This is a genomic window from Nonomuraea sp. NPDC052129 (assembly GCF_040680095.1).
Classification (GTDB): domain Bacteria; phylum Actinomycetota; class Actinomycetes; order Streptosporangiales; family Streptosporangiaceae; genus Nonomuraea.
On sequence record NZ_JBFAVX010000028.1, the window covers coordinates 115,344 to 167,630 of the forward strand.

Consider the following 52,287-nt stretch of genomic DNA (forward strand, 5'->3'; position numbering starts at 1 on the left):
TCCTGTCGGAACGGAAGTTAGCATGCGGTGACTCTGGCCATTCATTCGCTAAGGACAGATATGGCGTTGGAATCGGAGAACGGGTCCGTTCGGCGCCTCGACGACATCGCTCGCGCCATTGTCGCCGAGGCCGCCCCCAAAGAGGCGGAATACTTTCCGGCGATCGCCCAGGCAACCCGGAGAAACCCTCGGCGAGCCTTCCGCGGCGGCGGTGACGACCTTCTCGGGTTCTCGCTCGCGGACGCGGTGACGCTCCTGACTCCCATCGTCCTGACCGTCCTGACCGGCGCGGCGACCAACACGCTCACTCAGGCCGTCGAACGTACCTCGAAACAGGTCTCCAAGAGCGTGTGGAACAAACTCTTCCCTTCGCGCCCGGCGCCGATCGCCGGCTCTGAGACCGTTGTTCCCGTTCTCGACCCTGCTCAGGTGAAGGAGACCGCGCAGGCGGTCGAGGAGATCGCACTCGCGCTGGGCGTGGACAAGGCGACCGCCCTCCGCCTGCGACAGGCGACCTTCGGGCACTTGTCGGGCGAGAGGTGACCGCGGCGGGCGAGATGGTGTCAGGCCGCAGGCTGAATCCGTTCACCCTGCCGTCGTCGACGACGTCCCGGTTCCTCATCCTGATCACCGCGACGATCGCCTGCTCCCTCTACCTCGCCCTGTTCCTGTTCGAGCTTCGGCTGCGCGTCGCCTATCTGCCCGAGCACGTCCGGCACGCGGAGTGCCTGGCATCGCTGCGTTCCGGCGTGGGCTCGGTCGAACCGACCCTGCTCGTGGACAGGTACGGCGAGTGCACCGCGGCAGTGACGGCGGGCGAGGCACTCCTGCCGATCGGATCGCTCGTCGTGCCCGCGCTGTTCGCCCTGCTGCTCTACGCGCTTCACCCGTTGTGGGCCTTCCGCCGCGGACTCATGACCCTCGCGGAGGTGAGTGACGGCGAAGCCCACGCGAACCTGGTACGTACGTTCACCTCCATCGCCGAGGAGGAGGCTCCCGGCAAGAACGTCCGGTTGCTGGTGGATCCGGGAAGGGGAGAAGTCACCGGACGCGCGCTCGGCCTGCCGCGACGCCACATGGTGGTGCTGAGCATGGGGCTGGTCCTCGCGCACGCGACGACGCCCGCCGTTACCGAGGCGGTCCTGCGGCACGAACTGGCGCACATTCGCAACCGCGACGTCGGTATCGCGCACTTCACGGTGGCGATCTGGTGGTCGTTCCTGCTGGTGGCCTGCGTGCCCGCGCTGGTCGCCACGGCGATCTGGATTCCCGGCGGCCTGCTTGCGCAGTGCGCCAGGCTGGCGGTGATGACCCTGGTGTTGTGGCTGGCCAGGACCGCGGTGCTTCGCGCCCGCGAGCACCACGCGGACGTCAGAGCGGGCGACACCGCCGAACGGCAGGAGACGATGGACGCGGCGATCGAGATCGCCTCGTCGACCCGGCGCTACCCGGGGCCGCTGCGCTTCTTCAGCAGCCATCCCGTCCGGCGGTATCGCCTGGACGTACTGAACGAGCCGGGCAGGCTCCTGCGCCTGGACCAGTGGGAGATGTTCAGCGCGGGGTCGCTGGCGGGCCTGGGTTTCGCACCCGTCTACCACTCCTATTCCCAGCTCGACACCGAGGGGGTGATCGACGCCCGCTACTTCATGCCCGGGCTCATGTTCGGGCTGCTCATCTCAGGCGTCCTTGTCGTGGCCATCTGGAGGGCGAACACCGGGCGGCTCGCGGGACATGGTTCGCGGATGAGTCTGTGGTGGGCCTCGGCCAGCTTCACGGTGGGCGTCATCGCCGGCCAGTACGCGGCCATGATCCGCGCGGAGGTGTGGATCTGGACCCTCGCCTTCGTGAACCCGCTGATCGGACTCACCTACTGTCTCGTGCTTCTGCTGATCATCCGGGCCTTCCTTTCCTGGGCCAAGGCCTGCTCCTCGGCTTGGCCGGCCGGCGCCACCCACCCCCGGACGATCACCCTGGCGGCCGTGGCGGTGTCGGCGGTGGTGATCGGCCCGTGGCTGGGTTTCTGGTTCTATGGCATCGCCACCGTCGTCCAGGCCGGTGTCACGTGGGACCTGCTGGTGGTGACACTGGTGACGATGGTCAGATACACCCCACTGGTGCTCACCATCGCGCTGGCCTGCGCCTACCTTGTGGCGGCCGGGACGCGAGCGCGGCCGGCACCGGGGAGCGGTCTGCGGCTTCATCTCGACGACGCCGCGCCCGTCCCGCTCCAGCGCCTGTCCGCCCACCTCGTACGGGCATCCCTGCCGTTCGCCGTGGCCTGCTGCCTCATGGCGGTCGGCGGTTTCGCGCTGCAACCCATGCTCACCGCGGCCAGCAGGCAGGCGGGTACGGGCCAGTTCCTCGAGGCCGTCTACGTGACCATGGGCGTGGCCGTGGGCCTGCTGGCGCTGGCCGCGCTGGCGGCCGGGATCCTGGTCGGCGGCCGCGGCGCGGGAACGTGGGCCGTGGCTCATGCGGGGGTCATGCTCCTGACGGCGGCCGTTCCGATGGCCCTGGTGATCCTCGGCCATGTCGCCGTGGCCGAATGCGGATGGGAGCGGGCGGGCGCCTGCTTCGCGCAGGGCACGCCGCTCCAGGTGGCGATCGGCAACTACGCCACGCTCACGTACGCGTACGCGATCTACCCCGGTCTTCTGCTCGCCGGGTGCGGCAGCCTCATCAGAGCCCGGAGACGACCGCCCTTGTCAGAACCACGTCGGAACGTCAACCGCCCAGCCCTGGCGAGCGCGACGATCGTGATAACCCTCGCCCTGGCGGCCGGCGTCTACGGCGCCCTGCTGAACTGGCGGCTGACCGTCGGGGCCATCCCCGCGGCGCGCATGACCTGGCAGCGGGCGGTCATGGAGGCGGCCGACCAGCCGATCAAGCCGGGCTCGGTTCCGCAACTCGACGCCTGCCGCCACGCATTGCGCGTGTTCGCCGGCCCGGGAGTGCGCGACGCGCTCAACACCGACCAGCGCTACTACGTGCTGGCGGCCGGGCTCATCAACCATGTCGCCTCGTCCGACGACTCCGCCCTGCGGGCGATGGCCCAGGCCGGATACATCTGGCTGGACAGGGGTCGCGCGGACATGGTCACCAAAGTAGTCACCAGAGTGCTGCACTACTGCGTGCTCGTCGGGGGCGAACACCAAGTCGATCTGCAGGCGAGCGTCGTTCCGCAGACAAGCGTCGTTCCGCGGACAAGCTAGGCCAGGCACGCCCTGACGCCGTACCGGACGCCGGTGTTGAACGCGTTGATCCGTTCGGTGGCGCTGCCGTGATCGCGCGGGTTCGTCCACGGCGTGTCACCCGACAGGCCCCGCAGCGTCGCCGCGATCTCTCGGTTGTCGCCCCGCTCCCACGTGAGTGTGCCGTCCCTCGACGCTCCCGCGAGTGCCGCCCCTCCCATGCAGTCCGCCTGCAGTTCGACCTGCGGCACCAGATATCCGGGCGGCATACGATTCTGGATGGAGTGGCTCCATTCGTGTGAGATGACCTGGTACACGAGCCCGTCGCCGTAGGTGTAGCTCATCCTCATCAGGTTGATGTCCCAGGCGATGAAATGCTGGGTCGTGCAGTAGGAGGCGTTGTAGGGCAGCACCTTGTATCCCGAGCACGCAGGCCGGTTCGGGCTGCGCCCGTCGTAGGAACCCAGGACGTGGGGCGGCGAATATCTGCCGGGGAAGTAGTCCGACCAGTGATCCGACCAGAATCGATTGACCGCGTAGACGGCCGTCGCGATGTCCTCCTGGAGGCCGTCGACTTTCACCCCCGCCTCAGCTCCGTTCGCGCCTCCTCCGCCGATCCATGTGACGGCGAGAATGGTCACCACGGCCAGTCGTAAACGCGCTGACATGGAGCCCCCCATTTGTTGGCTGTTCGCTTCCGTCAGGCTCCGAACGATAAACGCGCGCATACGCTGCGAATAGTCTCCGCTACCGAAACATCACCGTCTCCTTCGGGCGGGCGAGCGCAAAAGGAAATGCCATGGGGCGACGGCTTTGATCACGAGGGCGTCGTACCCCGGCTGAGGGTCCGTAGCGTTTCGGCCCGGCGGACGCGGTCGGCCAGCGTGTGGTCCAAGGATGGCACCGTACGGGCTGGGCAGGGCTCGTCCCGCAGTTCGGCGGCGAGGATGCGGTCGAGGCGGAAGCCCCGCCCAGCTCGGCGGCTGCGGCACCAGCCGATCAGATACCACGAGCCCGAGGCGGTGAGCAGGCCGCCCGGCTCCACCTCACGCTCGCTTTCCCGCCCCGCCGAGTCGGCGTATCGGATCCAGACAACCCGCCGGCGGGCCACCGCCTGCTCAACCACCGGAAGTACGCCTGAGGCAGTGCGGGCGGGCAGCACATGGATGCGTTCGGTCAGGGCGCGCACTTCCTCCACGGCGGACTCGCTCAGGGCGGCCGCCAGCTTGCGCATGGCGGCCGGCCCCGCGGCCGAGAACGGCGTCGTCTGCTCTGCCCCGGCCAGCGCCGCGGCCACCGCCAGCGCCTCCGCGGCGGTGAGGTTGATCGGCGGCAGAGCGGTGTCGCGGTCGATGAACCAGCCCCCGCGCGGCCCGGCCTCCGCACGTACCGGCACCCTGGCCTCCATCAGCGCCTGTAGATCGCGCTGGATGGTACGCCGCGACACCCCGAACCGGTCCGCCAGCCAGCCCACGGTGCGCGGCCGGGGCGCGGTCGCGCGCAGCTCGTCTACCAGGGCATAGAGGCGTTCGGTACGGTTCATCGCATCATCGGGTCACAGGCACGGACGCGTACCAGGTTAGGCCAGACATCTGCGTAGGAACTCCTCCTGGGCCGCCAACTCCCGCTGAGCCAGCGTCGTGGGATGCAAGGTGAACCCGTGCCAGCCCTCCTCCGCCACCACCAGCTCGGCCGCGTTGCCGGCCGCCGCCCAGCGGGCCGCCATGAACAGCGTGTCGTCAAGCAGGGGATCGGCTGTTCCTACCGTGAACCGCGCGAGCGGCAGACCACGCAGGTCGCCATAGAGGGGTGAGATGTCAGGGTCGAGTCGTTTGTCGGGCGACAGCCCCGGAAACTGCTTGCTCCAGAACCATTCCTGGATCGGCCTGTTGATCAGCCGGTTTCGATCGCCCGACGCGCGGCCGCTGGGTGTGCCGTGCCCCACGTCGTAGCCGCCGAAGGACAGCTGTGCGGCCAGGAACGCCTCGGCGGGTGCCACGCCGTGCCGGTCACGCAGCCGCAGAAGCGTGGTGACGGCCAGCCGCGCGCCGCCCGACTCGCCGCCGATGAGCAGCCGTCGCGTGCCGAACTCGGCGGCGGCGTTCGCCACCAGCCAGAGCCCCGCCTGCTCGGCGTCGTCGTTGCCCGCAGGGTAAGGGTGCTCCGGGGCCAGCCGGTACTCGACGCTGAGCACCGCCGCACCGCAGTTGGCGGCCACATCGCGAAGGCGCGGATCCTGCCCGTCCGCCGAGCCGATCACCCCGCCGCCGCCGTGAAAGTGCAGGAACACGCCCTCCGGTGCACGCCCGTCCGGAGGGAGAAAGGCCCGGAGCCGGAGCCGGCCGCCGTCGGAGGTGGTCACGGTCCGCCAACTCGCCTCGGGAACCGTCGCGAGGGTGGGAAACCCGCCTCCGCCCGCGCGCTGAAACTCACGAGCCGCCACGGGGTCGTCCTGGACATGCAGCGGCACCTGGCCGTCGAGCAGCTTCTCCATGCGGTCATTGACGGCACGGGTCTCAGCCAACTCGTCGAGATCCAGGCCGAGCAGATGAATGGTGGGTACGTTCATGCGGCCAACCGTGCCGCCACGCCGCGACACCCTTATGTCACGGTCAACGCGTGATGTCGCTCACAGCCTTCTTCGAGGGGCGCTCGTCGAGGGTGGCGCGCAGGGCGGTGATGAATGCGGTGGTGGCGGGCGGGTCGGGTGGCTCGCCGAACGCCGCCAGGTGGATCCGGCGCCGCGCGGCGGTCAGTTCGGTGGCCTTGACTCCGTCCGCGTGGTGGGTGCGCAGAGCCAGTCCCGGCATGGTGGTGACGCCCAGCCCGGCGGCGACGAAGGCCTGCTGGACGAGGATGTCGTCGCTGCTGTAGGCGATGCGGGGGGTGAACCCGGCGTCCTCGCAGATCCGGACGAGGTCGCCGCGGCAGTTCGGGCACCCGGCGATCCAGGCCGAGTCCCGGTGGTCGGTGAGGGTCTGCCCGGGCTCGCGGCTGAGCAGGTACACCGGGTCGTCGAGCAGGTAGGAGTAGCGGATGCCGTCGTCCGGCATCGTGTCCTCGTACGAGAACATGATGGCCAGGTCAGCCGATCCCTCGCGCAGCATCCGGCGGGCGGCCGTGGGATGGGCGTCGCCGAGGTGCAGTTCGATGTTCGGGTACGACTCGCGCAGGGCCACGGCCGCCGGGGGGACCAGGACGCTCAGGGCGGAGCTGAAGGCGACGATTCGGACCCGGCCGGTGCGCAACCCGAGCTGGGCGGCCAGTTCGGCGTCGGCGGCGTCGACCCGGCCGACGATCTCCGTGGCCCGGCGGGCGAGCAGTTCTCCTTCGGGGGTGAGCCGGATGCCGCGCCCCACGCGCTGGATGAGCCTGGCGCCGGTCGCCGTCTCCAGTCGCGCCAGGTGGTGGCTGATCGAAGGCTGCGAGTAGTGCAGGGCCTTGGCGGCTTCGGTGACCGAGCCGTGGGCGGCGACCGCGGCCAGGACGCGCAGCCGGACGATATCGAGCATTCATCAAGGGTATCTATGGATTTTCGCCAATAGTGGCATTAGACGCATGTGGCACCTCATGGGCAGACTCGGCGGTGAGATCACCTGGAGGGTCGCCGATATGTACACGTACCGGGAACTGTTCCGCACGCCCGAGTTCACGCCGCTGTTCGCGGCCTCGTGCGCGCAGGTGGCCTCGACCACGCTGAACGGGCTGGCGCTCGCCACGCTGGTGTACGCCCGTACGGACTCGGCGCTGCTGGCGGCGCTGGGCATGTTCGGGCCGTCGTTCGCCGAGTTGGTGGGTGCCACCCTGCTGCTGTCGGTGGCCGACCGGGTGCGGCCGCGTACGGCGCTGACGCTGACCGCGCTCGCCGGCGGCGCGGCCAGTGCGGCGCTGGCCGCGCCGGGCATGCCGTTGTGGGCGATGTTCGCGGTCATCCTCGCGCTGGGCCTGGTCAACTCGATCGGCAGTGGCGTCCGGTACGGGCTGCTCAGCGACATCGTGCCGCCGGACGGGTACGTGCTCGGCCGCTCGGTGCTCAACATCTCGGTCGGCGCGATGCAGATCGCCGGGTTCGCGGTCGGTGGCGTCCTGCTGGCGGTGGTGTCGCCGCGCATGACGCTGGCCATCGGTGCGGCGCTGGCTTTTGTCGCCGCGCTGGTGCTGTGGTGCGGGCTCGGCGCCCGGCCGGCGCGGTCGGTCGGGCGTCCGTCCGTCGCGGCCACCTGGCGGGTCAATCGTCACCTGCTGTCCACGCGTGCCCGCCGGGCCGTCTATCTGTCGATGTGGGTGCCCAACGGGCTGGTGGTGGGCTGCGAGGCGCTGTTCGTGCCGTACGCGCCTGGGGCGGCCGCCGTATTGTTCGTGGCGGCGGCGCTGGGGATGCTGTTCGGCGATCTGGCGGCCGGGCGGTTCGTGCCGCCGGGGGTGCGAGGGCTTTTCGTCACCCCGTTGCGGTTCCTGCTCGCGGCCCCGTACCTGCTGTTCGCGCTGCCGCTCGGCACGCCGGTCTTGGCCGGCGCCGCGGCGGTGGCCTCGGTCGGCTTCGCCTCCACGCTGCTGCTGCAGGAGCGCCTGATCGCGCTGACCGGCGAGGACGTCCGCGGCCAAGCACTGGGCCTGCACGTCAGTGGCATGAAGGCGATGCAGGCGATCGGTGCCACGCTGGCCGGCCTGATCGCGCAGTACGTACCCGCGGGCGCGGCGATGGGCCTGATGGCCGTGGCGGCGCTCGCCGTCACCGCGGCCCTCAGCCCAGGTCTGCGGCTGTCGGATCCGATTCAGTCACCCCGTCGGACCAGCCGGCAGCTGTCCTCGTACCGCGCCGCCTCGCCGACGAGTTCGGCGCCGTGAAGTGCGCTGTCCACCAAGAAACCACAATGAGAGGGATGACCGTGCAACCGTACGAGATCACCGAGATTCTGAACCGGCCGATCAGCCAAGAACTGCTGGCCCGCGACGTGGCCCGCTTGGCCTACGTCGCCAAGGACGGCACACCCCGCAACATCCCGATCATCTTTGCCTGGAACGGCTCGGAGATCGTCATGTGCACTCCGAAGAACGCGCCGAAGCTCCATGCCTTGAGCGAGAACCCGATGGTCGCCCTGACGATCGACACCGAGGTGCACCCGCCCAAGATCTTGCTCATCCGAGGTCGGGCCGAGCTGGACTTCGTCGATGGCATCCCGGATGAATACCTCCAGACGACCAGCACCTATGAGATGACGCCCGAGCAACGGGTCGAGTGGGAGACGGAGGTGCGTTCCCTCTACCACGACGGCATGGTCCGGATCGTCGTGACCCCGACCTGGGCGAAGTTGATCGACTTCGAGACGACCCTGCCGAGCGCGGTCGAGGAGCTGCTCCGACAGCGGGAGGAGCGTCAGCGCGGCTGAGCGGCGCGAGGTCGCTCGACTCGCGCAGCACCGGGGTCAGAATGTGGCGATCGGGTTGACTGGGCTGCCGGACGTGCCGGCGAAGCGGACCGGCGCGACCGCGAGGTGGAAGTCCCACTGGCCGAGCTCGGCAGCCGTCGTCGCGCACGCCTCCAGGTCGCAGTTGTCGAGCAGCCACAGACCCATCGCGACGAGGCTCACGGCATGAACCGGCATCAACACGTCTTCGTACCCCGACGGCTGAACGTCCTGGGGGGTGTCAGCGCCGATCAGCGCCACTCCCCGTTCATGCAGCCACGGCAGGCAGGACGCGTGCCAGCCGGCCTGCGTGAAACCGCCGGCCGCACCGGCCTCGTGCCGGACGCGGCCATAGCCGGTCCGCAGGAGTACCGCATCGCCGGATCGCACCCGCACACCCTGGCGACGCTCGGCCTCCTCGAGATCGTCGGGAAACACACCCTGACCCGGTTCCAGCCACGGCACATCCCGCACGCGCGCAATGTCCAGCAGGACACCACGCGTGATGATCCCGTTCGCCGCCGCCGTGACGGCCGCCCACGCCGATCCCGTTGCGGCGTCGACCAGCGAGTGCGACCGCCCGTTGTACATCGTGCCGTCCCAGAAGATGTGGCACGGCGAGTCGATGTGGGTGACGGTGTTGCCGTGGAACATGATGCCGAGCCGCTCGTTCGAATAGCCCCAGTGCCGGTCGTTGCGGAATCCGGGCAGCGGCATGTTCTCGGCACCTGGTATGTCGGCGGCGCACGGGCACGTCGTCGTCGACCGCTCCATCTCCTCCGGCACGGCGACCTCCCACGCGCACGACACACTCCTGCCGTGGCGCACGGCCCGAGCCGCCGCCAGCCGGACGTCGTCGGTGATGTGGTTCAGGGTGCCGAGCTCGTCGTCGTCGCCCCACCGTCCCCAGTTCGACAGCGTGTTGAAGTACCCGAGCACGTCGTCCTGTGTGGGCATCGGTCGCTCTGCCGTCATCTCAGCATCAACCCCTCCGGTCACATGGTTCGAGGCAGCGCAGGAGCCGCCCGACACGCGAGTTTTGCGGCGCTTCAGGATGCGGAAGATATTCTCACAGCGCGTTTGGTGCGGCGGGAGGTCTGCTGGTGAGCGTGGTGGCCGAGGACGTGAGATTCGGTGTTCTCGGGCCGCTCCGGGCCGAGGTCGGCGGTCGCCCGGCAGGGCTTGGCGGACCTCGCCAGCGGGCCGTGCTGGCGCTGCTGCTGATCGCGCGGGGCAGGAGCGTCTCGGCGGAGCGGATCCTGACCGAAGTGTGGGAGGGTTCGCGACCTCCCTCCCTGACGACACTTCATGGATATGTCGCCGATCTGCGCAGGACGCTGGAGCCGGAAAGAGCGCCCGGCGCCCCGGCCCGGTTGCTGGTGCGCGAGGGGCCCGGATACGCCCTTCGGGCGGTACCCGCCGCGGTTGACGCCGAGCGCTTCACCGATCTGGCCGCTCGTGGCCGGCGCGCGTTGGACGGCGGCGAGCCGAGACTCGCCGCGGACGTGCTCGGACAGGCGCTCGCGCTGTGGCGGGGCCCGGCCTATGCCGACTTCGGCGGAGCCGCCTTCGCGGTGCCCGACGCGACCCGGCTGGAGGATCTGCGGGCCACCATCCGCGAGGACTGGCTTGCGGCCGTCATCGCGTCGGGGGAGCATGCCGCCGCCGTAGGCGAGCTGGAGGCGGTGATCGCCGAGCAACCACTGCGGGAGCGCGGCTGGGAGCTGCTCGTCCTCGCCTTATACCGGTCTGGACGGCAGGCCGACGCGCTCGCCACCCTTCGAGCGGTACGCAGAAGGCTGGCCGACGAACTGGGCATCGACCCGGGACGCGGCCTGCGCGACCTGGAGGCGGCCGTACTCGCCCAGGACCCGCGGCTGGCCCCGGTGCCGGCTGAGCCCACCCGCATGTCATACCCTTCGGCCGCGGCTCCGGCGCAGCCCTCGGGCAATCTGCCGTTCGCGCTGTCCAGCTTCGTCGGCCGCGGCGGCGACCTCACGGCCGTCGCGTCCCTGCTGGACGGGCACCGGCTGGTCACGCTCACCGGCCCGGGCGGGGTCGGCAAGACCCGCCTGGCCTTGGAGGTCGCACGCGCCCGTACCGACGCCGACGGGCCCTGGCTCGTGGAACTGGCAGGTCTGCACGCACCCGAACTGCTCACCGGGACCATGGCCGCCGCCCTGGGGCTGCCCACCGCGGCGTCCCCCGATCAGCTGGCCGGGATGATCGCCGACCGTGACATGCTGATCGTCCTGGACAACTGCGAGCATCTGCTGGTCCCCGCCGCCATGCTGGTCCACACCCTGCTGACCCGCTGCGGCACCGTACGGATGCTGTGCACCAGCCGCGAACCCCTGGGCATCTCGGGTGAGACGGTCTACGAAGTACCGCCGCTGGATGCCGCCACGGAGGCAGCGGACCTGTTCCTGCGCCGTGCGGCAGCCGTCTCGCCCGGCTGGGCGGCCGAGCCGGGCGACAGGGAAAGGATCGCCGCCCTGTGCGTACGGCTCGACGGCATCCCGCTGGCCATCGAACTCGCCGCCGCGCAGAGCCGGGCGCTGTCCGTGGCCCAGATAGCCGATGCCGTAGCGGACCGCTTCACCTTGCTGGTGGACGGATCAGCCGGACGGCCGGACCGTCATCGCACGCTACTGGACACGGTCGCCTGGAGCGATCAGCTGCTGCAGCCGGCCGAACGCCGGCTCTTCCATCGGCTCGGCGTGTTCGAAGCCGGCTTCGACCTGGAGGCGGCCGCCGCTGTGGGAGGAGTCGATCCCGTCCTGGCGCCGCTGCTGGCGTTGGTCCGCAAATCGCTGGTCACCGCGGAAACCGGCACGGCACCACGCCGCTACCGGATGCTGGAGACCTTGCGCCAGTACGCCCTGGCCTCGCTCTCCACCGACGAGCTGGCCCGGGCGCGGGAACGCCACCGCGCCTGGGCCCTGGCCCGGGCCGAGAACGCCGAACGTCATCTCCGCGGCCCGCAGGGAGCGGCGTTGCTGAACGGGCTGAGCCGCGATCAGGCGGAGTTCCGGGCCGCGTTCGCCTCGTCACTGGCAGCAGGTGACGGCGAGTACGCGCTACGGCTGGGCGGCGCGCTGTTCTGGTTCTGGTTCCGCATGGGTCATGTCGCGGAGGGTCTGGCCTGGCTGTCCGAGGCGTTCGCGGCGGCCCCGCAGGCCGGCGCGGATGTCCGGGCGCGTGCCCGGTTCGCGGTCGTGGGACTGCACTACCTGGCCGGACAGCCGCCACAGGCGTACCAGGCGGCCCGTTCGGCGATGGAGGAGGCCCGTCAGGCAGGCGACCCGGTGACGGAGGCGCTCGCGACCGCGTACGCCGCCTACCTGGGGCTGCTGACCGGGGCGGCGCTCGACGCCGAGGCTCTCGCCCGCGAGGCCGTCGAGGTGGCCCGGCGCTGCGGCCTGGACTGGCTGGAGGCAGAAACGCTCATGATCCAGGGCATGGTCCTGCGGCTGCTGGGGGATCTGCCGGGCGCCGACAGCGTCTTCCATAAGGCCATCGGCGCCGCTCGCGCCAGTGGCCACGACTGGGCGGCGGACGGGGCAGCCTGGTGCGAGATGAAAACGGCCTCGGACCGCGGGGACGGCGCTCGGGCGCTGGCCATCGCGGCGGACATCCTGGCCACGATGGATCGTTACGGAGACATCTCCTTCTGGCTGGTGACGGTGCACAGCGCGGCCCGCGCCCTCGCGCTGACCGGGCAGGCCGAGCACGCGGCCGTGCTCATGGGGGCCGTGGAGGCCATCGGCAAGCGAGCCGGCGTCTCCCCGGAGCTGATGGATCCGCTGGACGGGCCGCGCGAGGCCGCCGCCGTACGCGGGGCACTTCCGCCGGAGGAGTACGAACGTCATGCGGCCCACGGGCGCGCGATGTCCCGGCGGGATGCGAGCGCCCTGCTCACCTCGTTGATCCGCTGATCGGGCCTTCCACGCCTTGAGGCTTGGAAGCCTTGGAAGTCGCTGGGAAAGCCGGTTCCCACCGGCCTCGAAGCGGGCCGGCCCACTCTCGTTGTTGTGAACGCGGCGCCGCCTGGTCCGGGCGGCCGGACAACGAGGTGAATCATGATCAAGCGGATGATCCATACCGGACACGCCGTCGTCGCGGGAGCGGGGATCGGCGGGCTCCTGGCGGCCCGGGTGCTGCGCGAGACGTTCGACCGGGTCACGGTGATCGACCGCGATGCATTGCCCGCCCAGGGTGTCCCCCGGCGGGGTGTGCCACAGGGGCATCACGCGCACGGGTTGCTGTCCCGGGGCTGCGAGATCCTCGAGGAGCTGTTCCCCGGGCTGACCGCGGACCTGGTCGCCGCGGGCGCCACCGCCTGCGACATCCAGGACGACGTCCGCTGGTACAACGACGGCCGGCTGCTGCACCCCGCGCCTTCGCGGCTGCGCGGCCTGACGGTGAGCCGGCCGGAACTCGAACGGTACCTGCGGTCCCGCGTCGCGGATCTTCCCGGCGTGGTGATCCACGAACGCTGCGAGGTGGTCGAGCCGATCGCCGGCGGGGACGGCGCGGTCACCGGAGTACGTCTGCAGCGTTCGGGGCACCGGCCCGAGGACATGGCGGCCGATCTCGTGGTGAACGCCGTGGGCCGGGGAAACCGGGGCGCGGAGTGGCTACGCCGGCTGGGATACGAGCCCGCGCCGGAGGAACGTGTCGACTCCGGGCTGCAGTACGTCTCGCGTGAGTACCGCCGGCGGCCGGGCGACGCCGACTTCATCGCCATGGTGGTGGGGCACAGCGCGTCGGTACCCAGAGGCGGCGTCGCACTCAGCGGCGAGGGAGACCGCTGGCTCGTCACCCTGTTCGGCATGGGCGACGACGTCCCACCCGTCGACCCGGACGGGTACCACGGGTTCGCCGCCCGGCTTCCGGTCCCGGACCTGCACCGCCTTCTGGAGCGCCTGGAACCCCTGGGGGAGCCGCGGCGGATGCGCATTCCCGTGAGCATCCGGCGCCGCTACGAACGGATGGGCCGTTTCCCCGAGGGCTATGTGGTGTTCGGCGACGCCTTGTGCCAGTTCAATCCCAGCTACGGGCAGGGCATGACGGTGGCCGCCTGCGAGGCCGTCGCCCTGCGTGAGTGCTTGGCGGACGGCCGGCGCGACGGCCTGGCCCGCCGCTTCTTCGAGCGGGCGGCGCGGATCATCGACGTGCCCTGGGACCTGTCGGTCGGTGGTGATCTGCGGTTCCCGTCCGTCGAAGCGCCACGCCCGCTGCGCGTGAAGCTGCTCAACCGCTACATCGCCCGCCTCCACGTGGCCGCGGAAGCGGACCCGGCGGTCGGGCACGCCTTCCTGAGCGTCGCCAACCTGCAGGCCCCTCCACAGCTCCTGTTGTCGCCCGGCGTCCTGGCCCGTGTGCTCCGGCCGCGTCCTGGCGGCGGCCCGGCCCACCTCCGACTTCCGGCCCGGGAGCAGATCCCGGCCGGTCAATGACGTCGCGGCTCATCCTGAGCCTCGGCATCCGAAACCCGAAAGGACATCATCATGTTCAAGAACATCACTGCGGGCATCGTCCTGGCGACCGCCGTGGCCGGTGGGCTGACGGCCATCGCGGCTCCGGCCTCGGCGGCGACGGCCGGCGCGGGCAACGCGGTCTGGGTCGAGCCCGGCGCCACCAGATCTTTCCTGGTCATGTGCCCTTCGTACGCCCCCACGATGCTGACCGGCACGATCAAGATCACCGCCGCCACCGGAGTGTCGGTCTCGACCAGCCTGGACACGGACTCCGACGCCTTCAGCCGCGACATGCTCACGGTGACGGCCACGAACGGAGACGCCGTCCGCCGGTACGTCTCGGTCACGGCCACCTGCTCGAGCTGACCGTCTCCACAGCCGCACCAGGCACCTGTTCCCGCCCCTTCCTGGGCCGCAGCCCTTCGATTACTCTCGCAGGAGATCTTCATAAAGTGCGAGAGGGAGGCCGATGGGTGGGGTCGCTCCCGATATTGTGCGGTTCGGGGTGCTCGGTCCTCTCCGGGCCGAGCTGGCGGGACGGCCGGTCGGCCTGGGGGGTCTGCGGCAGCGGGCAATCCTTGCGATCCTGCTGATCGCCGGGGGCAGGATGGTCTCCGCCGAGCGGATCACGTCCCAGGCGTGGGAAGGCTCGCCACCCTCCTCACCGACGACCCTCCACGCATACATCTCCCAGCTGCGCCGGGCCCTGGAGCCGGAACGCCCGGCCGGCGCTCTGCCCCGGCTGCTGGTCCGTGAGGGGACGGGGTACGCGCTACGGACGGATCCGTCCGCGGTGGACGCCGAGCGCTTCGCCGAGCTCGCCATGGCGGGGCGGCGGGTTTTGGACGGCGGCAGACCGGGCCCCGCCGTGGAAGTGCTCACCGAGGCGCTGGAGCTGTGGCGTGGTCCCGCCTACGCGGACTTCGACGGGGCCGGTTTCGCCTTCACGGAAGCGGCCCGGCTGGAGGACCTGCGTGCGGCGGCGTACGAGGACCGGCTGGCCGCCACCATCGACCTGGGCAGGCACGCCGCGGCGGTCGGCGAGCTGGAGGCCCTGGTGGCCGAGCAACCGCTGCGCGAACGCGGCTGGGAGCTGCTCGTCCTCGCCCTGTACCGGTCCGGGCGGCAGGTTGACGCGATCGCGGCGCTGCGCACGGCACGGCGACGGCTCGCTGACGAGCTGGGCATCGACCCCGGACCCGCGTTATGCGACCTGGAATCCGCGGTGCTCGCCCAGGACCCCCGGCTCGACCCGCCGCCCGCCCGCTCCGCCGGCGGCGCCACTCCCGTCGTTTCTGACAACCGTCCGGCGACGGCGCCCGTCGGTAACCTGCCGTTCGCTTTGACCAGCCTGCTCGGACGTACGGACGACATCGCCGCCGTGGAGCATCTGCTGACCGAGTACCGGCTGGTCACCCTCACCGGCCCGGGCGGGGTGGGCAAGACCCGCCTCGCGCTGGAGACGGCCAGAGCCCGTACCGACAGCACCGACGGGTCGTGGCTGGTCGAACTGGCCGGCCTCACCTCACCCGAGCTGCTGCCCGCCACGATCGGCACCGCCGTCGGCATCCCCGGGGCATCCTCGGCCGAAGACCTGTCGGCCGTGCTCGCCGGACGGCGACTGCTGCTGGTCCTCGACAACTGCGAACACCTGCTGGACGAGGTCACCACCCTGACTGGTGTGCTGCTGAGCCGCTGCGGCGGCCTGCGGGTGCTGTCCACCAGCCGCGAAGCGCTGGGCGTCGAGGGCGAGGCGGTCTACGAGGTACGGCCGCTCGACCCTGACGGCGATGGCGCCGAACTCTTCCGGGAACGGGCTGCCGCGCTATCCACGTGGTCCCCCGACGTGGACGACCTCGACCGGATCCCCGGGCTCTGCGCCGGCCTCGACGGCATTCCGCTCGCCATCGAACTGGCCGCCGCGCAATGCCGGATGCTCTCCATCGGCCAGATCGCCGACGCCTTGGAAAACCGCTTCAGCGTCCTGGTCGGCGGCCCTCTCGACCTGCCCGCCCGGCATCGCGCGCTGGAGTCCACGATCGCCTGGAGCCACCGGCTGCTCGAACCCGAGGAACGGCGGCTCTTCCACCGGCTGAGCGTGTTCGCCGCCGGGTTCGACCTCGACGCCGCGGGCGTGGTCGGAGGCCAGACTCCCGTGCTGCCTCCTTTGTCGGCCCTGGTCCGCAAGTCGCTGGTCGGTGTCGAGCCCGGGACCGCTCCACGCCGCTACCGGCTGCTGGAGACGCTGCGTCAGTACGCGCTGCGCGAACTCGACCTGGACGACCTCGCGCGGACCCAGCAACGGCACCGCGCCTGGGTCCTGGCCCAGGCGGAGAGCGCCGAGCGCAGGCTCCACGGCCCTCAGGCTGTCGTGCTGCTGGGCCGGCTGACCCGGGAGCAGCCGGAGTTCCGCGCCGCCTTCGCTTCCGCGCTGGCCGCCGGTGATGGCGACTACGCGCTGCGATTAGGCGGAGCCCTGTACTGGTTCTGGTACCGCATGGGCCACATCGCCGAAGGCCTGTCCTGGATGTCGAAGGCTTTCGCCGCGGCGCCGCACGCCGAGCCGGCGGTCCGGGGGAGGGCCCGGCTCGCCGTCAGCGGGCTCAGCTACCTGGCCGGGAATCCGGCGCAGGCGTACGAGTCCGTCGTGCTGGCGGAGCAGGAGGCACGGGAGGCCGGTGACCTGGTGGTCGAGGCTTCCGCACGGGTCTACCAGACGCACTTCGGCGTACTCGCCGGACTACCCGTCGACGCTCCGGCGCTCGCCCGCAGCGCGGTCGAACTCGCCCGGCGGGCCGGCGAGGACTGGCTGGTGGCCGAGGCGCTGATGGTTCAGGGCACGCTCGCCCGCGTTCTAGGAGATCTTCCGACCGCTGCCGCGATCCTGGCCGAAGCCATCACGACCGCCGACTCCTGCGGCCACGACTGGGCGGCCGGCTCTGCCGCGTGGGCCGCCATGAAGACCGCGTGCGATCGTGGCGACGGCCGGCGTGCTCTGGAGATCGCCGCCGGCATTCTGACCGCGCTCGACCGTCACCAGGACGTCACCTCCAGGCTTGTACTCATCCACACCGCCGCCCACGCACTCGTACTGACCGGACAGGCCGAGCAGGCAGCCGTGCTGATGGGCGGCGTGGAGGCGGTCGGCCGCCGGGTGGGCTTCTCCCCCGAGCTGATGGACCCGATGGATGGCCCCCGCGAGGCCGCCGCCGTACGCGAAGCCCTCCCGCAGGACGAGTACGAACGCCTGACGGCCCGGGGACGCGAACTGTCCCTGGCGAATCTGACCACCCTCCTGGTGAGCCTGCTCACGATCCGCTCATAGGTGGGCCGGCGGCATATCCAGCCGCCGCGGGACTGAGAGCTGAGAGCCACCCCGCGGGTCAGGGCAACTGCGCCGGCAGGCCGCGCGGGTTGACCTTCGCGATGATCAGCGCCGGGGCCCTGGATGTCTTCACGGTGGCGAGCGCCTGGTCGAGCTCCGCCGCAGTGTCGACGGAGTGGGTGGACCGGACGCCGAGGCCGTTGGCCAGCTTGACGAAGTCCCATTGGTTGAGCAGGACGTAGGGCTTCGGCGGCACGCTGGGATCGCTGAAGTAGTGCGCGTCGATGAGGTACTGCTCCAGGCCATAGATGCCGTTGTCGATGACCACGACGACGGGGTTGCGGCCGTAGCGCGCGAACGTGGACAGTGCCTGGGCGGTCATGTGGAAGCCGCCGTCCCCGCAGATGACCAGAGGGCGCCGGCTCGACCCGAAGGACGCGCCGACCGCGGCGGCCACGGAATGGCCGATGGAGGCCCACACAGCGCCGCACAGGAACCCGTCGCGGCCCTTGACCGGCAGGTTCGCGGCTGAGGCGCCGCCGAGGAAGGTGTCGGGGATCACGAGCCATGAGGTGTCCAGGGCGGCGCCGATGCGGTCGAACACCTGGCCGTAGGTCAGCGGGCCCGAGGCGGCGGGCGGGGCCGGGTCAACGGCCACGGGCAGGGGCTCCGGCGCCTCCTTGGCCGCCTCGGCCACGAGTGCGCTCACCAGGGCGGTGATCTCCGCGTTCTGCTTGCTCCCGTTCTTGATCTTCACCTTGCCGTCGTAGGCGATGACGATGCGGTTGGTGCCGTCGCGGACGAACGAGGCGTAGCTGCTGGGGAAGACGCAGCCGAGCATCACGATGAGGTCGGCCTCCTGGACGGCGGCGGGCTGGGAGTTCGGCGGGGCGAAGACCCCGGCCCAGCCGTCTTCCTGCTCGGAAAGCACCGACTTGGCCGGCACCTGGGTCACCCACAAGACACCGAGCTTGGCGATCAGCTCGGCCACCTTGTCAGCCAGCCCGTAGCGCTGGATCTCGGTGCCCACCATGAGCACCGGCTTCGCGGCGGCGCGGATGAGGCCGACGATCGTGGTGGCGAGCTGCTGCTCGGTGCCCGCCGCCGGGTTGGTGACGGACAGTGTCCCGGCGGGGGGCGTACAGGGCGCCGTCCAGATGGTCCGGTCGATCTCGATGTAGACGGGCCGCTTCCTCCTGATCGCCGTCGAGATCGCGTGGTCGACCAGCGCGGGCACGTCGGTGGCCCGCTCGGCGCGGGCCGCACTCGCGGTGACCAGCCGATAGGCGTTGAGGTCCCCGTCCGGCTGGCCGGTCGAGTGTGAGAACAGGACGTCGAAGTCCTTCAGGTTGGCCAGGTTGGCGGCGTTCGGGCCGCCGTTCAGGACGACGACCGGACTGCGCTCGACGTACGCGCCGGCGATGGCGTTGATCATGCTGAGCATGCCGACACCGTTGGCCACCGCGACGGCGCCGAGCCCCTTCGTCCGCGCGTAGCCGTCGGCCGCGTAACCCGCTTCGAGGTCGGTGGCGGTCACGACCGGCTCGATGTTGTGCGCGCCCACGGCGTCGAACAGCGGTGCACAGTACGTGGCGGGCACGCCGAACAGAGTGTCGACCTGCTGCTGGCTGAGCCGCTTGAGGATGTAGTCGGCAACGGTGAAGGGCACGATGACGCTCCTGGAAACGCCCGCCGTACGGCAGCTCGGTCGGATAGGGGCAGGCGCGGATCGTCCGGCCGCTTGGGGTGCTTACCCAGAGTAGTGGAGCGAACACGTGGGTAGGCATACCGCACAGGGCAGTACTCATCGGAGGTCGGAAATGCTGCTGGACGAGCGTGGCGTGAGCACCCTCCCTAACTTGCCCACCCCGGATTTCACCTTCGATCCTCATCAACCGGGCGCGTGCGTCGCAGGTCTGAGGCCCTACCGCAAAGGGTCCTACCGGCTCGACAAGGAGGTGCTGGGAGACAAGTTCGTCGTCCACAACTATGGCCATGGCGGCGGAGGCATCACGCTGAGCTGGGGCTGTGCCGCCAAGGTGCGCGACATGGTGCTCCGGCGCCAGACCGAGACCGGGACGGTAGAAAGGGAGGTCGCGGTGCTCGGCGCCGGCGTCATGGGGATGACCGCCGCCACGCTGCTGCTCGACCTCGGCCTCAACGTCACCATCTACTCCGACCGCAAGCCGGTCGACACCACGTCGTACAAGGCCGGCGGCCAATGGGCCGTGTCCATCTTGGAGTATTCCAAGGAATTCACGAAGGTCCAGGAGCTCCAATACATCATCAGAACCGCCTACACGATGTTCAAGGCCTGCATCGGCAAGGGCTTCGGCGTCTCCGAGTGTGACAACTACAGCGTCAACGCCACCTCAGGTATCGAGGTGGTGCACGACCTCGTGCCAGGGCTGTTGCCGCAGCGCGAATACCTGCAGCGTCTGCCGTTCGAGGGGCACAACACATCCGGATACAGGTACCGGACGTTGCTCGTCGAACCGCCCATCTTCATACCCAGGTTGGAACGCGACCTGAGGGCGCGCGGCATCACGTTCGTGAATCGGAGATTCATCAACAGCGCGGACGTGCTCACGTCCTTGACGCAGAAGGTGATCATCAACTGCACCGGGCTCGGCGCGAAGGAGCTGTGGAACGACTCCGAAATGCTCTCACTCAGAGGACAGCTCGCGATGTTGCGGCCGCAGGTCAACCTTGAATACCTGTATGGCCAGAACGGGTACCTGTTCCCGCGCAACGACCACGTCGTCATCGGGGGCACCGTCGAGGATACCGATGAAGAGGTGTTCGATCCGGAGAGGTGCAGGGGACTGGTGCGGTATATGGCTGGAGCGTTCGGCCAGCTACCGGCGGTGCCGATGCCGGACTTCCACATCCACCACCCGCGCAACGAGCGCCTGGTCGATCCGAGGTTGTCGATCTCCACCTGACCCAGAGCGGTGGACGTGGTCGGGGTGGACTGTCACCGTCGCCGGCGTGTCCGCACCTGCGGGATCAGGTCCTGCTTCGACGGTTCCGGGTGTTCGACGCGGGTGGGGTCGCCGCGTACGAGCTCATCGTGGATACGCCACCGGGCGGCGGTGACGGCGCGCTCCGCCGCCTCGTCGCCATGCTCTATGCGCTCCCGCAGCAGCCGTATGGCGATCCGGCGATTGAGGCTGAACTGCCGCTCGGTGTCGACCACGACGACGATCCCCGTGGGCCGGTGGGTCGCTCGTACGGCCGTGCTGGCCTTGTTGCGATGTTGACCGCCGGGGCCGCCGGTGCGGCAGGCGACGATGTCGACGTCTTCTTCCGCGAACGTCGTGCGCGGGGCGTCGACCTGGCACGGTTGGGAGATGACGTACCAGTTCTTCCGGCCGGTGTTTACCCGGTACGGGCTGGGCGCCTGCCAGCACAGAGTTCCGGACCATGAGGCGGCGAACGCCTCGGAGTCGTCTCCTGCGATCCGGATGAGAACCGATCGATAGGTGCCGGGCCGGTCACCGGGAACAGTATGGGCCCGGTGGATCTCCAGATTCTGCCGGGCGGCGTCGGCTTCCAGGCGGTGCAGCAGCCGGGCCAGCGCCCAGGCACACTCCTGCGGGCCGCGCCCGGCCGACAGAAGCAGGTGGACGCTCACTGTCAGATGGTCGCTCACCGCCGCCCCCGCTTGCGGCGCTGCTCCCGGCCGGCCCTCTGGGGCGCCGACCCGAGGTCGGGCGTCTTGTAGGTGACCAGAGGGATCGTGGTGGCCACGGGCGTGGCCAGGTCATGCTCGACGAGGTCGGCGATCACTTGCTCGATGCGCTTGTACGCCGTCGGCGCCTCCTCGAAGAGCAACTGGCGGTCGCCGCACACCACCAGCGATCCCACCGGTGTGCGACGCAGTTCTTCGACCGTGTGCTTGGCCCGCCCGCGCCGCAGGGCGTCGGCACGGGACATCTTGCGGCCCGCGCCGTGCGCCACGGAATGGCCGGCGTCCGGCCCGGCGTGGGCGGCCACGAGGTAGGAAGGGGTGCCTCGCGTACCGGCGATGAGCACGTCGCGGCCGTCACCCGGCGCTGCTCCCTTGCGGTGCAGGTAGATCCCGTCGCGGATTTCGACCAGGTTGTGGCACTGGTCGATGATCGGCTCGGTGGGCTCGGCCCCCAGGGCATGGGCGACCCGGGCGGCCAGCAGCCGCCGGTTGAGTGATCCCCAGCGTACGGCGTCGTCATGCATTGCCAGGTAGGCATCGGGATCAGGGGCGGGGCCCGCGCCGTGGACCTCGGTGTGCGCGCGCAGGATCCGTTCGCCCAGCCCTCGGGAACCGCTGTGGACGATGAGAACCAGGTCATCGGTGGCGAGTCCGAGCCGGCTCGCGTGGTCCGGCTCGAAGACGGTCCCGATTCGCGCCAGCTCGACGAAGTGGTTACCTCGGCCGACCGTCCCGAGACCCTCGACGTGACCGGCGGGAATATCACCCTTTACAACGGCCCAGGCCGGGTCGTCGACATCCCGCTCAGGGTCGAGCGCGCGATCGAGGTCGGGGAACCGGGCGGCGAGCTTCTCGGGTACGGCGCGCTTGAGCTTGACGGGGAACACGGCGATGCCGCAACCGATGTCGGAGCCCACCAGGAACGGGTACAGGATTGTCGACGCCATGGCGGCGCCGATGGGGGCGCCCTTGCCGGGGTGCAGGTCTGGCATGGCGGCGACGTGCATCATGCCGTCGAGGGCGGCCACCTGGTGGCATTGCGCGACGGCATCGGACTCGATCCAGCTGGTGGGGGAGGCGAACACGGTGACGCCGGCCGACCTCGTGGCCGGGGTGGACGGCAGCTGGGAGTGTTGCTGAGACAAAGACGCTCTCTTCGCTGAACAGGGGATGGGCGGGCGGCATCACGGCGCGAGTCGGCGCCGTGGCATCTCGGATTTGTGGGGTGCTGTCCGTCAGAGCCTCATGGACACCACATTCCCCTGAGCCCGCCAAGCGGGGCAAACGGTTTTCGGCCTTACGGGCTTGTATGTCTGCTAGACAACGACGGGCGGGTGCGCTGGTCTGGGCGGAGAGCGCGGCGCGGCGCAAGGGGGCGGGCGTTCCCGACGAGGTGGACATCGCCACCACTCCGGCCCTCACCCGCCTGGTCTTCCAGCGGCAATACCCCGGGGGGTATCTGTCAAGTCGCCGAGATCAGACGCCGGCCTGCGGGTGGCGCCGCAAGACTGCCAGGGCGATCAGCGCCGCCGGGCTGGCCAGGGCGAAGCCGACGGCCATCCCGCCGGTGAGTCCGGCCAGTTCCTGAAGCCACCCAAGGGCCACGTACAGCACGCCTGCCAGGGCAGCCGACACGCCGAGGACCATGCCCGCCGCGCTCGCCGGCGCGCCCGGTTCGAGGTCTTGGGCGATCACCACGGTGATCGGGCTGCCCACGTACAGGAGGGCGCCCGCCAGGATGGCGGCGGTGAAGTACGGCACCCCGCCCGGCTCGAGTGCCAGGGTCGCGAGCAGTGGTACGGATGCCGCGCCCAGCGAGCCCACCAGTACCGTCCGGCGGCCGAAACGTGGCGCGAGCACCCCGCCGAGCAGCGAACCCAGTCCGGCGGCCAGGGAGAACGCGGCCAGCGTGAGCCCGCCGATAGGCCCGCGCAGCAGCCGTGGCTGGAAGAGCGCCCGCAGCGGTCTGCGGCCGTGCGGTTCCCAGTCGGGCAGCAGCGCGTAGACCAGTACGGCGAGCATGATGCCAGGTGCCATCAGCCAGGGGGTGGTATCGAGGCCGAAGGCGGCTACGACGGCGAGGATCAGCACTGGCCCGAGAGCGAATGTGGCTGGGTGACCGATGACGAGATCGAGTAGACGGCCACGAGCAGGGCGAGCAGTGTCGGCCCCAGCTCGAATCGTGCCTGCAACGTCGGCAGCAAGGCCCCGAGCATCGCGGTGATCGCGTCGTTGACGAAGTGGATGGTGGCGAGGAAGAGGGCGAGCGATGTCCCGCCGAGGACGCCTGGCTTGCGGATTACGTGTGGCATGTCGAGCTCCTTCGTGTTGTTGCCAGGAATACCCTAGGGGGGTATGGTGTTGCCACGAGCAGCGACCTGAGGAGGGGTGAACATGGCGGGATACAGCACAAGCAAGCAGGACCACGCGATGCGGCTGCGTCGCGTGGAAGGGCAGATCCGGGGCCTGCAGCGCATGGTCGAGGACGACAAATACTGCATCGACATCCTGACCCAGGTGTCCGCGGCGACCAGCGCGCTGAAGTCGTTCTCACTGTCGCTGCTCGAGGAGCACCTGGCCCACTGCGTCGCCGAGGCCACGCTCAAGGGTGGGCCTGAGGCCGACGCGAAGGTCAAAGAGGCCACCAACGCCATTACGCGACTTGTTCGTTCCTGACTCACGGATTGAAGGAGAGATCGACATGAGCACTGCCACATACACCGTCAAGGGCATGACCTGCGGCCACTGCGTGAGCTCGGTCAAGGAAGAGGTCGGCGAAGTGGCCGGTGTCACCAATATCGAGGTGGACCTGGCGACCGGCCTGCTGACCGTGGACAGCGATGGCCCCATCGACGCGGCGAAGATCGTTGCCGCTGTTGAAGAGGCCGGTTACGAAGTGGCGAACCAGTGAACACCGCAGCCAAGCTCGGCTCGTACGTCGTGGGGTTGGCCGTCGTCTTCGGCGGCGCCCTGGGCGTGGGAAAGGCCGTAGGACCGGTCGGGACACCCCCGGCCAAGGACCACTCCGCCATGGCCATGCCAACGGCGAGCGCGAGTGCGGGACACGGAGGGCACGCCACCGAACAGGCACAGGTGAAGGACGATACCCCTGGGGGGCTCCAAGTGTCCGAGAACGGCTACACCCTCAACCCGCTCACCGCGATGATCAAGCCCGATGAGCCCACCGACTTCCGCTTCACCGTGACCGGCGCCGACGGCAAGCCGGTCACCGACTACAAGGTCGAGCACGACAAGAAGCTGCATTTCATCGTCGTGTCCCGTGACCTGAAGACCTTCCAGCACCTGCACCCCGAGATGGCGCCCGACGGCATCTGGTCGGTCAAGCTGACGCTCCCGACGGCCGGACCGTACCGGGCCTTCGCCGACTTCGCCCCGACCGGCGGCAGCGCCCTGACCTTGGGAGCCGACCTGTCCGTGGCCGGCGACTACCAGCCTGAGGCGCTCCCCGGCGAAAGCCGTACGGCGACGGTCGACGGCTACGAAGTCACCCTCGACGGCGCGCTGACGCCCGGACAGTCCAGCAAGCTGACCCTCAAGGTGAGCAAGGACGGCAAGCCCGTCACCGACCTCCAGCCGTACCTCGGCGCCTACGGCCACCTGGTCGCCCTGCGCGCCAGGGACCTGGCCTACCTGCACGTCCACCCGGACGGCGCGCCCGGCGACGGCAAGACCCAGCCGGGGCCCGAGATCACCTTCTACGCCGAGGTGCCCAGCACCGGCGACTACCGCCTCTTCCTCGATTTTCAGCACGAGGGCGAGGTCCGTACGGCCGACTTCACCCTGAGCGCGGGTGAGCGGCCGCAGGTCCCGGCATCCGAGCCCACGCCGGCCCCGACCGGGCACGGCGACGATGGCCACTGACCGAGAGAAGGGAGAACGGTGATGTCCCAGATCACCGAGGACCGGCAGAACGCGGTTGAACTCTCGATCGGCGGCATGACCTGCGCGTCGTGCGCGAACCGCATCGAGCGCAAGCTGAACAAAATGGACGGCGTGACCGCGACGGTCAACTACGCCACTGAGAAGGCGAAGGTCACCTTCCCCGAAGACGTCGACCCGCAGCAGCTCATCGCGGAGGTGGAGAAGGCCGGCTACTCGGCCGCGCTGCCCGCCCCACCCAAGGCTGAGGCGGGCGAGCAGGAGCCGCAGGACGAGCTCCAGCCGCTGCGCAGCCGCCTCATCACCTCCGTGGTGCTGTCGGTGCCGGTGGTGGCCATGGCGATGATCCCGCCGTTGCAGTTCACCAACTGGCAGTGGTTGTCGCTGGTGCTGGCCGCCCCCGTGGTGGCGTACGCGGGCTGGCCCTTCCACAAGGCCGCCTGGACCAACCTGCGGCACGGCGCGGCCACCATGGACACGCTGATCTCGGTCGGCACCATCGCCGCGCTGGCCTGGTCGCTGTGGGCGCTGTTCTTCGGTACGGCGGGCACGCCGGGCATGACGCACCCGTTCGCGTTCACCATCGAACGCACCGACGGCTCGGGCAACATCTACCTGGAGACGGCCGCGGCGGTGACGGCGTTCATCCTGGCCGGCCGCTACTTCGAGGCCCGCTCCAAGCGGCGCGCCGGTGCCGCGCTGCGTGCCCTGCTGGAGCTGGGCGCCAAGGACGTGGAGCTGGCCGACGGCCGCCGCGTCCCGGTCGAGCAACTCAAGGTGGGGGACCGGTTCATCGTCCGGCCCGGCGAAAAGATCGCCACCGACGGCGTGGTCGAAGAGGGCACCTCCGCGGTGGACGCCTCGATGCTCACCGGCGAGTCCGTGCCGGTCGAGGTCGGGGTGGGCGACGCCGTCACCGGTGCCACGGTGAACGCGGGCGGACGGCTGGTCGTCCGCACCACCCGGGTCGGCTCCGACACCCAGCTGTCCCAGATGGCCAAGCTGGTGGAGGACGCGCAGACCGGCAAGGCGCAGGTGCAACGCCTGGCCGACCGCATCTCCGGCATCTTCGTGCCCATCGTGATCGCGCTCGCCCTCGGCACGCTCGGCTTCTGGCTCGGCACTGGGGACGGCGTGGGGGCGGCCTTCACCGCCGCGGTGGCGGTTCTGATCATCGCCTGCCCATGCGCGCTCGGCCTGGCCACTCCGACCGCGCTACTGGTCGGCACCGGCCGGGGCGCCCAGCTCGGCATCCTGATCAAGGGCCCGGAAGTGCTCGAGTCCACCCGCAAGATCAACACTGTGGTGCTGGACAAGACCGGCACGGTCACCGAGGGCAAGATGACCTTGACGGCCGTCCACGTGGCCGAGGGGGAGAGCGAGGAGGAGGTGCTACGCCTGGCCGGCGCGCTGGAGTACGCCTCCGAGCACCCCATCGCCCAGGCCATCGCCAAGGGCGCCGCCGCCCGCGTCGGTGATCTGCCGGCGCTCGAGGACTTCGCCAACGTCGAGGGCCTCGGTGTGCAGGGCATCGTGGACGGGCATGCCGTGCTGGTCGGCCGTCCCCGGCTGCTGGCGGAGTGGTCGCAACATCTTCCAGCGGACCTGGAGCGAGACCTGCACGAGGCTCAGGCCGCCGGCCGCACCGCGGTCGCGGTCGGCTGGGACGGCCAGGCCCGCGCCGTGCTCGTGGTGGCCGACGTGGTCAAGCCGACCAGCAAGGAGGCCATCGCCCAGCTTCGCGCCCTCGGCCTCACACCGGTGCTGCTGACCGGCGACAACGAGGCCGTGGCCAAGACAGTGGCCGCCGAGGTGGGCATCGACGAGGTCATCGCCGAGGTTCTGCCCGCCGACAAGGTGGACGTGGTCAAGAAGCTGCAGGCCGAGGGCAAGGTCGTGGCCATGGTGGGCGACGGGGTCAACGACGCCGCCGCCCTAGCCCAGGCCGACCTGGGCCTGGCGATGGGCACCGGCACCGACGCCGCCATCGAGGCCTCCGACCTGACCCTGGTCAGGGGCGATCTGCGGGTGGCGGCCGACGCGCTGCGCCTGTCCCGCCGCACGCTGTCCACCATCAAGGGCAACCTGTTCTGGGCCTTCGCCTACAACGTGGCCGCCCTGCCACTGGCCGCCCTGGGCCTGCTCAACCCGATGATCGCGGGAGCCGCGATGGCGTTCTCCAGCGTCTTCGTGGTCAGCAACAGCCTCCGGCTGCGCCGTTTCAAGTAGCACGAAGGGGATGGCTCCGCGTCGAACGGCGCGGAGCCGTCCCCCTTTTGTTCATGGGTGCCGCAGCTCCGGACGCGACGGGGAGGGATTGCGACGGGGAGGGATTGCGACGGGGAGGGATAGGGACGGGGAGGGATTGCGACGGGGAGGGATAGGGTGCATGGACGGTGGGACGTCAAGCAGTCATCTCTGGCCATGGAGCTCCCGCGTTTCGTGGTCCACGTCCCGGAGACAATCTCCCCGTTGCGTCAGGCCGACCAGCACCTCAGTAGGCTCGTGAACCCGAAACCCGACCAGGAACCGGCGGAATACCTCACCGAGTTGAGGAATGCGCACGACGCACAGCTGGCGGGCATCAAGGATCAGGCCCGATCGCGGGTCAATCGGTTCCTGAAGCGTCGCGCGCCCCGGCTCCACGACCTCACCTACGGCTGGGGTGAGATGATGAGCCAGGTTGGCCACGTGGTCACCGGCCCGGACCAGCCCACCTCCGACGGCACAATGCTGGGAACGCTCGGCGCGGACGACGACGCCGCCGGAGTGCGCATCGAATTCGTCGAGCGGTATTCCCGGCTGGCCGGAACCAGTTCGTGGGAGCACCGGAAGCTGGCGCAGATGCGCGGGCTGCGGCAGTTCGACAAGTCCATGATCGTTCGCGCGCACCTGTACATCATGGCCTCCGAGGTGCTGGATGCTCCCTATCGGCCGGACCTGTTCCGCGTCCCCATCTGCTGGAAGTTCTTCAGGCAGGGCTCCTTCGCGGAGATCTCCCTCGAGGAGCGCATGGTCGATGCCGCAGAGCGGACGGCCTCGGCGCAGATCGCGTCGCTGAATGACTTCTACGGCCGCCCCGCCTTCGCCGCCCTGCCCCTCTTTTTGGGTCGTGTCCTGCGCGAGAGCGCCGTGGCCGAGGATGTCATGGCGGTCGCCCAATCCCTGCGACAGTCTGACCATGCCCGCAGATTCCGCGCTCACCTGGCCTCGCTCCATGAGGCGGAGGACGCAGGTAAGGTGCGGCAGCTCATCGGCGAGGTGACACGCTACGGGGCGCTGCTCAAGCGGGAGTTCGGGGATCGGCAGGGCGCCACAGAGGTCGTCTGGTCCCTGGTCAAAACGGCGAGCGAGGCCGCCGCGACCGCAAGCCCGGCCAGCGTTGCCAAGCTGGGCGTCGAGGCCGGCCAGCGGGCGCTCGCCGCGCCCGGGCTCGTGCGTTCGTGGTGGTACCGGCGGAAGGTGGCCCTCATCGCCACCACACTGCGCCAGGCGCGCAAGGCGCGGGCCCTGCAGCCGGAGACGCGGCGGCTGTTCGGCGCTGAGCTGGTAAAGGACGAGTTGGAGTTGCTGCAGCGCATGCAGGACCTCACCTCCCCCGACAGTCCGGACAGCCGCAAGAACTCGCCGGTGGGGGCCATTTAACGCCCAGTGAAACCATGGATAGCCTGTGGATCGGGTAGCTGGTCAGTCTCGGTAGCGCGGGTATCCGCCCTGCTCGGGAAGTTCGTCTTCGTAATCGCAGGCAGCGACTGCGTCACAGCCTGCCTGCCAGGCGTGGGTGAGGATCTTGGAAACCGTCTCGATGACCTGGCGGCTGGTGGCGTTCCCTCTTTCGATCTCCATCTTGATCGGCCAGGTAGGGAAGTCAGCCCCATCGTGAATGCCGTTGTCATTGCGCCGGATCTCGATCTCTATGGTGCCGACGCACAGCAGGCGGCCATCACGTGTCGCGCCGGTGGCGCGGGCGGCCAGCGCGATCGCAGCATCTTCGCTGGCGCCCCGTAGGTAGAGCCCGCAGTAGTCGTAGCGCTCGGGGCTGGTCATGCGGTGTCTTTCCTCTCGTGGCGTTTGGAGCTTCTAGAACGTACGGTCGAGTAGTGGTAGTTCGGCTAGCATGGCGTGCCATGGCGATCACTGAGGAGTTGATCACGAGGTTGCGGGCTTCGGCCACTGCGGGGGATCCGGACGCCGCTCGCGAGCTAGGCCGCCTGCTGTGCATGCTCAGGACCGACTCTCGGGAAGACGCCATGGACGGGGAGTTCCTCGCTACTTGGCCGGAGGAGCCGTGGCTCCGCGCCGCCCTGCGCGCCCGCCCCGACGATCAACTCGCCGCCGTCATGCTCGCCGGGCGGCTCGTCCAGCAGATCGCCTACTGGCAGATCGATGATGACCACGCGATCGCGCAGGGCGAGGACGACCACACCCTCGCTCGCAGGCGGGACGAAGCACACGCCCTCTACGCGCGAGTGCTGAAAGCGGATCCCGGCAATCCCGCCGCGCGCGCCGGAGTCGCCACCCTGAACGCGTTGACCGACGACACCGGCGGCATCGACGTACTGGAGAAGGAACCTCCCTTCTCGTACTACGAGCTCAATCTTGAGGCTGGGTCAGGCTCATTCCTCCATACCGAGTCCGTTGTCACCACTCATCCGGACGAGGTCCGCTGGGCCTGCTCATGGCTCATGGCTCCGGTGGTGGCGGAGGTGGAGGAACCTCCCTTCGGCGTAGACCTTTGCCTCTTCACCTATTCGGACGGGCGGTTCGCCGGCTCGATCAACCTCGGCGAGCATTTCACCGCCGACGGCATGCTCGACTGGGACGCGGTCGAGATACCGCCGCTCACCGGCGAGCCGCTCCCCGCGGGCCACCCGGTGGGCACGAGTCACTACGGCTACTCCTGCGACTGGGGATGAGTTCGAACCTGCCTTCAACCGCGGGTCTAAACCGATCACCGGTCGAATCGGCTCGCACAACGCGAGCAGGCCGTGCACCTCGGGCTCGTCCGGCTGCAGCCCGGCCAGCGTGCGGGCCAGCCGCACCGCCTCGTACGCGACATCGGGACGCAGCAGCCGGTCGCCCGACGTGGCCGCCGACCCCTCAGTGAAGATCACGTAGAGGACGTTGAGCACGCCGCCCGGCCCCTCCCGGCGCTCGGCGGCCGGCGGCGGCTCGAACGGCACCCCGGCTGCCGCGATCGTCTTCTGCCCCGGGTGAGCAGCTCTGCCCAGTGAGTAACGCTCGTCGCGGACGCTCCGTTGTTCAGGTAGCCGAACATCTGGGAGTGCGGTCGTGACGCAAGAGCTCCTCAACCAGATCACCTGGACACTGTCCGCCATCGCCACCGTGGCGGCCCTGATCAGCCTGCGGTTCGACGCCTTCACGCACGCGCACGGTCGTGAGGAGGCGTTCCGGAGGATCAGCGGGCGGACCTTCTCGGTGTTGGGCCTGCTATTGATCGGGTTCGGCCTGTACATCTGGCTCACTGCCGCCGGGGTTCCGCCTCGCGCCTGGCCGGGCTTGACGCCGTGGGTGGCTTCAGGGATCGGCTGCGCCGTGTTCATCTTGGGGGCCGTACGTGTCGCGCGGACGGGGCCGGAGACGTATGTGGACCAGTTGCGGTATATCTCCAAGACTGTCGTCGAGAGGCTTGGCGAGCCGGTCCAGGTCACCGAGCCTCTCATAACCATCGAGAAGAGGTTCCGCCGCCGGCGGCCTGTTTCTCGGGAGCTGCTGCGGTCCGACGCCAAGGTTACGTTCATCCTTGGAGAAGCCGGCTCCGGTAGGACCTTGGCCCTGCGGAAGGCAGTGTGGCGCACACGCCGACACATCCTGAACACGAAGAAGCCTCGCCGAATCGCTTTATATGTTGATCTCGCCGCGCTGGCTGTTCCTGTCACGGCGGACGTCATACGCAGCCACATCTACAGGTTCGTCGCTGATGGGAACTCGATCATCGAGGACGACCTCCGTCGCCTGCTGACCGAACGACGGAAGCTGAGGTGGGTCTTCTTGTTCGACGGTTTCGACACCGCCGAGTCGAGAGAGACGCTGCTGAAGGCCATTCGTCAGTTCACCGACAGCGGGCCGACATTCAGGGCGGTCGTCGTGATCCAGGACGAGCCCGACATGCTCGCCGGTGAGGACATCCTGCGCGTCTCGCCGCTGACCTACGCACAGCAACAGGACATAGCCACGAGAAGAGGCATCGCCGACAGTGCGCTGTTTGGACTCTTCACGCACCTGGCTGAGCACCCTGACTTGGCGCGGCGTGCGGCCAACCCACTGTTCCTGCAGCTCCTCTGCGACTACGTGCGGCGAGCGGGAGCCGAGCACTTCCCCAGCACCTCGTACGAACTGCTGGAGGCGGCCGTAGCCGAGCGGCTGGCGGCCGTTGATGGTTCGCTCCAGGCCGCAGAGGTCGCCGAGGCCCTGGCCGCCCACGCGATCGAGCCCGACCTGACAGCGGGCACCGAGTCCCCGGCTCCCGCGACCGTCCAGGCCTTGACGGCGGCGGGACTCATACACGCCTACCGGAACGGGTCAGCGGTATTCGCCAGCCGCATGTTCAGGGACTACTTCGCGGCGCGCTGGCTCGTACGCATGCGTGGGAGCCTTGACCCGAGACCCCTGATCACGACGCCGGTCTGGCGCGACTCCGTGGCGCTCTGTCTTGGCCTCCATCAAGGTGAGCTGCGGGAGAAGCTGATCACCGCAGCCCGCGAGGTGCTCGACGAGCAGATGACCAAGGCGGAGTGGGGAATCGAGGACGTGACCCCATACCTGGCGGCTCCACCGAACGCTCCCACCGCGACTGCACCGTCCGGGCTGGCCTGGCCCGCACCGATGAGGCACGTGCTCGATCTGCTGAACAGGGTGGAGGGCAACGTGCCTGAGTTCGCCCAGCTGACGCCGCTCATCGACCGCATCGTGGTCAGCGCGTTCGTACGCGGCAGACCGGCGGAGCAGAACCGTGCCCTGGCCCTGCTGCCGCTCGCGTCGCCAGAGGTCGGGGCGTGGGCGGTGACCCGGTTGGTACGGGCGAACCGCTCCGACGAGCTGGTACTCGACGCGGCTGAGCAGCTCAGCGCCTCCCCCGAGACCTTCCTGCGCCTGCCGGGACACGTCCGGCTGCTGCTCGTCGGCCGGGTCCTGCAGTCCCCGCCATTGGTCACCCTGCTGGTGCCACGGGCCAGGATCCGGCTCCACGACGACGTCCTTGGCCTGGCGGCCATTATTCGCGCCACCATGCGCCTGCTCCAGGCATGGGCGGTGGTGAGCATCGTCCAGATCGGCGGCCAACTGGTCACACATCTCAGTGAGTGGTGGTTCTGGACGCCGCTGCTACTGGTCTGCGCCTTCTTCCTGTACGGCTCCGGCCTGCAGCTGAGGACCATCTCCCGACAGGCGTACACCGCTGCCTTTATCCCAGCGCTCGCCGGGCTCATCCTCACGATCGCCACCACCGTCCTGGCCGTGCACGCGGCCGTCTCCCTCCTGATGGGGGAGGTGGGAACCGCAGCGCTCGAGATGTTCAGGGCGGCAGCCGATACATGGCCTGTCGCGCTAGTGGTCTACATGGGCTGGACAGGACGGCTGCCCCAGGACGTACGAGACTGGGTCCTCCCCCATCTGCGCCCGCTGCGTGACCTCTTCAACCAGTACGTCGCCTCCCGCGACCCGAACCTGATCCTCCGCGGCGTCCAGCGGAACCTGGTGCAGTCGATCGACATCGCTACCGTGCTCCGCTGGTTCAACCGCGGGCTCTGCTTGACCCTCGTACTCGTCGTCCTCGGGCTGCCCATCGAACTCCCGAACGTGACCCCGGACCAACAGACCGCGGCGCGCGGCGCGGTGGCGGTGGGTCTGATCATTGTGGGTTTCTTCATCGGGAACGTTCTCTCCAAGTGGCAGCGGAATATCAAGCGACGGCGTGTCATCGGCCGCGTAGCCAGCGGCCACCTCACCGCCGAGGAATTGCTCGCGATGCTGGACCGGGCCGGCCGCGCAGACTTCCCCGGCAAACCCGGCACAGGCACCAGGAACTGGGCAATGCCTGAGACGGATTTTCTGGCCAAAACGCTAGCCACGTGCCCGCCCGAGTCGTTGAAACACGTCATGGACGTGCTGCGAGATCTGGACGCGGCCTTGGGCCACATCGCGTGGATGGTCGACAAGAACAGCACCGACCCGATCGCCCGTGGAGTATGGGAGTCCGTGCCACAGCTACGACACCCTGCTCTGCTGTTGTCGCTCATCCAGTATGACAAGCGCTACCCGGGACAGCTCGAACGTCTCGCTGACGCGCACCATGATCGGATCAGGCAGATCACTGAGCGTGCCTCGCAGAGCTGATCCAACCGTGTGGTGCGGCCGCAGGACCTGTGGCACGGATTTGGTTGCCGGGCACGTAGTTACCAAACACCCGGTTCTCCTCCTCGCCGTGGGCTTCTTATGATGTGCGGTGCTAAACGCGGCCGGCACCCTCGTCTCCGAAGCGGCCCGGGGTGAGGGACGAACTCCTCGCCGCGGACGGCCCCGAGAACGTACGCGCGCTGCAGCGAGCGCTCCGCGACATCATGACGGAGCACGCCGGAGTGGTACGCGACGAGGGCGGCCTGCGAAAAGGCCTCGCCGAACTGGCCGCGGTCAAGGGGCGCATCAGCGGGATGGGCGTGCGTCCAGACATCGCCGGCTTCTAGGACCTGGCCCACGCCTTCGACCTGAAGTCCGCGGCGCTCGCCGCGCGCGACCGTCGAAACGGCGATCGAGCGCCGCGAGACCCGCGGCTGCCACAACCGCTCCGACTACCCGGAACTCGACCCCGCGCGGCAGGTCAACCTTGTGTGGTCCGGCCCCGGATCGGTGGAGAGGGAGAGCATCCCGCCGATTCCCGCCGAGATCGCGGCGCTCATGCGCGAGGTCTCGACCGCGGGAAAGCTCGTCGAGTAGCCGGATCTTGTCACAAGTGCCGGGGCTGTCCTGTCTTGGCTGCCGATCGGGCCACATCACTGAACAGGGGAAGTCGTTGTGACCGCGTTGGCGATGGTCGCCGAGTTCGACGATGTCGCGGGCTGGACCGCCGACGCGGTCGAGTTGCTCGGGGAGCGGCATGCCGTACCGGCTGCCTGCCGTGGCAGCGCGAGCCCCGCGGCGCTGGCATGGCTGGCCGAGGCGTGCGAGCTGGCGCCCGGGATGCGGCTGCTCGATGTGGGTGCGGGAGTCGGCGGGCCGGCGGCCTGGGCGGCCGAGCGGTTCGGGGTCCGGCCAATCCTGATCGAGCCGATGCCGGCCGCCGGCCACGCGGCCGCCCGGCTGTTCGGACTGCCGATCATCGCGGCCGACGGGCGAGAGATCCCGCTCCGCACGGCAACCGCCGACGCCGCCTGGTGCCTGGGCATGCTGTGCACCGTGCGGGACAAGGCCGGGGTGCTCAGGGAGATCCACCGGGTGCTCAAGCCCGGCGCTTCGCTCGGGCTCTCGGTGGTCGTGGCCAGGGGCCCGCAGGTTCTCCAGTTCGCCGTCCGGCTGAACCGGCTCGTGCGCGAGCTCGCCGTCGGCGCGAGCGCGGCCGCCGTCTTCGTCGAGTACGACCGCACGCTACCCGGTGGCCCTCGAGCAGGCTTACACCACAGCCCAGTGGATCGTGAAGTCTGGCGCCGAGGAGGAGCTGGACCCCTCCCGGCCCATCAGGCCGCTTCTGGGTTTCGATCGATCAAGGCGAACGAGACCGCTCGCATGGACATCGGTCGACACAGCGTCGCCTGACTCTTTCGCCCAAATCGGCTGTTCACCTGCATACCGGCCTTCCGTCACGTTCACGCCAGCGGCTGCCGCTCGCCACTCGCCGACGGTCCTTTGGCCGTGAAGCAGTACATGCCCATCGCGCCGGTTACGCACAGGATGAGGGTGTCAGGAAACCATGCGCACGAACGCAACGGTCCGGAGAGCCGGACTACGACCAGGCTGCTGGCACGATGCGGATCCCACAAACGGACCAGGCCATCCGAATATGCCGCAGCGATCAGCGAGCCGTCGAACGAGATGGCGACGCTCTCTATAGCGCCGCCACCTTCTGAGAGCACGCGCCTGAGGCAGCCCTTTGCGTCCCATAGCCGCATCTCACCGTTCGTGTCGGCCGAGACGAGCCATGAGCCGTCGGGCGCGATCGCCACCGAGCGGATTCCGCTCCGATGCCCGCGCAGCTCGCCACGGGACGAGCCATCCGCCTCCCACAAAAGCAGCGCACCGTCCTCCGCAGCTGTCACCCACCAGCCGCCATCGGGTGCGATCGCGATGGAGCTCACCCACAGCCGGCTACCGGTCAGCACACGGCGAACCTCCCGGCAGCCCACATCCCAGACGCGCACCGAGCCGCTCCAGTCAGCAGCGGCGAGCCATGACCCATCCGGCGCGATCGCGACGGCGGTCGCACCGCCTCGATGTCCAGACAGCATTCCTCTCTGGGAACCATCCGGGTCCCAGAGACACACCCGGCCGTCCCATCCCGCAGACGCGAACCAGGTGCCGTCTGCGGCGATGGCGACCTGACTGATCCAGCGGCCATGCCGCCCCAGCAGCTCCCGCGAAACTCCGTTCGCATCCCAGAGACGGACGGAACCGTCACTGCAGGCGGACGCCAGCCAGGTTCCGTCGGGCGAAACAGCGACCGACCTGACATCTACGCCATGGCTGGCGGATCCCCTTCGCCAGAGAGATTCGGTGTTCCAGATCTGGAGGCTGCCGTCCAGTCCTCCCGACACGAGCCAGGCACCGTGGGGCTCAACGGCCAGCGCCGACACACCGCCGCCGTCGCACTCGGCGACACGACTTCTTGTCGCGTCAGCCGTCCAGAGACGAAGAGTCCCGTCCAGTCCTCCGGACACGAGCCACTCACCGTCAGGTGCTATGGCCACCGTGCGCACCGCGCCCCGATGTCCCTGCAGAACGGCCCGTTCGCGTCCGTCGGAGTCCCAGAGCTGGACAACGCCCAGGTCGCCGACCGCGGCGAGCCATTGTCCGTCGGGCGATATTGCCAAATCCCGCAGTCGCCGGGAACGGCCGAAAATCACCCGGCTGATGCCGCCCTTTGCGTCCCACAGTCGCACCGCGCCGTCCGAATCCGCCGAGGCCAGCCACGGCCCCATCTCCGGAATGGCCACGGCCTGCACCTCGCCCCTTCGGGCGTAAAGACGGCCGTGACGAGAGCCGTCGACTCCCCATAGCAGAATGCTTCCGTCATTTCCCGCGGACGCGAACCACGAACCGTCGTGAGAAATGGCGACCGAATTGATCGCCTCCTGATGGCCTCGCAGCGACACGACATCGCCGCCATCGGCCGCGACCACGTGCACGACACCTTCGCTGTCGCCGGCCACTATCCATTTTTCCGTGGGCGCTATGGCCACTGACGTCATTCCGGCGCCCTGGGTGATCAATGTCGTCTGCTGAAGCCCCTCCACACTCCATCTGCTGAGCACCCCGTCCAAACCCGCCGACGCGAACCAGGATCCGCCGGAGGCGATGGCGATGGCGGCCACGCTGGACCTGTGCCCTCGTACGGCCAGCCAGGGATCGGGGGACTGGTCGGGAAACGGCCATCGCATGTTCAGGTGCCATGCCGACGACGACTCCACATACTCTTTAATCCCTTTGGATAACTCGGGCATGTCATACAAGCGGGTCAGCAGCGTCGCCGCCACGACCTCGGCGGGATCCGCCGGGTCGAAGAGATGAATGTTCTGTAGAATGACGCTGCAAAGCTTGTCCGCGAGAGGCGTGCGCAGCTCCGACAGGTCCTTTTCGGCCGCAGAGACACCGGATCGAGCCATCCTGCCGCTGAGCCATCGCAGGTCACAGACGACTTTCTCGACTTCGTGAGCCAGCGCGGCCTCCTTGAAATGATAAACAAGGTTGTCCCAGAAGTAGTCCGCGCCGACGGGCAACGACCACCATCGACGCTTTTCGGACGCGGCGGCTGAGGAGACCGGGAGGGACTCCAGCAGGCGGGTGTTGCAGCGGACCACCCCCTCCGCGGTCAGCGTCACACGAGCGTAGGCGCGGACGGTCGCGTGCAGAGCGAGAAGCTGGCGCCCGGAGTGCCACTTCCTCGACACCAGCGATAACTCCTCCAAGCGCTCACAGAGCTGAACCGTCTGCGGGGGTGCGAGTCCGCCGGTCCCGGACCAGAGAAGCTCGACAATCTCGATGGGTACGTCGGTGTTCTCCGGAAAAATGGACAGCTCCAGGAACCGCTCTCGCTCCTGAGGTTCAAGAATGCAGAGGCTGTATTCCATGGTGTCGGCGACCAACCTTTTGCGGACGGTTCGCGACCGCATGTCGAAGACGGACGGGCCTTTCTCGCGCAGCCGTCCGATCGCCTGGTCGACTGCCAGGCTGATGTCTCCGCCTCGCGCCACCTCCTCCCGCAGGCGCCGGTTCACCAAGCTCAGCAGCAACGGCAGACGACCTGCGACATCGAGCAATTCGCCTTCCGCGCCCACCGGCAGCACCGGCAGGCCGTCGCGGAGAATTTGGGACGCCGTGCCCTCGAACAGATACTCGACGCTCACGGGGCAGGCGTAAGGGGGCACCAGAGCACGCAGCCGGGTGGTGAACAGCAGGCGATACGTCGGTTCATTGGGCAGGAACAACTCCAGCTCCCGGTCGTCCCATACGTCGTCGACGACCAGCAGGGTCATCTTGCGATCCGCGAGGGCTCGCTTCAGACAGTGGCTCGCCTGCTCCGGATCAGAGGTCATCGGACGCACTTCGCTTATTTCAGCGACCGCGTCATTGATGCGCTCCACCAGATCCAGGCCACCCTTGTCACGGCCCAAGGTTATCCAGAGTATTCCACCTTTGAAATAGCGGCGAATACCGGGGCTATAACATGCAGTCGTGGCCAGGCTGGTTTTGCCGGCGCCCCCATGGCCGAAGATTCCCACGACGCTCACACTGTTCGTAATACTTCCCGGATCCTCCAGCCCGCCCCATGAAGCGATGAGTACGCGCTTACCCACGGGCGGGAAAACATGCCGGCGAACCTTCTGAGCGATTCGACGCAGAGGCGCGAACCTCTTCGGCTCTTTCGTCAATTCCGTGATGACCGCCTCCAGTTCGGGCCGGTCCATCCAGGATTCCCGCGCCGGTACGCTGAACAGCGCCCCGACGGGACGTCGTTCCTGCAACCGTGGGATTGCCCAGGTTAGACATCCGATCAGCAGGGCCAGAATGAGGAGACCTGTTATCCAGATGCCCTTGTAACCGACCACGGCGGCCGGAAGATAATCGCTGACCACATTGACCGGCAGGCCTATCACGATCCCGAGAAGGGTGGTAACGACCAGCAACAAGCTAGGAAGTCTGTTCTTGGGACGTACCATCGATCACCTGGCCATGCGCACGATACACAGATAGCGCATCATATCTTGCACGGCAAATCCGGCGCAGACGCTTGATGATATGAGAAATAACTCGAATCTTCTCATATGCGGACATTGCGTACCGTGAATGCTATGCGACCAGGTCATAGACCTGCGGGGGTTCGGGTGGCCTGGCCTGATCTCTGGCCCTGAAAGGGGCATTGCAGCCCCGAACCGCAACCGGCGGCTCGTTGATCGCTTCTGTGTCGGGACCGCTCGCGCGTGATCAAAGGCGTAACTGTCCCAGCCTCTAGGAGCGGTCAAGAGGTAGTGCTTGCGGACGTCGAACTGTACGAGGCCCATGCTCGCCTCGATGTCATTTTCGAACCGGCGCTCAATCGGCGAGGCTGGACTGACTTAAAGGAGCCTGGCCAGGCGCTGGCGAGGTTAAGAGCTGTTTCTTAGAGCGTGTTTGAGAAGATCGTTTTGTAGTGTGCGTCAGTCGCAGATATAGCGCGGTTGACGTCGGGCAGGTCCTCCTCGGGTGAGGCGGCGGGCCATGCCGGCGATAGCGGCCCAGCGGATGATCGCCTCGGAGATGGCGGGGTCGCGTTCGTAGTCACGAGCCAATCGGCGGCAGGCAGTCAGCCACGCGAGCGTTCTCTCTACAACCCACCTGCGGGAGATGACGTTGAAGCCGCGCTGGTCGACGGGCTTGCGCACGATATCCAGGGTGGTGCGCAGGGTGTCATGGGCCCAGTCCACCAGGCGTCCAGCGAAGCCTTGGTCGGCGAAGACGTGCCGGATGGGGGTGGTGAGGTATGCCGACAGCAGGGCGGTCTTGGCGCCGTCGCGGTCCTGCCATCTGGCGGCCATGGCTGCGACCGTGACGAGGAGGCCGGTGGTGTCGGTGATGATGAACCGTTTCCGGCTGTTGATCTTCTTGCCGGCGTCGTAGCCCCGACTGTCGCGCCCGACGGTGTCGGCGCCCTTGACGATCTGGGAGTCGATGATGCCGGCCGACGGCGCATCGTCTCGGCCGGCCTGGCGGCGGGCCTTGATGCGCAGCTCGGCCAGCAGCGTCTCGGTGACTCCTGCCTGCTCCCACTGCTGGAAGTACCAGTACACGGTCTGCCAGGGCGGCAGGTCGGTAGGCAGATACCGCCAAGGGCAGCCCGAGCGCACCACGTACAGGATTGCATTCACGATCTCCCTGCGTGGATGCTTCTCCGGGCGCCCGCCGCTGTTCGGCTCGGGTAGTAAAGGCTCGATCAGCTCCCACTGCGCATCGGTGAGGTCCGACGGGTAACGGTCAAGAGGCATTCGGCCACCCTGACGGCACCAGCGCCCGTCGTCGTCACCCAGCCACGCCGACCGTGTCGTTGGCAGCGGTTCTCGCAGCTCCGGACCGAGCTTGGTCGGCCCTGATTAGCGCTCTGCGCTGCTTCCGCGCCACTCGGCGCCGACCTGGTCGGTGAGCTTGTGGCTCACAGCGGGGGCGGGCGCGGCGGGCCAGATTTGCAGGAGGTGTTCCTCTGCGCAGCTGCCGGGGGCCTCGTTCTCGGCGTCTTCCGCACCGAAGGCCGCCTCGTCGCGACCCCGGACGCTGAGGCGGAAACGGTAGCTGCCGGGACCGGCGAAGGCCAGGTCCGGGAGGTTCCGCGGCGTTCGGCCCTCGACGTCGTGCAGGTAGGCCTGGCCGGTGGCCGTGTAGGAATCCTCGACGCAATCGCTCCACGGGGTGAGCTCCAGCGGAGGAGGGGTGTCCCACAGTTGCACGGTGAGGGTGATCTCTTCATAGTCGGCGCCGGTGATGACAAGCGCGCCGTCGGTGCCCGCAGCCATCAGACCAGTGGGGTCGATGCTGTCAGGGCAGGGAATGGCGGTGTCGGCGTCGGGGCCGGTGCCAGAGACGGCGTACTGGCCCTCGGGGACGGACATGCGGGCTGTGATGGCCTGAAGGGGCTCGGTCACGGCCAACGCCTTCCTCCTTGACGATCTTGACCCGGAATGGATCATAGTCGATCAGGCGGCTGACGTTGATGAACATGGTGCGGTAGCTGAACCCGCTCTCTGTTCGGTTCTCCTCAAAGACATCCCAGGTGCTTAGGGTGTCAAGCGGCGAGGGGTTTGGTGTGGTGTGACCAGGCGGTTGCTTCGTCGTAGAGAGTGTTGGTCTTCAGGCATCCATGCAGGATGCCGACGAGTCGGTTGGCCACCTGGCGGAGGGCGGCGTGATGGCAGACGTCGCGGGCGCGGAGCCGGTCGTAGTAGACGCGAGCGCCCGGTGAGGCCTGCAGGGCGGTGAAGGCTTGAGAATCGAGGGCGTCGATGAGCCGGTCGTTGTGCACGTAGCGGGCGAGGACGACCTTCTTCTTGCCGGAAGCCCGGGTGATCGGGCTGGTGCCGGCGTAGTTCTTGCGTGCTTTGGCGTTGACGTAGCGGCCTTCGGCGTCGCCGAACTCTGCGAGCACCCGGGCGCCGAGGACCAGTCCCAGTCCAGGCTGCGATAGGACGATCTTAGCGGCCGGGTGCCGGCCAAAATGGTCCTCCACCTGCCCTTGCAGGGCCTTGATCTGCTCGCCTAGCACGGTGAGGACCGCCACCGCCGAGCCGATGGTGGCGGCGTAGGCAGCGGTCACGGCTGCTGGCTGCCTCAGGTGCTCGGTGCGCAGCGCCGCCTGGATCGCGGCGGCCTTGTCGGCAATGCCCCGGCGGCGAGCTCGTTTGAGCGCGGCGGTGATCTGGCCAATGGTCAGCTTGGCCGCCGACGCGGGATCAGGGGCCTTGGCCAGCAACTCCAGGGTGTCGGTTGCGGCCAGGTCCTCGAACGCCTCCAGGGCTGCGGGGAAGTAGTCGCGCAGCGCGTGCCGCAACCGCTGAGCATGGCGGGTCCGTTCCCAAATCAGTGTCTTGTGCGCCCGTGTCACCACCTTGATCGCCTCGGCTTCGGCGCTATCGCCGGCCACCGGACGCAGCTGGTGGGAGTCGGTGCGGGCCATGTCGGCCAGCATGTGCGCATCTGCCGCGTCGCTTTTGGCGCCCGATACGCTCAGGCGTTCCCGATACCGTGCCGCCTGCAGCGGATTGACCGCCAGCACCGTGTATCCGGCCGCCAGCAGCGCCTGCACCCACGGGCCGCGGTCGGTTTCGATCCCCACCAGCACTTCGACGTCGGCGGCCTCCACCTCCTGACCAACCTGCTCAGCGATCATCGCGTGCAGTTTGGTCATCCCGGCTATTCCCTCGGGCAGGCGGGCCTTGGCCAGCCTGCGCCCCGAGGCGTCCATCAGCTCGACGTCGTGATGCTGTTCGGCCCAGTCATCTCCCACGAACAGGCGCAACGCTTCTCCCGTTTTCCGATGCCGATCGATTTCAACAGCCTGCGGGAGAACCGTCAGCGAACTAATCAAGCAGTGCTCACACCCCTACGGATGGGCACGACATCCCAGCGGCGATCAACTCTCCCGGCCGACCAGTGGGGGCACGATCTTTGGGCGGGACTCAAGGTCCAGTAGCTATGAGTGCTCACCCACTGGCGGCTGTCCAGGCCCGAGTCTGCCGGAGCGGCTGGACTCGTTAAGAGTGATTAGTAGCAACGGAGCAGTGGAGCAATCCTTGCCAGGGCTGCGCCTTCCCCTGCCCCCGCGAAGGGACCCGTCCCAGCTCATGGGCTTGCACCGGTTCCGGACGGCTTCCATGCACGCCGTGTCCCCGGTTGATCCTGGAGAGTTCTCCGTTGGACATCCGGTGGAGGAGCGACCCCTCTACCCTTGACGGCCCAAAGTGTCGGGCGGCATCTGTACCAGCCGTCACACCACCACGCGGAACATGAACGATCTTCTCAAACACGCCCTTAGATCAAGTTCGGAGCCAGATGGCCAGGGCGGCCAGGGTGACGGTGCCGAGGAAGATGTAGGCGCGTTTGTCGTATCGCGTTGCCACGGCCCGGAAGTTCTTCAGCCGGTTGATCGCCCGTTCGACGACGTTCCTGCCCTTGTAGCGTTCGGCGTCGAAGCCGGTGGGGCGTCCTCCGGCTGAGCCGCGCCGACGGCGGTGGGCGCGTTGATCGCGTGGTTCGGGGATGGTGTGACGGATCTTGCGGCGGCGCAGGTAGGCACGGTTGGCGCGACAGGAGTAAGCCTTGTCCGCGGCCAGGCTGTCGGGCCGGGTGCGCGGGCGTCCCGGCCCCGGCCGGGGCACCCGGATGGCCTCCAGCACCCGCCGGAACTGCGGGCTGTCGCCGTACTGGCCTGGCGTCAAGACCAACGACAGCACCCGGCAGCGGCCGTCCGCCGACAGGTGGATCTTGGCGGTGAACCCACCCCGGGAACGGCCTAAACACTCCCCAGCCTGACCACCTCCGCCAGCCGGGCCGCCAGAGCGGCCAGCACCGGGTCGCCCCGGTTTGTCCCCGCGACGTCCCCCTTTTGCCGCCCTGGCGCGGCGGGGTACGGGGCGCACCGGCGGCGTGCTGATGCGCCCGGACGGTGGTGGAGTCCACGGAGATGTCCCAGTCCACCCGGCCCTCGGCGTCCTGCTCGGCCTGGATCGCGGTCAGCAGCATCTGCCAGGTGCCATCGGCCGACCAACGGCGATGCCGCTTGTAGACCGTGATCCAGGAGCCGAACCGTTCGGGCAGATCACGCCACGGCAGCCCGGTCCGGGCCCGGTACAACACCCCATCGATCGTCGTGCGGTGGTCATTCCACCGCCCGCCCCGCTGGCCACCCTCGGGCAGCAGCGGCTCGAGCCGTTCCCATTCTGCGTTCGTTAAGTCACCACGACACATAAACCCATCGTGACAACCTAGCCACTTTTAGTCAGTAGATCTAAGAAACAGTTCTTAGGGGAAACTCGAAGTGCCTTCGTGGTTTCCTGTTGAGAGCAGGTCGACTGTTGGCATGCAAGCAGCGCCCGACCTGGGGAATACGTTCAAGATCATCCCGCATATGTATCTCGTGATCATGGTCCTACGGCTGCATGTGGCTGCCCTCGGCGACCTAGCAAGGGTCTGGAAAGCAAGAGATCTGCGGCCAAGAAGCCGCAGGCCAGAGGCAGAAATACCTGGTGAAGAAGAGCGCCCCCGGCAGGATTCGAACCTGCGGCACCCGCTTTAGGAGAGCGAGGGTGGAGACACCTATCCGTCTGGTATGACCTGCAGAAACGCCGTGGCGGATGCGCATGGCTTGCTTGATCATCCCGTGTATGTCCCCAGACGATGGACTACAGTCACCACGTCATCTGGCGCTCTGGTCCATCCTCCTCCTCATCGTCCACGGCGGTATTGGCCGGCAATAACACGACGTTGGCCGGTATGCCGTCTGGCAGCTGTGGCGGATGCGTCCAGTCGGTCACGCGACGGAAGTCGACCCGACCGCCGGAGAACTCAGCACCAACAAGGCTGACCGTGCTGCCGGAAAACTTCGCGCTGTCGAAGTCCACCATGCCACCGGAGAACTCGGCCCCCTCGAAGTCGACCTGGCCGTTGGAGAACATAGCGCCCGTAAACATGACTTCGCCGCCCGAGAACCCTGCGCCGAAAGAGATGGTGCCGCCAGAGAAGCTCCCTCCGGCGAAGCTCACCAGGGCGCCGCTGAATTTCGCGCCGAGGCTGGTGACCGTGCCTTCTTCGTAGTACCTCGGCCCGAAGTTGACCCGGGCACCGGAGAACTCGGCACCACCAAAGTCCACGACACGGCTAGAGAACTCCGCTCCAACGAAGCGAACCGTGCCATCGGCAAACTTCGCTCTGTTGAACCTGACTGTGCTACCGCAGCCGCTCAGCCCGGTCTCCATCGTCGCCGGGATCGGGCTCATACGGCATGCGGAGGTAAGCACACAGCACGTCGATCACGGTCTGACGAAGGTCTCGGGTGGGGGCGTCATCGGCCAAGCCGGCGAGGGCGTGGATCCCGGCAAGGCGGACGGCGGGTGAGTCGTGGCCGAGCTTGTCGCTGACCGTGGAAAAGCGTTCATTGAACAGCTTGGTGTCTTCCCGCTGATGAGCGGCCTGCTGGCGGTGTTCGGCGGCTTCGGTGACCTGCTGCTTGCGGTAGGCGACCACCAGAGCGATGACACCACCGACACCGGCGACTACGGCGAATGAGAGCTTCAGGAGGTCCAGAGCGCGAGCCAGCGAAATGCCTTGCTGTCCGACCGGGACGAGGGGAGGAAAACCAAGCAGCCAGAGGACGCCGATGAAGAGACCGCTGACGAGGACAACCGAGCAGGTCACCGCTAAGGCGACCATGTGCCGGAGCTCCGCGCTGGGCAGTTCCTCCTTGCGTGCAGGCTTCGCGAGGTCCTTCCCAGGAACATCGGGTGCTGATTCCTCAGGGTTGGCCACAACCTCACCATGCCCGAGGGCAGTGCCGCTTGCCAGCGGCCATTTGGTGCCCGGCTGAGATGCGTGCCAACGACTATCGGTTGATCTTGACGGTGTTGACCTAGTACCGCAGCTGTCATTCAGCGTATGACCAGACAAGATACGAACGCCTTGTCGTCCAGGTGCGGAAAAGCAGGACAAGGAGACGAGCTTGGTTACCGATGACCCGGTGCAGCACAATGACGCCCTACGGCCGTGCTTCGTGATCAGATCGTGGTGATTCAGATCGTGACAAACGGCCGTAACCATGTGCGCCGAATTACGAGATCTCTACCAACTCCGGGACTCTCATACCCGCCGCAGGAAGTCACGTGCGGTAGCCCTTCTCAGAAACTCAATGGATGGATATTCATTCTCTGGCGGTACTGGTGGGCGGATCATCGACCGGCAAGACCCGCGCCTGTTGGGAGGCCGTCCAGAGGTTGCGCGGCAGCGGATGGCGCTTATGGCACCCCATCGACCCGAACAGACCCAACGCGGCAGCCGAAGTGCTGTCCGAGATCGGTCCCCGCACCGTGGTGTGGCTGAACGAGTCTCAGTTCCACCTTGCTCCGGACTCGCTGGGTGAGCGGGTGGTCGCAGGCCTGCGGGAGCTCCTGCGCAACCCTGGCAGGGCACCGGTGCTCGTGCTGGGCACACTGTGGCCCGAGCACTGGGCCACCCTGACGGCCACGCCCTCTCCCGGTGCCGCTGATCCGCACGCCCAGAGCAGAGCTCTGTTGAGCGGCATGGGGATCTCCATACCCGAGTCGTTCTCCGACCAGGACCTCGACGCTCTACGGGCGACCTCTGATCCTCGACTGGAACTGGCCGGGCGACAAGCTTCCAATGGCCAAATCACCCAGTTCCTCGCCGGTGTTCCCGTCCTAATGGAGCGATACCGCAACGCGCCGCCAAGGCACTGCGCCATGCGGCCATGGACGTCCGGCGGCTGGGACTCACCTTTCCGCTGTCTTACGAACTGCTCCACGACGCGGCACCGGGCTACCTTACAGGCCAGCAGTGGGACGAGGCCGGTGACGTCCAGAGTCTCGTGGCTCGCCCGGAATGAGATCGCGGATTCGGCTCCGCGGCTCGACTGGCTCCCAGTCACAGCTCAGTGCGTACAGCTGTGCGCTCGTGGAGCTTGCGCACTCCACTCGGTTGGTGCGGTAGATCACCGGCTCATAGTCGAGTGGATGGTGGTGGGTGAGGTTACAGATTACGAGTTCACTGGATTCAAGCGGTCGCAGCTCCAGTTCCACCTCTGAACGCGCAAGCTCAGGATCGCCGAAAAGTGGGTTCTCGATGACAATTCCGGTAACCCACTCCCGCACTCGCATGTTGGCGATTGGCCCTGCATCTTCGTCGTCAAGATCGAAGTCTAGGTCGAACACATCTGGCTGAACGATGTAGGCCACTTCCCTGATATCGATCTGCCTTCCCGTAGAGAAGCTCCGGGAATGGGTGATCGATCGGCCTTCCAAAGGCCGGAAGTACACCGCCTCATGAAGTCCGATGGCCTTACACAGTTGCATCAGCGGGGCTAGGTCCAGCGGGATACCTTGTAGCTGAAACGACAGATTGACTATCGACGCGAGCCGCGACTTGTGAGCGGCGAGTTTAGCCGTGAGGGTATAGAACCCGCCGTCGCACACATCGGTGTAGCAGAGCTCCTCAGAATGGTGAGAATCCTCGGACGAGGCTCGCTCTGCCCACCGAGGGAGCGCTGCGGTGAACTCGTCTGTGCCAAGGCCGTGCCAGTTCTGGGAGGACTGCTGGATGCTCCAGCGCGCTTGCCCGGTCGCCCATCCGAGGCTCGCGAGCGTATCGATCAAATTTAGGACTGCCTGCTCGCTGAAGATCTCCGGGTACAGATCAAGTGTCACGCCGACGCCGGCAGCCGGTACCCAGTCGATGTCCGGGATCTCCTGGGTGAACACGAACTGCCCGAACCCGCCACGACAGTCCAGCACGCGGCTGCGATGACCGTCAGGCCATACGAACTCCGCAGGTGACGCGGGCAGCGCCGTGGCCGACTTCTTGCGCCTCGCTGGCTTGGGTTGCACGAGCGGCGCGTCCAGTAGCACCTCGCCGTGGGTAAGCAGGGCATCTTTCTTCCGATGCAGGAGCCGCAGCAGGGACTCGCGATCGAGCAGGATTCGCTCAAGTTCGCCACCGGACAGAAGAATGACTGGTTGGGCGGCGTTCGCCACCACGTCTGCGATCACGGACTCAGAGAATCCCTCAACGCTGACCAGGAGCCCGGCTACATAAGCAGGTACTCGGCGTAGCCGCGACCGCAGACCATCGATATCACTGATGTCCAACTTGTCGCTTCGCCACTTTGTTTCGATCAGGTAGCTCTCCGCGTCCCGTGTCGCGAAGAGATCCACCTGTCGAGGCTTGGCAGCTCCAGCGTTCGGCGTAGTTTGAAAGTGATGAGCGCGGAACAGATCGACCATAAACCGTTCGAGGGCGTAACCACGCTGCGCGGGCCGTTTGATCGACGTGATAGCCCGGAACTCCTGCAATAGCCCACGTTTGGTCATAGGGCGATCATGCCAGGCGCATGTGACTGAATACAGCGGCCCCGAGTACCGCCAGCTACGGAAGCCGCGTCGCCAGCTCGAACGGCGAAGGAACGATCGTTGCCCGCAAAGACGGTCGCTATGAGGCGAAGGTCCTCGTCCCGACCATGGCAGGGACGATCAAGCGCGTCAGCGTGTACGGCAAGACGCGCATGCCACGCGAAGTTTGTCCGACTCAAGCGGCACGCCGACCGGGGCCCCTGTCACAGTTGATAGCCTTTCGCTCCCCGCCCTCGGATTCGGAAACTTCACGGATAGACCGGCTTGGCGAGCCGCAGTAGCCGCCGCTGCTTTGCCTTCAGCCGGGTGAAGGATGGGCGCACGTAGTCGACATAGGCGTCACCCGGAGGATGTCCGATCAGGACCGGCCCGGCTCCCTCGTCGGTGAAGAACACCTCGTAAGAGGTACGTGGGCGCAGAAGTCCTGCACCGGCTTGGGGAACTCCTGCTCGATCAGCAGGGCAGCATGCTGGATGATGAGTTCGCGTATCCGCAGGGTCGCCGGCATGAAGCTTGGTTGCGCCATCTGCGCCAGCTCTCGTCGCCCTTCTTGCGCGGCATGGCGTCCCAGATCCGCGTGTTGACGTCGACGAGCGCATGGAGTGGGCCGTACAGCTCGCGCAATTGGTCGTTGATCCCGTCAACTGGGCCTGGCGCATCTGGCTCAACTGGTTGAGCACGAAGATCAGGACCGCCACGACCACGCTCGCGGTGATCACCGCGGCATGGCATGCCAGACCCGGGATCGATAAGTCACCCATACGGAGTCAGATACCCAGCGTGATCCGCTCAAGCACGCGAAGCGAACCTTCGCCCCTGACTCCCTTGACGCCCTCAGCCAGCGCGAGGGCAGACTCCCTGAGGCGCCTGGCTGCCGTAGGCGGGGCCGGGGTAGATGTCTAAACCAGGAACGGTGCAGACGGTCGCAGCACCCGCCAGGTCCGAGTGCCCGAAGCGGTGCGGCAACTCTATTGAGCGCCCGCCGTAGGAGAGTGGGGGCCACTCCGTCTGTTCTGCTAGCTTGAACTGCATAAATGGCCTGTAGCGCGCGTCTGCTGCACAAGATCATCCCCCGTGCATCCCCAGTTCGCCAAGAGAGCACTCGCGTCATTCGGCGGCCTGCTGATGCGCGCATCATTTCCTGTGATGGTGGCCGAGGCCTGATTGCGGTGCGGCGCTCGAAGCTCATGCGCTCGGTCACCTTCGGGCCGCCGTAGATGGCCTGCAGCGTGTCGACGTCGGATGCGGTGAACTCCCGCAGTCCGAGGCGCGGAAGTGATCGTTGCCGGATCTGAGTGCTTGATGAATAACGCTTTGACGTAAGAACGGGGGGATTTATAGCGATTGAATGTATTGATGCTCACAGCCTCTCTGGCCTTGTTTAATTAGCTTTGGAACGCGTGAATCTACTGGATGGCTTGCCTTAGCGCGCCCCATGTAGAAAATTCTGCGTCTTGTGCTAGCGCAAAGACGAGGCGTCCTTGTGCTGCGACATCAAGCGGTGCGATATAGTTCTCTGCTACAGATGTGACGTAAGCTCTTCGAAGCCTGGCCTTGTGTACTTCGTCAGGTTCTTCTCTAAAGACTCCAACGAACATTGAACGGCCTTTCGGATTGGATTCAAGAGGCACCCAAGACCCTCTGATGGGAACGTTGGCGAGGGAGGAATATGGTTCGGGGAGTTCGGGGGCGCTAAGGAATAGTAGATCTTGGATCATCTCGGGGGAGGAATCGACTGTAATGTCATTCAGTAGATCATCCTCGTCTAGTAGATCGTCCCAGTCCAGTGGGGTGATTGGGAGAGGTGGGAAGCGATAAGGAGGCTGCTCCCCCAGTTGAGGACGGGAAGGGTGGCGGTCCTCCTCGCGGATAATCTCTTCTTCGCGGTAAGGGTCAACGTCGATATTTGGCGGGGTGTGAAATAGATCAACAATCGTTTTCTTTTCGAGTATCGACGCCCAACTCATGAGGAGAGGACAGCCTTTGTAGGGGCTGGTCGACGCCCAGCGATATAGTTTGTCTAGGGTGGATATCTTGGCTTTTGTGACCTTTGTCGATCCGCGCCGTCGCCCCTTCGCTTCGCCAACCATGATTCGATTGTTTGGAAGATTGATTAAAAGATCCGGCCGCTCGTTCTTTTTTCCGCTTCCGCGTCGCGTGCTGGCTGGCAGCAGGTCGAATTGAGTGATTTGAAACGGACGAAGCTTGCCTTGAATAAGTAGACTCTCTATGCTTGCGGTTAGCAGGCCAAGGCCGGCGCTCGTTATAGCAAACGATTGGAGATGCAGAGAAGAGCAGTCAAAGGCTCGGGCTCTTCTAAGTGCACCATGACCCTGTGCATGGCTATTGGTGAGCATGGTCGCTAAAAGCTGCGCCTCGAGCCGTAACGACTCATAGGAGCCGTACCTATTGTTGGCGATCGAGGCGAGGCCATTGACCAGGATTACGCGAGCCAAGCTGATCGCTATATCGGCTTGGTAGCGACGGTCAATTTTGCTGTTCCCTGTAGGTGACGGTACCCACTCGTACCGAGAAAAGTGAACTATCCCCATGGCGGGCGATGATATCGCGGATGTCGGGGGCGGCGCTGGGAAATGCCCATGAGCAACGTCGCCCTGCGTCGCTCACTGATCAGCCGGCAGAGTACGGCAAGCTCGGCTAGAAAGTCTAGCGCTACCGCGAAGGCACATGACGATACACGAGGCGCTACTTCTCTGGGGCCGCCGCGTCCAACAGGATCAGCAGCTCCTCGATGGCCTCGTGCTGACGATCCGACAGTGAGTCCAGAGCGAAATGCATGATCTCATTACGGATTTGTTTGACCTCTTCCAGCAGGTTGAGCAGAGTCGAGTGATCGATCTTCCAGCCAAGAGTTTGCCAGCGTCCCTGATCCTCAAGGAGGTATTTGTAGTTCCCGAAGGTGAGGTCTTTCGGTGCATGAACTCTCGCTTGCTGATGCCTGGGCACCGCAGCTCGAAGGTCCTCCACGCTGAACACCTCGGCGGCTCGACGAAGTCGGCTCTCCGCGTCTTCGATCAGCAGGAAGGGCTTCGCGTGTTGCCCGAACTGACCTGTAAGGTCCGCGGCGGTCACAATTCCCGTCACGTTCTTGCGGTCGATGTTTCTGACGAGAATGAAGCCACGACGGCGGATCTCCTCGATCTGATCGAGCAGGAGAGCGTCATGGTCGACGACGCTGGGGGGAGTGAGCGCATCCCGAAGTGTCGGATTGTTGGAGGAGATGTGGGCCTTGCCGATCGACTCCCAGGTCACTGCGCCGTGAAGCGTCCCATCTTCAGCGACGACGGCGAGCTGAGAGAAGCCCTTCTGGAGCATCAGGGTCCTAGCCCTGTTGAGGGAAGTGTGCGGCGTTACGGACACCAGCTTGGACGGCAGGTTTCCCAGCCGCAGTTTTCCAGATGTGGGTTTGGCTTGGTCGCCAGCCTGTTCTCCCTCTTTAGCCGTAGCGTCAGCCGGGCTCGGCTCGCTGGCGATGGGCACCAGGGCGATCTCGGTATCCACAGACCCCTCGGTGAAGAGCGGACGTGTCGTCAGACCGACCTCCGCGAGGTCGTCTCTGATCATTTCGATCACGGCGGAGGTGCGCCGCCACACTCCCCAGTGTGCGAGGAGATGTCGAATAGGCAATTTCCTAGGGTCGGATTCGGCGCGCTCGACGGCGTTCTCCAGGAGCTTGGCCACATCTGTGATCTCGGGTTCGCCGTCGACCCCAGGGTCGATGCCCTCTGTCGCAAGCTGGGCGATTCGACGGGGAGCTTCGTGTCGTCGCAGCCTGGAAACGGTAAGCAGCGATCCCATGCTCGCGCGGAGATCGGGCTTCACGATCTCGCGTGCCCGCCGATCTGGGAACCATTCGACGGCTCGCACGTTCGGGAAGTCTTTGAGATTACCCGGCTGATACTCGTAGGAGCTGACGACCTGGCCGATCGCGATCTTTCCTGGTTGGCTCTTCAAGGGCATGACTACAAGATCTCCGGGCTCCATCTCCCGAGAGAAGCCCCACAGCTGGCTGGTCACATTTCCCGCGGGTGACTCGGGATAGACACGGCTAACCGACGTACGAAGCTCATCCGTGGTCGCATACGCTGCGAGATCACCGAGCTCGGCCCAGCCGATGAGTGCCAGGCCTTCCTGAAGCGCACGCGGCTCGGCTTCGCCCTTCTCACCGCTACGGACCAACCAAGCTGCACGCCCTCGGCCATGCCTTACCGTACTCACCTGCACCATCCCGTAGACGTGGTCTCCCTGGCCTCGGAGACTTCGCTCTTCCAACTGACCGTAAATCTCAGAAACAGAGATGCTCACGGCAGTCTTAGGCAGCCATCGTCCGGCCGATGCACTGGTTGCTCGTGATCCACCCTATCCGCAAAGGCTGGCAATGGCCCTGGAATCAAGTCGGCAAAACTGATGGTCAGTATCACCCGATACTGATGCCGAGGAACAGCACTTTCCTAGCCATGGCCGCGTGCGGCATGAAACAACCATCCGGGCAACAGAATCTCTGGAGGGCCATGTGGTGAAAGGAGTAGCTCGGGGGCTGGCGGAGAAGACGAGTCGAACCCGGGATCGAGCCTCTATCCTGACCTCGCCGGCAAGCCTCGATACGACGACCTCGCCCTCATGCCTCGTGGCAAGTGGACACCCTGCACCGCAGGACCACCTTTAGGGGAGTGGAGGACAATCCGCCTCGTCAGGAGGCTTGAGCCGGGTAAATGGCCTACGCGACGCCCGGGGCGCGCAAGATCACCCCACGCATATCCCCGGCCCCGATCGCGACAGCAACCACGTCATCCGTTGGCAAGCCGACCCGGAGCGCAGGGCCGCTAAGGCCCGAGCACCGGAAGCGGTGCGGCGTGCGCCACGAGGCGCTGTATGACCGTGCGGAGATGAAAGGGCTCCGCCGACGGCCTGTCGTAGCAGGTCGTGCGAAGTGGGAGGCAGCC

Annotated in this window: 39 protein-coding genes and 3 pseudogenes; 19 read left to right on the forward strand and 23 right to left on the reverse strand. The window is 67.3% G+C overall.

Translation table 11 applies throughout. The annotated features are described in order from the left end of the window. Nucleotides 1-27 precede the first annotated feature (27 nt). The gene (locus AB0L53_RS42470; protein WP_364007151.1) at nucleotides 28-543 is read left to right on the forward strand and encodes a hypothetical protein; all 516 of its coding nucleotides are present in this window, start codon (nucleotides 28-30) and stop codon (nucleotides 541-543) included. Continuing rightward, nucleotides 540-3,212 carry a M48 family metalloprotease gene (locus AB0L53_RS42475; protein WP_364007154.1) on the forward strand — a complete coding sequence of 891 codons (2,673 nt, stop codon included), beginning with the start codon at nucleotides 540-542 and terminating at the stop codon, nucleotides 3,210-3,212. Before AB0L53_RS42470 ends, AB0L53_RS42475 begins: the two co-directional genes overlap by 4 nt. Here AB0L53_RS42475 and AB0L53_RS42480 read toward each other — a convergent pair. The 4 genes from AB0L53_RS42480 to AB0L53_RS42495 form a co-directional block, all read right to left on the reverse strand. Further along, a complete protein-coding gene (locus AB0L53_RS42480) occupies nucleotides 3,209-3,859 on the reverse strand; it encodes a hypothetical protein (RefSeq protein ID WP_364007157.1) in 651 nt (216 codons plus the stop codon). The genes AB0L53_RS42475 and AB0L53_RS42480 overlap by 4 nt on opposite strands. 149 nt (nucleotides 3,860-4,008) lie before the next feature. After that, a complete protein-coding gene (locus tag AB0L53_RS42485) occupies nucleotides 4,009-4,734 on the reverse strand; it encodes a WYL domain-containing protein (protein ID WP_364007160.1) in 726 nt (241 codons plus the stop codon). A gap of 36 nt (nucleotides 4,735-4,770) precedes the next feature. Next, entirely contained in the window at nucleotides 4,771-5,760 is a 990-nt protein-coding gene (locus tag AB0L53_RS42490) for an alpha/beta hydrolase fold domain-containing protein (RefSeq protein ID WP_364007163.1), read from the reverse strand. 43 nt (nucleotides 5,761-5,803) lie between these two features. Beyond that, nucleotides 5,804-6,703 carry a LysR family transcriptional regulator gene (locus tag AB0L53_RS42495; RefSeq protein ID WP_364007166.1) on the reverse strand — a complete coding sequence of 300 codons (900 nt, stop codon included), beginning with the start codon at nucleotides 6,701-6,703 and terminating at the stop codon, nucleotides 5,804-5,806. A 46-nt stretch (nucleotides 6,704-6,749) separates the two neighbouring features. Here AB0L53_RS42495 and AB0L53_RS42500 point away from each other — a divergent pair, with 46 nt between their 5' ends. Both AB0L53_RS42500 and AB0L53_RS42505 read left to right on the forward strand, forming a co-directional pair. Further along, on the forward strand, nucleotides 6,750-8,039 hold the full coding sequence (locus tag AB0L53_RS42500) for an MFS transporter (RefSeq protein WP_364007169.1): 1,290 nt from the start codon (nucleotides 6,750-6,752) through the stop codon (nucleotides 8,037-8,039). A gap of 35 nt (nucleotides 8,040-8,074) precedes the next feature. Continuing rightward, on the forward strand, nucleotides 8,075-8,581 hold the full coding sequence (locus AB0L53_RS42505) for a pyridoxamine 5'-phosphate oxidase family protein (RefSeq protein WP_364007172.1): 507 nt from the start codon (nucleotides 8,075-8,077) through the stop codon (nucleotides 8,579-8,581). 36 nt (nucleotides 8,582-8,617) lie between these two features. On the opposite strand, the gene AB0L53_RS42510 is transcribed toward AB0L53_RS42505, so the two are convergent. Next, a complete protein-coding gene (locus tag AB0L53_RS42510) occupies nucleotides 8,618-9,556 on the reverse strand; it encodes a cyclase family protein (RefSeq protein WP_364007175.1) in 939 nt (312 codons plus the stop codon). A 146-nt stretch (nucleotides 9,557-9,702) separates the two neighbouring features. On the opposite strand from AB0L53_RS42510, the gene AB0L53_RS42515 reads away from it, so the two are divergent. The 4 genes from AB0L53_RS42515 to AB0L53_RS42530 all read left to right on the forward strand — a co-directional run bounded on the left by AB0L53_RS42515 (nucleotide 9,703) and on the right by AB0L53_RS42530 (nucleotide 17,407). Beyond that, complete coding sequence (locus tag AB0L53_RS42515) at nucleotides 9,703-12,537, forward strand: BTAD domain-containing putative transcriptional regulator (RefSeq protein WP_364007178.1); 2,835 nt, start codon at nucleotides 9,703-9,705, stop codon at nucleotides 12,535-12,537. Between the two features lie 144 nt (nucleotides 12,538-12,681). Beyond that, entirely contained in the window at nucleotides 12,682-14,061 is a 1,380-nt protein-coding gene (locus AB0L53_RS42520) for an FAD-dependent monooxygenase (protein ID WP_364007181.1), read from the forward strand. A 51-nt stretch (nucleotides 14,062-14,112) separates the two neighbouring features. Continuing rightward, entirely contained in the window at nucleotides 14,113-14,448 is a 336-nt protein-coding gene (locus AB0L53_RS42525) for a hypothetical protein (RefSeq protein WP_364007184.1), read from the forward strand. Nucleotides 14,449-14,587: 139 nt separating this feature from the next. Next, the gene (locus AB0L53_RS42530) at nucleotides 14,588-17,407 is read left to right on the forward strand and encodes a BTAD domain-containing putative transcriptional regulator (protein WP_364007187.1); all 2,820 of its coding nucleotides are present in this window, start codon (nucleotides 14,588-14,590) and stop codon (nucleotides 17,405-17,407) included. Between the two features lie 58 nt (nucleotides 17,408-17,465). Here the strand turns inward: AB0L53_RS42530 and AB0L53_RS42535 are convergent, their stop codons facing one another. Continuing rightward, nucleotides 17,466-19,076 (reverse strand): thiamine pyrophosphate-binding protein, encoded by a 1,611-nt coding sequence (locus tag AB0L53_RS42535; RefSeq protein ID WP_364007190.1) that lies wholly within the window; start codon nucleotides 19,074-19,076, stop codon nucleotides 17,466-17,468. A gap of 151 nt (nucleotides 19,077-19,227) precedes the next feature. Between AB0L53_RS42535 and AB0L53_RS42540 the strand changes: the two genes are divergently transcribed. After that, nucleotides 19,228-20,352: an FAD-dependent oxidoreductase gene (locus AB0L53_RS42540; RefSeq protein WP_364007193.1), complete on the forward strand. Its 1,125-nt coding sequence runs from the start codon at nucleotides 19,228-19,230 to the stop codon at nucleotides 20,350-20,352. 32 nt (nucleotides 20,353-20,384) lie between these two features. Here the strand turns inward: AB0L53_RS42540 and prfH are convergent, their stop codons facing one another. From prfH to AB0L53_RS42560, 4 genes are all read right to left on the reverse strand, one after another. After that, complete coding sequence (prfH, locus tag AB0L53_RS42545) at nucleotides 20,385-21,062, reverse strand: peptide chain release factor H (RefSeq protein WP_364007196.1); 678 nt, start codon at nucleotides 21,060-21,062, stop codon at nucleotides 20,385-20,387. Beyond that, nucleotides 21,059-22,246 carry an RNA ligase RtcB family protein gene (locus tag AB0L53_RS42550; RefSeq protein WP_364007199.1) on the reverse strand — a complete coding sequence of 396 codons (1,188 nt, stop codon included), beginning with the start codon at nucleotides 22,244-22,246 and terminating at the stop codon, nucleotides 21,059-21,061. The genes prfH and AB0L53_RS42550 overlap by 4 nt, the downstream gene beginning before the upstream one ends. Before the next feature lie 331 nt (nucleotides 22,247-22,577). After that, complete coding sequence (locus tag AB0L53_RS42555; RefSeq protein ID WP_364007202.1) at nucleotides 22,578-23,192, reverse strand: hypothetical protein; 615 nt, start codon at nucleotides 23,190-23,192, stop codon at nucleotides 22,578-22,580. Next, a complete protein-coding gene (locus AB0L53_RS42560; RefSeq protein ID WP_364007205.1) occupies nucleotides 23,186-23,413 on the reverse strand; it encodes a hypothetical protein in 228 nt (75 codons plus the stop codon). The genes AB0L53_RS42555 and AB0L53_RS42560 overlap by 7 nt, the downstream gene beginning before the upstream one ends. A gap of 82 nt (nucleotides 23,414-23,495) precedes the next feature. On the opposite strand from AB0L53_RS42560, the gene AB0L53_RS42565 reads away from it, so the two are divergent. The 5 genes from AB0L53_RS42565 to AB0L53_RS42585 all read left to right on the forward strand — a co-directional run bounded on the left by AB0L53_RS42565 (nucleotide 23,496) and on the right by AB0L53_RS42585 (nucleotide 28,646). Continuing rightward, complete coding sequence (locus tag AB0L53_RS42565; protein WP_364007208.1) at nucleotides 23,496-23,777, forward strand: metal-sensitive transcriptional regulator; 282 nt, start codon at nucleotides 23,496-23,498, stop codon at nucleotides 23,775-23,777. Between the two features lie 25 nt (nucleotides 23,778-23,802). Then, nucleotides 23,803-24,012, forward strand: coding sequence for a copper ion binding protein (locus AB0L53_RS42570; protein WP_364007211.1), 210 nt, complete (start codon nucleotides 23,803-23,805; stop codon nucleotides 24,010-24,012). Continuing rightward, nucleotides 24,009-24,983, forward strand: a complete 975-nt coding sequence (locus AB0L53_RS42575) for a hypothetical protein (RefSeq protein ID WP_364007214.1) — start codon at nucleotides 24,009-24,011, stop codon at nucleotides 24,981-24,983. Before AB0L53_RS42570 ends, AB0L53_RS42575 begins: the two co-directional genes overlap by 4 nt. Nucleotides 24,984-25,004: 21 nt before the next feature. Beyond that, nucleotides 25,005-27,230, forward strand: coding sequence for a heavy metal translocating P-type ATPase (locus AB0L53_RS42580; RefSeq protein WP_364007216.1), 2,226 nt, complete (start codon nucleotides 25,005-25,007; stop codon nucleotides 27,228-27,230). Nucleotides 27,231-27,473: 243 nt separating this feature from the next. After that, a complete protein-coding gene (locus AB0L53_RS42585; RefSeq protein WP_364007221.1) occupies nucleotides 27,474-28,646 on the forward strand; it encodes a hypothetical protein in 1,173 nt (390 codons plus the stop codon). A gap of 42 nt (nucleotides 28,647-28,688) precedes the next feature. On the opposite strand, the gene AB0L53_RS42590 is transcribed toward AB0L53_RS42585, so the two are convergent. Continuing rightward, nucleotides 28,689-29,048, reverse strand: a complete 360-nt coding sequence (locus tag AB0L53_RS42590; RefSeq protein WP_364007224.1) for a hypothetical protein — start codon at nucleotides 29,046-29,048, stop codon at nucleotides 28,689-28,691. 80 nt (nucleotides 29,049-29,128) lie between these two features. Between AB0L53_RS42590 and AB0L53_RS42595 the strand changes: the two genes are divergently transcribed. Further along, nucleotides 29,129-29,917 carry a hypothetical protein gene (locus AB0L53_RS42595; protein ID WP_364007227.1) on the forward strand — a complete coding sequence of 263 codons (789 nt, stop codon included), beginning with the start codon at nucleotides 29,129-29,131 and terminating at the stop codon, nucleotides 29,915-29,917. A gap of 51 nt (nucleotides 29,918-29,968) precedes the next feature. On the opposite strand, the pseudogene AB0L53_RS42600 reads toward AB0L53_RS42595, so the two are convergent. Continuing rightward, nucleotides 29,969-30,208 (reverse strand): annotated as a pseudogene (locus AB0L53_RS42600) (DUF6596 domain-containing protein); the annotation flags it as partial. 85 nt (nucleotides 30,209-30,293) lie between these two features. Here AB0L53_RS42600 and AB0L53_RS42605 point away from each other — a divergent pair. The 4 genes and pseudogenes from AB0L53_RS42605 (at nucleotide 30,294) to AB0L53_RS42620 (ending at nucleotide 34,769) form a co-directional block, all read left to right on the forward strand. Next, complete coding sequence (locus AB0L53_RS42605; protein ID WP_364007230.1) at nucleotides 30,294-33,356, forward strand: hypothetical protein; 3,063 nt, start codon at nucleotides 30,294-30,296, stop codon at nucleotides 33,354-33,356. 152 nt (nucleotides 33,357-33,508) lie between these two features. Beyond that, nucleotides 33,509-33,703, forward strand: a complete 195-nt coding sequence (locus tag AB0L53_RS42610; protein ID WP_364007233.1) for a hypothetical protein — start codon at nucleotides 33,509-33,511, stop codon at nucleotides 33,701-33,703. A gap of 58 nt (nucleotides 33,704-33,761) precedes the next feature. After that, nucleotides 33,762-33,953, forward strand: a pseudogene (locus AB0L53_RS42615) (hypothetical protein); the annotation flags it as partial. Between the two features lie 78 nt (nucleotides 33,954-34,031). After that, complete coding sequence (locus tag AB0L53_RS42620) at nucleotides 34,032-34,769, forward strand: class I SAM-dependent methyltransferase (RefSeq protein WP_364007236.1); 738 nt, start codon at nucleotides 34,032-34,034, stop codon at nucleotides 34,767-34,769. 50 nt (nucleotides 34,770-34,819) lie between these two features. Here the strand turns inward: AB0L53_RS42620 and AB0L53_RS42625 are convergent, their stop codons facing one another. The 11 genes and pseudogenes from AB0L53_RS42625 to AB0L53_RS42675 form a co-directional block, all read right to left on the reverse strand. Further along, entirely contained in the window at nucleotides 34,820-38,356 is a 3,537-nt protein-coding gene (locus AB0L53_RS42625) for an NB-ARC domain-containing protein (RefSeq protein WP_364007239.1), read from the reverse strand. Between the two features lie 507 nt (nucleotides 38,357-38,863). Next, complete coding sequence (locus AB0L53_RS42630; protein ID WP_364007242.1) at nucleotides 38,864-39,688, reverse strand: IS5 family transposase; 825 nt, start codon at nucleotides 39,686-39,688, stop codon at nucleotides 38,864-38,866. A 105-nt stretch (nucleotides 39,689-39,793) separates the two neighbouring features. Then, complete coding sequence (locus AB0L53_RS42635) at nucleotides 39,794-40,339, reverse strand: hypothetical protein (RefSeq protein ID WP_364007245.1); 546 nt, start codon at nucleotides 40,337-40,339, stop codon at nucleotides 39,794-39,796. Nucleotides 40,340-40,479: 140 nt separating this feature from the next. Next, nucleotides 40,480-41,709, reverse strand: coding sequence for an IS110 family transposase (locus tag AB0L53_RS42640; protein ID WP_364007277.1), 1,230 nt, complete (start codon nucleotides 41,707-41,709; stop codon nucleotides 40,480-40,482). Nucleotides 41,710-42,226: 517 nt separating this feature from the next. Further along, nucleotides 42,227-43,157 (reverse strand): annotated as a pseudogene (locus AB0L53_RS42645) (IS5 family transposase). Nucleotides 43,158-43,597: 440 nt separating this feature from the next. Then, nucleotides 43,598-44,164, reverse strand: coding sequence for a hypothetical protein (locus tag AB0L53_RS42650; protein WP_364007248.1), 567 nt, complete (start codon nucleotides 44,162-44,164; stop codon nucleotides 43,598-43,600). Then, complete coding sequence (locus tag AB0L53_RS42655) at nucleotides 44,136-44,714, reverse strand: hypothetical protein (RefSeq protein WP_364007251.1); 579 nt, start codon at nucleotides 44,712-44,714, stop codon at nucleotides 44,136-44,138. Before AB0L53_RS42655 ends, AB0L53_RS42650 begins: the two co-directional genes overlap by 29 nt. 1,028 nt (nucleotides 44,715-45,742) lie before the next feature. Continuing rightward, nucleotides 45,743-47,284: a restriction endonuclease gene (locus AB0L53_RS42660; RefSeq protein ID WP_364007254.1), complete on the reverse strand. Its 1,542-nt coding sequence runs from the start codon at nucleotides 47,282-47,284 to the stop codon at nucleotides 45,743-45,745. A 287-nt stretch (nucleotides 47,285-47,571) separates the two neighbouring features. Further along, complete coding sequence (locus AB0L53_RS42665; protein WP_364007257.1) at nucleotides 47,572-47,718, reverse strand: hypothetical protein; 147 nt, start codon at nucleotides 47,716-47,718, stop codon at nucleotides 47,572-47,574. A gap of 1,011 nt (nucleotides 47,719-48,729) precedes the next feature. After that, entirely contained in the window at nucleotides 48,730-49,875 is a 1,146-nt protein-coding gene (locus tag AB0L53_RS42670; protein ID WP_364007260.1) for a hypothetical protein, read from the reverse strand. Nucleotides 49,876-50,029: 154 nt separating this feature from the next. Continuing rightward, nucleotides 50,030-51,304, reverse strand: a complete 1,275-nt coding sequence (locus tag AB0L53_RS42675) for a CBS domain-containing protein (RefSeq protein WP_364007263.1) — start codon at nucleotides 51,302-51,304, stop codon at nucleotides 50,030-50,032. Nucleotides 51,305-52,287: the final 983 nt, after the last annotated feature.

What these genes read in the sequence shown, in the direction of transcription:
- AB0L53_RS42670 (WP_364007260.1), bottom strand. Translation starts at nt 49,875, where the DNA reads ATGGGGATAGTTCACTTTTCTCGGTACGAGTGGGTACCGTCACCTACA.
- AB0L53_RS42510 (WP_364007175.1), bottom strand. Translation starts at nt 9,556, where the DNA reads ATGCCCACACAGGACGACGTGCTCGGGTACTTCAACACGCTGTCGAAC.
- AB0L53_RS42595 (WP_364007227.1), top strand. Translation starts at nt 29,129, where the DNA reads ATGGCGATCACTGAGGAGTTGATCACGAGGTTGCGGGCTTCGGCCACT.
- AB0L53_RS42630 (WP_364007242.1), bottom strand. Translation starts at nt 39,688, where the DNA reads ATGCCTCTTGACCGTTACCCGTCGGACCTCACCGATGCGCAGTGGGAG.
- AB0L53_RS42590 (WP_364007224.1), bottom strand. Translation starts at nt 29,048, where the DNA reads ATGACCAGCCCCGAGCGCTACGACTACTGCGGGCTCTACCTACGGGGC.
- AB0L53_RS42485 (WP_364007160.1), bottom strand. Translation starts at nt 4,734, where the DNA reads ATGAACCGTACCGAACGCCTCTATGCCCTGGTAGACGAGCTGCGCGCG.
- AB0L53_RS42675 (WP_364007263.1), bottom strand. Translation starts at nt 51,304, where the DNA reads ATGCCCTTGAAGAGCCAACCAGGAAAGATCGCGATCGGCCAGGTCGTC.
- AB0L53_RS42580 (WP_364007216.1), top strand. Translation starts at nt 25,005, where the DNA reads ATGTCCCAGATCACCGAGGACCGGCAGAACGCGGTTGAACTCTCGATC.
- AB0L53_RS42520 (WP_364007181.1), top strand. Translation starts at nt 12,682, where the DNA reads ATGATCAAGCGGATGATCCATACCGGACACGCCGTCGTCGCGGGAGCG.
- AB0L53_RS42480 (WP_364007157.1), bottom strand. Translation starts at nt 3,859, where the DNA reads ATGTCAGCGCGTTTACGACTGGCCGTGGTGACCATTCTCGCCGTCACA.
- AB0L53_RS42495 (WP_364007166.1), bottom strand. Translation starts at nt 6,703, where the DNA reads ATGCTCGATATCGTCCGGCTGCGCGTCCTGGCCGCGGTCGCCGCCCAC.
- AB0L53_RS42560 (WP_364007205.1), bottom strand. Translation starts at nt 23,413, where the DNA reads ATGCCACACGTAATCCGCAAGCCAGGCGTCCTCGGCGGGACATCGCTC.
- AB0L53_RS42490 (WP_364007163.1), bottom strand. Translation starts at nt 5,760, where the DNA reads ATGAACGTACCCACCATTCATCTGCTCGGCCTGGATCTCGACGAGTTG.
- AB0L53_RS42525 (WP_364007184.1), top strand. Translation starts at nt 14,113, where the DNA reads ATGTTCAAGAACATCACTGCGGGCATCGTCCTGGCGACCGCCGTGGCC.
- AB0L53_RS42650 (WP_364007248.1), bottom strand. Translation starts at nt 44,164, where the DNA reads ATGGAGACCGGGCTGAGCGGCTGCGGTAGCACAGTCAGGTTCAACAGA.
- AB0L53_RS42565 (WP_364007208.1), top strand. Translation starts at nt 23,496, where the DNA reads ATGGCGGGATACAGCACAAGCAAGCAGGACCACGCGATGCGGCTGCGT.
- AB0L53_RS42505 (WP_364007172.1), top strand. Translation starts at nt 8,075, where the DNA reads ATGACCGTGCAACCGTACGAGATCACCGAGATTCTGAACCGGCCGATC.
- AB0L53_RS42660 (WP_364007254.1), bottom strand. Translation starts at nt 47,284, where the DNA reads ATGACCAAACGTGGGCTATTGCAGGAGTTCCGGGCTATCACGTCGATC.
- AB0L53_RS42500 (WP_364007169.1), top strand. Translation starts at nt 6,750, where the DNA reads ATGTGGCACCTCATGGGCAGACTCGGCGGTGAGATCACCTGGAGGGTC.
- AB0L53_RS42540 (WP_364007193.1), top strand. Translation starts at nt 19,228, where the DNA reads ATGCTGCTGGACGAGCGTGGCGTGAGCACCCTCCCTAACTTGCCCACC.
- AB0L53_RS42570 (WP_364007211.1), top strand. Translation starts at nt 23,803, where the DNA reads ATGAGCACTGCCACATACACCGTCAAGGGCATGACCTGCGGCCACTGC.